This is a genomic window from Fictibacillus terranigra (genome assembly GCF_030412265.1).
Classification (GTDB): Bacteria; Bacillota; Bacilli; order Bacillales; family Fictibacillaceae; genus Fictibacillus_C; species Fictibacillus_C terrinigri.
The window spans coordinates 1-57,098 of record NZ_JAUHLN010000011.1 but is presented as its reverse complement, the minus strand read 5'-3'; the positions used below and the strand labels follow the sequence as shown (position 1 = coordinate 57,098).

Below are 57,098 nucleotides of genomic sequence, written 5' to 3'. Positions count from 1 at the left end.
CGCCTGTTCCTCGCCCTTATCTGTAAGTTCATTGCGTATATCGCGTTCAATGGAAGAAGCAATCAGTCTTCGATAGCTGTCTTCAATGGCCTCTTTTAAGTATGGAACAGCCGGAGAGGATGATTTTTTGATCACACTTCGGTAAAGCCTTTCAATGATCTTCTCTGAAGGAGATTCGATATCCACCTTTAAAACGTCTTCCTTTTCCCCGCGATTTACGGCAAGAATACGGTGCGGAACGATCTTTTGAACGGGCTCGCTGTATTCATAATACATTTCATATACTTTTTTCTCATCCTCGCCATTTTTCTTCAGCGATGTCTGAAGTTTTCCTTCCTTAAACGTCAGTTCTCTGATCCAGGTTCGGATGGAAGCATCATCTGACAGCTGTTCTGCAATGATATCCTGTGCACCCGCTATGGCTTCTTCCGGTGTATGCACTTCTTTTTCTTCAGACAAAAACTCTCCGGCCTTCTCCAGCACATTTCCTTGCCAAGGCTGGCTCATCAGCCAATCAGCCAAAGGCTCAAGCCCTTTTTCTTTTGCCACAGTCGCACGGGTTCTTCGCTTTTGCTTGTAGGGGCGATAAAGGTCTTCGATTTCCTGAAGTTTTTTTGCATTTGTAATGGATGCAGCCAGATCATCCGTCAGTTTTCCCTGTTCACCGATCAGACGAAGTACTTCCTCTTTGCGTTCCTTCAGGTTTTCAGAATAATGCCATCTATCCATGATTTCTTTGATTTGAACTTCATCCAGTCCGCCTGTCAGCTCTTTTCGGTACCTGGCGATAAAGGGGACCGTATTTCCGTCTTTTAATAAATCGATCACGTTTACGACTTGTTTTTGTTTGATCCCGATTTCTTTTGCAATTTCCGAATAGCCAATATCCGCTTTTTCGATTGTTCCTTCCAATAGAAGTACCCCTTTCATTACTGTGAAAATATCGTGTACTCTTCTAGTTTAACACTTTCCCATCGTTTTAAGAAAACGTGAGCGAGGCAATAAAAAAAGCACCTGTGTTTACAGGTGCTCAATACTGCCACTCCTCTTCCTCTATGACGCGGGATGCATGAGTGGAACGATATTGGCGGCTGACAGACGGGCTTTCCAAAACAATTTCTGTTCTTTTGGCCACGCTGACGTAACGTACAACGTAGTAAAAAGCAATCAGACCAAGGGCAATCCAAATCCAAAAACCAGGATTCAACACACATCACCCCTTTTCAATTAGTATATGAAGATCCATCCTAAATACCACAAAAAAAAGCCGAGACACAATGCTCGGCTTCTTCATGCATGTGATACTTTTCCCACGAGACAGGTAGCATCATCAATTAATTTTTGAGATAAGTTTCCAAGATAAGCCGCAGACTCTTTGGGCGAAACCATGTTCGTCAAGATGATACGGCTTTGTGTGTGAATTTCCATTCCATCAGAATAAATAATAAAAGCGGTCTGATCATCGAAAGGAAATTGCTGGATTCGGAACTTCTGCGGTTTCCCGGAAAGAAAACCTACAGTTGGAAGGGGATAAATCAGCTTGCGGTCTTTCCCCGCCATCATAAACCGAATATTTCCGATGCCGGCATAATAGACCGTTCGCTGCTGGAAATCGATCTTAAAGATGGAAAGAACCGCTCCGCGCGTTCCCCTCAGTTCCTCGTTACACACCTGCATGAGCGACTCAACATCTAATTGATGATTCTGCTCAACTGCAGTAACAGCGGCCTGAGAAGCCATTTTCGCCATACTTCCGCTCCCCAGTCCATCCGCGACCGCACAAATAAAATAATCACGGGTTTCCGTGACATAAAAACTATCTCCGCATAAATCATTCCCATTCTTAGGCTTTTGAAAAGAAGAGACAGCTATTTTGTCATAGGAATAGTCCTGGATCATTTTAAAGCCTCCGATGGTTCAACGCGAATTGCTTCCCGAAGTTTTTCAAGTGCTCTCCGTTGCAAGCGAGAAACATGCATTTGTGAAATATCAAGCCTTTCTCCTGTTTCTTTCTGGCTTAAATTTTCAAAGTACGTACATTTCAATATCTCTTGTTCTCGTTCAGAAAGAACGGCAAAAGCCTTCTGTAAGAGCATCCTTTTATCTATCTGATCAAAGCCCGCATCCTGTGACCCGACGAGGTCAAGCAAAGTTACCGTGCTTCCTTCCTGATCGGCTTCAATGGAACTGTCGACCGAAAGAGCCTGGTAGCTTTTGCCCATCTCCATCGTCTCCAGCACTTCCTCCTCCGTAACCTCCAGGTAATCGGCAATTTCCTGGATTTTCGGTGATCGCTGAAGCTGGTTCGTCAATTCTTCTACTGCTTTTTTAATACGCGGCCCAAGCTCTTTAATTCGTCTCGGTACGTGTACACTCCAGGTTTTATCCCGGATAAACCGTTTGATTTCACCAATGATGGTTGGAACGGCAAAAGATTCAAACGAACGGCCAAAGTCGGGATCATATCTGCGGAGTGCAGCAAGCAGTCCGATCATGCCGACCTGAACTAAATCATCATGAATGCTTTTTCCCTTTGAAAACTTCCGTGCAAGAGAATGGACAAGATCTTGGTACTGATGCACGAGTTTCGTTTGCAGAATCTCGTTTTGCGGGTCGTTCTGAAGCTCATCTATCCACTGATAAACTTCCTCTTTATTGTGTAGGTGCTGGTGAGGTCCTGTCGACATTTTCCTCCACCTCATCTCTGTGAAGATACTTCGTCATCATTACGATTACACCCGCTTCACCGCTGATTTCCACTTTATCCATCAATGATTCAATTAGGAAGAGGCCCAGACCTCCTTCGTTCAATTGTTCTACGGATTTTCCTTCAACAGGTCCGAGTGATTCGTTCAGATCATCATAATCGAAACTCTTCCCATGGTCCACCACCATAATTTCGAGCCGGTCATCGTATACGCCACAGCCAATTCGGATTTGTCCTTTTTCTGACTCCGTGTACGCATGATTCACTGCATTCGTACAGGCTTCTGAAACAGCGATTTTAATATCTTCTATTTCATCAAAAGCAAAACCCATCCGGTTGGCAATACCAGATATCGTCAGACGCACCACTCCGACATAGTCGGGTTTGGCGGGTACGGTCATTTCGATAAAATCAGAGGCTTTATTCATCTGGCCTCCCCCTTTACCTCATTGTCTATATCCATAACCTCAGTCAGGCCGGTAATTTCAAACAAGCGTCTCACTCGGTCCGTCATTCCGCGCAGCTTTAACGTGCTTTCGTTCTTTTTGGTCGACTTTAAAGCTCCGACGAAAATCCCAAGCCCAGTGCTATCCATATACTCAATGTGCTGAAGATCGATGATGATTTGCACATTTTCCACCTCAGTCAGAGGAACCAGCACTTCTTTTAGCTTTGGTGCAGTGTACGCGTCTACTTCTCCGGCTAGTAATAAATAATGAATTCCATTGTTCTCTTCATGTTTGATTTGCAGATTCATCTTTTTCCCCCCAGGATATTATCATAAACCCATAAAATTATTTACCCTTTTCGAAAAACGGTCAAACCCTTCTTTTTAAAATAATAAGTGTAAAGTCATCTCGTAGTTCAAATTCCTGAAGTCTCTCAAGCTCTGCAAACACACAGTCCACGATTTCCTGTGCAGGCTTATGCATATTCTCACGAATCAAGCCGACGATTTCATCTCTTTCAATAAATCCTTTGCTGGTGCGGCACTCTGTCACACCGTCAGAAAGCAGAATGATCATATCACCCGGGTCGACCCGCTTTTCAAATTCCTTGTATTTCGTTGTACGGGAAACACCCAAAACGAGCCCTTTGGCAAACATGTCCTCAAACTTATCATTCGCCGCTTTATAAAAAAAGCCAGGTTCGTGTCCCGCACCGGCAAAATAAAACTTATGGACATCTGTGTCATAAAGCCCATACAACATAGTGATAAACATGTTAGGATGCACGTTTTGTTCCACAACTCTATTTAAATTTTCAAGCAGCAGGTTAGGCTGCATCCGCTGCTCAGGCAGACTGTCCATGGCATATTTGATCATGGACATGCAGAGCGCAGCCGGAATCCCCTTGCCTATAATATCTGCCACTGCAACGCTGATTGATTTATCGTCTTTCACAAAATTAAAGTAATCACCGTTCATCTTCTTGGCCGGGACGCTGATCACCCCGATATCCAGAGAGTCCACGTCAGGCACATCGCTGAGCAGAAGGGTTTGCTGCATGCTCGCCGCCACTTCTATTTCCGATTCAAGCTGGCGCTGACGGGTCCTTAAACTCTGATGCTCCCGATATGCGAACCCGTATCCGATCATGACTTCCAGAAGAAAATCAAAGGAATCCCTCATTCCTTCTGACATGTCGGGGAAAAGTTCACTCAGCACATTCACGTGATGGCTGATCACGTCATCGGGTGAGATCTGCTGCTCAATCAGTTTCCTGCTAAATTGCTGGCCTTTATATAATGCAGTCTCGCTTTTCCCTTTAAGATAGGTAGTCAGCAAGTCTTTATATCGATCGATGATCATTTCTCTGTCGTTCATTTAACCCCTCCTAACGAAGCCACTTCGTCGCAAGGATTTCCGTCCCGCTGTCAAGCGTAGAATCAATGGAGAACTCGTCCATTAAACGCTTCACTCCAGGGAGTCCAGCACCCAGTCCGCCAGAAGTCGTATATCCATCCTCCATAACCTTGCGGATGTCCCGGATTCCAGGGCCGTTATCCACGGCGATGATGCGGAGCCCTTTTCTTCCCATCTGTTCTACAGGCTCGAGGCAAATCTTTCCGTTGCCGGCGTACAAATAAATATTACGGGCTAACTCAGAAATGGCGGTCGTAATACGAGCCTGGTCCACATTGCCAAACCCCAGTTCTTTTGCCATGTTTCTGCCTAACTGCCGGGCACTGACGATATCCCATTCATTGCAAACTTCTACACAGGATTGGATGTCCATGCTCATCCCTCCAGTTCCAGTCGCAATTTATCAAGCCCTTGTTCAAGATCAAGTGCTGTTGGAACCTCTCTCATCGAAATCCCCAGATCAATCAAAGTAATGGCTACCGCGGGCTGAATACCAGTCAGAACGACTTGTGCTCCCATCAGTTTTGACATGCGGACGACATCTCCCAGTACTTTTGCGATAAAGGAATCGATCATATCTACGGAAGTCAGGTCAATGACTACACCTTTTGCGCCGGTGTCATGAATTTTATTCAGAAGATCTTCCTGAAACTGTAGAGCTGTCTGATCGTCGAGCTCTACTTGAATCGTAATAAGAAGATACTCATGCAGTTTCAAAATAGGAATTCTCATTTTCCCCACTCCCTATTTATCTTTAACGATTTGTTGGTTTGTGATTTCCAGAGCTCTTTCCATCCCTTTTTGCAATGTGCTTTTAGTAGGGAATAAGCTTAAATCAATGCCGAGACTTACAATCGTCTGTGCAATTTCCGGCCTGATCCCTACCAGAATACAAGTGGAGCCAAGAAGCCTGACTGCATCGGCTGCCTGGATGATATGGTGAGCCACCATTGTATCGACAACGGGGACGCCTGTAATATCAATAAGAACTACTTCAGAACGGTATTGAATAACGCCTTCAAGCAAATTCTCCATAATCCGTTTTGCACGTTCGGTATCAATGGTTCCGATCAGCGGCATGACACTGATGTTCTGGAATACCGGAATAAGCGGTGCTGATAATTCGAGCAACGCTGATTTTTGAATGGAAACGGTCCGCTCCCATATCTGAGAAGAATTTTGAACCATTGAATGTAAAATAGGATCCATCCAGCGGTCGAGTTCCCTATATATATCTACTGCAGTATCCTTTTCAAGGTTTTCTTCCTGAAAGATCATCTCCAGAATGATCCTGCGGAAAGACTGAAGACCCTGTGTCAAATATTCAAGAGGCATGTTTGACCGCAGTACTTTATCGAAAAAACGTTCCAATGTTCCATCTGCTGAAATATCCCCATGGCTGATATGATGGATGAGCAAAGATAAAAATTCGTTGTTCAGCTGACTATACATATGGGGTGTCATTATGCTTGTCTGACTTTTGAAAGCATCAAGCTCTCTGGACCAAAGCTTATCTATTTCATTGCGGTTATTTTTAATAATATTGATGATGGCCGCGTTCATCCTATACCCCCTTACGATCGGCATCGGTACACTATGTTTATTATTCCATTTCTCACTCATTCTTGCAATCTTTTGCTATATAGTTCGCCCGCAATACCCAAAAGCTGTGCATTTTTCGGAAGTAAATGTTTCCCAATGAAAAAAACTGCCAATTCCCAAGGAGAAACGGCAGTTTTTTTAAAAGTCAATAAGACCAAGACTAATTTGTAACGCTTCATCAACGCGACGCATCATCTCATCATCAAGATGCGTAATTTTGTCGGTCAGCCTTTGTTTATCTATCGTACGAATTTGCTCCAGCAAGATGACAGAATCCCGTTCGAATCCGTACTTCTTCGCATTGATCTCCACATGCGTCGGCAGTTTTGCCTTTTGGATTTGAGCGGTTATGGCTGCGACAATAACAGTAGGACTAAATCGGTTACCGATATCATTTTGAATGATCAAGACCGGCCTGATTCCCCCTTGTTCCGATCCGACAACCGGGGAAAGATCTGCAAAGTAAACGTCTCCGCGTTTAACGATCAACTGGCTACACCCCGCTAACTAAGCGGTCTAAGGTAATTTCAGCTTCCTCCTCTAAAAGAAAGGCTTCTGATGCAATGTTCAAATTGATTTTTGCCATTTCCATATAACCCTGTCTCATAGATTCACGAATGTGACGTTTCTTCTTCTCGCGGATATACATCTTTGTTGCTTGATGTATGAATTCGCTGCGGTCCAAATTCTCATTCTTAATCATTCGGTCTACCTCATTGATAATCTGTTGAGGAAGACTAATTACAATCCTCTTTGTGTTAGCCAATTCGGACACACCTACACCTCCAGAGCAAAGCATTTCAGCAATTTGCTACGATCATTCTTAACCAAATATAATCTTATCACTTCAGATAAGGGTTTGCAAAACGATTTCAGAGTAAATATTCTTCAAGTTTTTTAATAGTCCTGCTAATATTCTGCTAAAAATTTAAAATTACATTCATTTTTTATAAAATTCGACCTTACTTTTTATAAATACGGGGTACACGGCCTGTAATTAAACAGGGAATTTCGTAGTTTATCGTACCGATTTGCGCCGCAAGATCATCTATAGCAATCTTCTCGTCCCCTTGGCGGCCGATCAGCGTCACCAGCTCGCCTGCCTCCATTTCATAAGGAAGCCGGATCATGCATTGATCCATACAGATCCTTCCTGCAAACGGAACCCTCTCTCCCCGGACCAATGCGTGCCCGTTCTCGGCATAACGCCTCATCCAGCCGTCAGCATAACCGATCGGAAGGGTGCCGATCCACTCTTCTTCTTTGGCGGTATACGCTGCTCCATAACTTATCGTATCTCCCGGCTGAACTTTTTTCACATGAACAAGCCGTGTGTGAAGTGAGAAGGCTTCCTTCAATGGAATAGGCAGCACGCTCTTTAGTTCTGGTGAAGGTGCAAGTCCGTACATCGAGATTCCGATTCTTACTATATTAAATAGTCTCTCAGGAAACCTTAGTGAAGCCGCGCTGTTTCCGCAATGGACGAGGGACGGCGATGCACCTGTTTGGCGAACCCATTCCAGACTTTTGTCAAACCTTTGAAATTGTTTGTCTACCAGATCGGATTCCAGTTCATCTGCCGTTGCAAAATGCGTAAACACGCCTTCAAGACAGAACTGAGGATCGTTCTCTATTCTTAAAGCGAGACGTTTCGTTTCCTCCTCTTCCCTCGTTCCGATCCGCCCCATTCCTGTATCAATTTTAAGGTGAAGATTGACCTTCTCCTGTCCTTGAAGCCGGGCAGAAGCCACCTCCACCCAGTCTTCCTGAAAAACGGTTAGGGAAATATGATATTCTGCGGCGAGCGGTGCATCTTCCGGTCTTGTCCGGCCGAGTACGAGGATCGGCGCCTCGATGCCTTGTTGTCGAAGAGACAGAGCTTCATCCAGCAATGCTACCGCCAGATAGGAGGCTCCGGCATCAAGTGAGGCAAGGGCGACAGGCAATGCCCCATGTCCATAGCCGTCCGCTTTAACGACAGCCATAATTTCAGTTCCATCTGCCAGAAGGCCGCTGAATGATCGAATATTATCCCTTATGCAGGACAGATCAACCTCTGCCCAAGTGTCTCTGTAAAACTCCCGAGTATCCAAACAAATCCGTCCCATCTATCTGTACTATCTCTATGTTCTTCCATTAGAAAATCATCTATTCGTTATTCTACAGCAAACCCTCCATTTTCGTAAGGGCTAATACAGAATAAAAAAGGCTGATTCACAAAGTGCGAAATCAGCCATGCTCTTTATTTGCTATTATTTGGATCCTTGTGCAGACACAGAGCGGGCGATCGCCATCAGTTCTTCCTGGCCAAGTGAGTTGGATGCGAGGAAAAAGTTCACTCCCTTATACGTCCATGAAATGGATTTATCATTCATGGCGCCCACCGTGTAGCCAAGATCGACCGGTTCTCCTCCAGGCATCGTCAGCCTTTCCGGTTTCCCTGCGGCTGTCTGTACCGCTTCATGTTTACTTTCGATCAGTGTAAAGGATTTTTTATTGTTTTCATCAGTAAAACTTAGAATCACCTTTTTTCCATCGGCCAAGGTGACTTCTTTTTCGTTCGTTAATTCAATATTCCCTGGGCCGCTGTATTTCGGATACAGGACTTCCATTGCTTTTGTGCTGCTCGACTGGCTCATTGCCGGCAGCTCCAGCTGAGCGCCTGTCATGTTGGTTTCCATATCAAAAGCGCCTTTATCAAACTTCGCATTAAACTTTACGTTGGAGAATTGGAGCTTTACCAGTTCCTTGGCATCCTTATCCATGACCCTTACCTTTTGTGGCGCCAAGTCCTTATTGAGCGTAATTTCCTGCTGATACAGGTTTTTGTTTTGATAGTTTGTTTTTGTATGGAAGACATACGAATTTTCCTTGGCTTTGAACCCTCTGTCTGTGTCATTCAGGATATCTGCTGCCAGCGATTCGAACAAATACACCTGGCTGTTGTTTTCCGGCCAGTCGCTTTGGAACCTGAAACTTTTATTCAGGGCAGGCGTTAATACGAAGACACCTTCTTTGTTCCTTAAAATCATCTGGCTTTGATCCTTCTTCGCGTTTTTTAGATTTACACGATAGAAGTTCGGTTTCTTATGCCACACTTCCAGCTGATATCGAATCGGCTTCTCGCCCGTATTCAGCGTCATGACGGCATCGGCTTTGTATCCCGTCATTTCCTCCATCTTCTTATCCAGCGACGTTACTACATCTTCCTGGCTTTTCGCTCCGCAGCCCGCCAATCCGAATATGAATAGAAACGCCATCAAGGTGATTGACAGTGTCTTCTTCATGTTCTTATCCCCTTTGCCCTTTATTTTACAAAGAAAGGGCATCCTGCATTTAACCGCTCAAACAAGCAAACAGGATGTCCTTCCTGACCGCATTACAATATATGTGGGCAGATGGGACAATATGCAGACTAGCATGACGAGCCTTGAAAAATCACTTCTTACTCCGGAGGAGCCTCCACCACGACCTGGGCCACCGCAAACTCCCTGGAATGCGAGATGGAAAGATGGATGATTTGATCTGATGTGCCCAATATAACGGGCTTTCCGTTATCATTTTTAGTTATTTCGATATCCTGCCATGACAGATGCTTTCCGATTCCTGTACCCATTGCCTTTGCATAGGCCTCTTTGGCCGCAAAACGCCCAGCAAGAAATTCCGTCTGCCTCCTTCCTTTTAAAAGGCCAAATGTTTTCAGCTCATTCTCCGTGAGGATCCTGCGTGGAAAGCGGGCTTGCTTTTGGCAGGCCTTTCCGATCCGTTCTATCTCCACAATGTCAATTCCCGTGCCAATAATCATCAGTGCATCCTTTCTTGCCGCTTTTCATAGTTCTTATTTGTATTGCCGTTGTGCTAAGATAAATATACTACATACAGGTGGTGATGCTGGTTGTTTGTCAGGGAGGAAAATTTTAAGACGTTCATCAGGCTTTATCCTGTTGTTTCCATCATAACAGCTCTTCATTTGATCATTTTTCTCCTGCTTAATATTGGGCCGCAGGCAGACTTTCTCTATTATTATTTCGCGGGCTCTAACTATTACATCTCACAGGGAGAATATTGGCGCCTTGCTACACCGATTATTACACACGTAAGTCTTACCCACATGCTGTTTAATACATTTTCCCTTGTCATTTTCGGTCCTGCCCTCGAGAGGATTCTCGGCAAAGGGAAATTTTTGATCGGTTATATGGGGGCCGGGATCCTGGCAGATCTGGCAACCTATCTTATCCTTCCCCTTAACTTTGCGCATATCGGAGCATCAGGCGCCATTTTCGGCCTGTTCGGCATCTATCTTTATTTGATGTATGCACGCAAAGAATACTTGGGCGCCGGCAATCGTCAGATTTTGCTTGTCGTCCTCATCTTCAGCTTGATCACCACATTTACTACGGAAGGAATCAACATATACGGCCATCTATTCGGCCTCATCGCCGGTGCTGCACTCGCTCCCATTTTAATGGCGTTCGTACGAAAGCATAAATACCGGTAAAAAAAACGAAAAGACACCAAGAAGGGTTTTTTTCCTTACTGGTGTCTTTTTTATAGATACTTTTTCATCGCCTCCTGCAGTGTCGACAAGAAAGAGAAATCCGCATCTGCATGAGTTCGTTGCATTTGTCTCGCATGTTCCGGCTTCACTCCGACAATGACAAATGGACATGTGGTCTGCATAAAAAAGGATCAGAACAATGGAGTGCTTGAGGACATGGTGTTATTGCCGGACCGCAGGAACAATGCCTTCCAGTTCCTGGTCGGGGTATTTTTTCTCCATTCATGAATCTCTTTAAACTCCTGGCTTCTTACCCACCCTTAAATAATGCTCTTTCGTATCAAACGTTAATTGGACGGTAATTTCACCAGGGCTTTTGTCGCCTCATCTACACGCCGAGATCTGTTCTTATATATACTGATCACTTCTTCTGCCTTTTCTTCCGGCACTGCAAAAGTGGAATGGACAATATACAAAGTGTCATCATTAGCTACTACAATGTTCAACCAGTCACACTTTCATCGTAAAAAAAGAGAGGTTATCCTCTCTTTTGATCGACTCACGCTATATTTTTTCAATTGCCGAGCGACAGAATGGCTGTCATCATCAGCAAAAGAAACACCGTTACAACGAGTATCCTGATTTTCGTATTGATATCCATAAAACCCACCTATCAGCACCCTTATTTTTTCTTCTATTATATCTCTTTCGGCTTACCTGTCCAAAGAAGGTGTCATTTAACATACGTATAATTCTTGGACAGCCTCTTCATCCGCTGTGCTTTTCTCTTTTTCTTCCTCATGCGAACGATGACCATACACGAAACAAGAAGCAGAAAAAGACTGTAAAAGAAGACTGCTGTTCTTGTAGTTAATTGCAGCGGCGTTATTTCTTTTACTTTTTGAGCCGTGCTTGAAGCCATTCTGCTGGTGGCCTTCTTGGGACTTGGATGGAACAGCTTTACTGTGGCCAATTCTTTGCCATTACCGTCCTGCACCCTTAAATCCCCATTTGAAAAAACCTTTTTTGTATAATGCTCTCCCATGGGCAGGGTGAATTCAAGATCTTTTTTCAATGCATGTTCTTTTCCAGTGCTGTCCTCAATCTTCGTTCCTTTGGAAAGCTTTTGCCTCTGAAAATGTGTGAATCCATACTCAAAAAGCGAAATTGTATCTCTGTAGGCAGCCTTGGAAGATGGTGCCTTTAAGACCACCGCAATGAAATCCATTCCATTTCTCGAAACGGAAGTCACCAGCGTATGCTTCGCTTGACTGACATACCCGTTTTTGACACCTGTTACTCCCGGGTAATCCCAAAGAAGACGATGGTGATTGACGAGCGTCGTATCCCACCCTTTTACATGCCAGGGGAGATTTTTTATACTTACAATTCTTTGAAATTCTTTATTTTTCATGGCGGCCTGCGTAATCTTGGCCATGTCCTCTGCCGTCGTATAGTGTTCAGGATCATATAATCCATTAGGCGTTACAAAATGGGTATGGACTGCTCCCGCCTTTTTCGCAAATTCGTTCATCTGATCGGCAAATGAAGGTATGTCTCCTGTAAGATACTCTGCGATGGCAACCGCTGCGTCATTCCCGGAGTTTACCATCATCCCTTCGACAAGCTTTCTTAACGGAAGCTGTTCCCCCTCGGATAAATAAACCCTTGTGCCGTCTGTAAGGGTAGCGTCCCTGCTCACTGTTACCATTTCATCCATCTTACCGGACTCGATGGCAAGGATGGCAGTTACAATCTTGGTAATGCTCGCAGGATACATCTTCTTGCTGTCCTTTTTATTATAAAGAACGTTGCCTGTTTTCTGATCAATCAGGATGGCGGTCTTGCTTTTCACTTGCGGTGCTTCCTGCATGCTGGCGTTCGCAGGCAAAGCTGGTGCCAGAATTCCTGAAACTAAACATAAGGACAAAAGGGTTTGAAAAATTTTCTTCATTCGCCGCTGACAACTCCCGTCTACATACTCCCTATAACTGTTCGAACGAAATATCCTACTATTAATGGTAAGTTTGTTGGTTTTTAATTGAAATTTTTTTTCGATAGGTTTAACCGTCGACAAAAGCAGACAAATTCTTTTTTTCTATCGGAGGATTGCGGCGAATGTTTATCTTAATTTTTCCGAAGGGGTGTATTTATTTAAAACGGTGCTTTTTGCTGCGGCTCTCGAGAAGGTCTCCTGTCCATCCCTTCATCCTCAGCCACAGGTATATACTGAGGATGGATAAACCGATAAGACCGAGCGCCCAGAAATAGCCTGTTTTCCAATCAAGCTCCGGCATGTTCTTGAAATTCATGCCCCAGATCGATCCAAGCATCATACCTGGCGTGAAGATGACGGTCATCACCGTCAGCGTCTTCATGATCTCGTTTCCCCGATGCGATGAAAGTACCTCCTCAAGGTTAATCATTGTATCAATATCCTGTTTGTAGTGGCGGATCAAATTCAGTGTTCGGTCGATCCTTACACTTGTTCTCCTAAATTCTTTTGTTTCTGTAATGCCATCTAAAAACGCCTCTTCCGCTGCAAGTTTGATTTCCTCGACTGGAATGGTCAGGTCTGTCCATATCAATAGCTCCTCGCGCAGATCATAAATACGATCCAACAGATATTTGTTGTTATTTTTCTTCAAGTCACGCTGAAGCGTTTTGAGCCTATGCTCAAACTCATCAATTCCATCGAGATAATTGTTCAATATCTCACCCAGAAGAATAAAAAAGCCCTCTGCAGCCGTCCCGCATTGATGCATCTGTCCCAGCATGCCTTTCTTATCCATACGCTTCAGCTTCTGAATGTCCAGCCCCACTGTAACAAAATAGTTCTTCGTTACATAGAAGTAAAAAAAATCGTTGTCGTATTCAACTTCTCCCAGGTCTTCTCTCTCGTAGAGCAGGCAGCCGTTCAGGACGGAATCGCCATGGTTCTCAATACGTAAATAATTGGTCGTATCCTCACTAATATCGTTCATCCATCGAGCACAATCCGGCAGTATGTGAACCATCTTCATGACCGCTTCCTCTTTTTTTTCGATCGTCTCAATTTCATACCAGTTCCAATTCTCTATAAAATGGTGGTTCACGAGATCACTCCCTTCCTGTCCTCCTGTTACATTTCAAAATCCCTGGCGCCTTTTTTTCTCGCCCAGGCCAAACAATGCTGAACAAGCATCTGGCGCAGCTGGCCTTCCCCAGACATCGTGCACAGATGGGTAATGAGGGCTCTTGGCTTTTCTGTTAAAGATACCGGATCCTTTTTATTAAGCCTGACCACCGCATAACCATGGAACACTCCCTCTTCTTCGGCAGCAAACACTCCTACATCATCCCGTTCCAGCGCGGAGACCCATTGTTCTTTTGACCATTCGTCCATTAAATTATCAGGATTCCCCACTAATTCTTTAATATTTTGAAAATCAGCCATCGTACCCATTCGAATTGTCCTGCTCATTTTTCTCCTCCCATCACGCGTATTTCAAGGCAGAAAGCTCATTAACATCAGAAACAGAAGACCGTTCAGCCATCTCCATCAAAACGTGTCGATCCTCTGGAAAAGGGCTGATTTCTTCAGCCGTTTTCCAATCGATCGCATAGATTAGCTGATCAGGATCCTGTATGGACGGAATACCTGATAGAATGGACACCTCAAAGCAATGGACCTCAGCCTCAACACCGCAGCTGGTCCCTTTTTTAATAGAGAGGTGGCGTCCTTCGCCCAATATCCTGTTTCCTCCCAAAATTCCCGGGCACAGCTCTCTTGAAACGTTTCCCCGGGTTCAATTTGTCCGGATGGAACGCTCCATCTCTTTTCTTCTGTCTTCTGCCCCAGCAGCACCATGACGAATTGATTTTTATCATTTCGGCAAACACCAGCTGCACCGTACCGCACCTTGTCCATATCATTTCTCCCTTTTTATAGTTTCATGTGAGGCGTATGAGCGACCTCCAGAATATATCCGTCCGGATCCATTCTTTCTTTCATTAACCACTTCTTCCGGGTACAAAAAAATCCTGCAGTATCTCTACCACAGGATTGAACATTATGTGTATTCGATTTAAGAAATCTTTCGGCTTTCCACAATTTTGCGGTTCGTATGGTCCCACGTAAACAAAGTCTTGCTGTCTTGCTGCAAAAGAGAAAGGGAACGGCTCGTACATTCCACCACTTGTGAATTCGGAATGGCATGGGTGAACTGCTCCCCCGTATGCAAGTTAACGTACACGATTTTTTCTGTTTTCCCTGTGGCGAGGTCCAATTCATACACCATAATCTCATCCTCTACATGGTAGAGTGTCCTCGGTGATATGCTAAGCGGATATTCTCTTACCACTTTCTCTTTACTGTTCAAGACAATAATTTTCTTCGGATCTCCATTTAGGATGGGAGCCGCTGAAATGTACACCTCATCCTTAATGCAGAGGATATCGGTAGGAGCTATATTCTTTCCCAAGTTTACTCTTTTTTTCTTATTGTTTTTAATGACGTACAGGACGGCCTGATCTTCCTCGACGATGTAACAGGAAACATAGATGGCTCCCTGGTTCTTCTCCACTTCCCACAGATAACCGTTCACTTTCCACTCTTTGATCAGTTTAGGCTGTTCCTTGGAGAAAATAAGGAGCGAGCCTTTTGACCCATCACCTTCACAAGCGATGACCACACTGTCATCAAACTCATAAAAATTCGGTCGGCCGTTGACTTTATGTGAGATGAGCCTGCCATTTTCATGGTCAAAGATATAAATGGTGTGCCGTTTCTGTTTTGTGTCATCAGCTTTGGCAAACCAGTAATTTTTATGATTATCCATGAACACATCAGTATATGGAGTAGAATCCTCAAGGTGGTTGGTGGAAGGCTTTCCGGCTAAACCTGGATCATTCGAGACATAAAGCAGCTTCTGGATGTCTGATTCTTTTGCTGATAATGTATACATTTTCGCCATTATGTTCTCCTCCATTTCTTTTTTGGCCGGTTATAACTTTCTTACCATCCGGTCAAGTCATTTAATTTTAAAATTGTGTAATTCTAGCAAAAACTTATTATTTTCTGTTATATTTATCTTAACAGACAATTCTGTAGGTATGTATTGGGAAAAGTAGTAGTAATGGTACTGGATGAGTAGGGGGTTAGCATGACAATTTTCCCAAGTTCGGAAAGGGGGATTTTATGGTCGGTCAAAGAATAAGATATTATAGGAAAACCAAAGGCCTAACCCAGGAAGAACTGGCTCAGGGAATCTGTTCTGTATCCTATTTGAGCAAGATTGAGAAGGGGGATGCGAAATCCAGTGAAGAAGTCATTAATCTCCTTTGTGAACGTTTAGGTATTTCGGCTGAGGAAGTCGACAGCAACGAGATCCTTGAAATGCTCAATGAGTGGAATTTAATGATTGTTAACCGTAGATTTGAAGAAGCGGAAAAGCTTTATCAGGAAAATACAGAAAAGGTAAAAATAGTTCATGATCCCCAAATAATATTGAGGTATGAATTATTTCTTATAAGATATTACCTTATTAGCCAACCACCTAATTTAGAATTAGCTATTAAATACTTAAAGAAAATAAAAAGTCTTCATGAACAATTAAGCAGTGAACTTAAATTTTATTATTACTTGTTTACTGGGATGTATTATAATCTTGTCGGCAATTACAAAACTGCAGTTCAAAATCTGCATAAAGCCGAAAATTTAAACAAACTTGACACTAGTATTAAAGAAATTGAAATAGCTGTTTTATATTATCTAATTGCTCTAAATTACAGTTATTTAATGCGGATTAGTGCTGTTAATACTTATGCATATAAAGCTCTTACCATCTTTGATAAAGAGTACAATTTTTCAAGGAGTGCTGATTGTCAAATATTAATTGCAATAAGCTTTAGGAGAGCAAATAATTATGCTGAAGCAGAGTATCACCTCAATCAAGCATTAAAATATTCGCTGCCTTTTAATGATAGTTTCGCATCAGGAGTAATCTATCACAATTTAGGTTATGTCGCTTCTTGTACCAAAGAACATTTAAAAGCTATTGATTTTTTCAAAAAAAGTTTACTTCATAAAAACAATGATTTGCCAGAAAGGAAAGCCAGTACATTTTTCCTTTTAGCACAAGAATATTATAAATTAAATAATTATAAAGAAACAAAACATTGGATAGATAAAGGATTTGAAGTAATAAATCGAAATAAAGATGAGGACCTGTACTATCATTTAAGGATTACATCATATAAGCTTGAGGGAATGAAGGCACCAGAATTCGAAACATTCATGAGTAAAGAGGCTATTCCCTTCTTCGAGAGAAAGAATATCTGGGAATATGTGTCTTCTTATTCGGAACTACTTGCTGATTGGTACTTTGAACAGTCACAATATAAGAAAGCAAGTCAGTATTACAGAATTGCTAATAATTCTAGAAAGAACATTTATTAAAAACACGGAGGAATAAATATGAAAAAGCTTGGATTATCTTTACTTTTAACAGGAGTAATAGTAGCAGGAGGTGCGTCTCTTTTCCATGATCAAAACCCTCCTGGAAATTTCCAAAAATCTGCACATGATCAAAACCCTGCATCTAATGTTCAATACTACGCTCATGACCAAAATCCAGCATCTAACGGTATGGCCTAAAAAGTTTTTAAAAAGAGCTCTAAAAGGGCTCTTTTTTTCATCTCCCAATATATACTTTCGTACCAACTGGGACAATTCTGGACAATTCGAGCACATCTTTGTTAAACATTCTGATGCATCCTTTTGATACATTTTTCCCGATGGAAGACGGGTTGTTGGTCCCATGGATGCCATAGTGGGGCGCAGAGAGGCCCATCCACATGGCACCAAAAGGACCGCCCGGATTGCGCTGTTTATTGATTATTTGGTACGTTCCCACCGGAGTGGGGCTTAACATCCTCCCCACTGCTATCGGATATCGTTTAATGGTTTTCCCGTTTTGTGTTAACGCAAGCCGCTTGCGGCCAACTGAAATAAATATTTGATAAGCCACTTCAAACCACCTCCACTGTTACATTATGTCAGTGGAGGTGGTTCTGTTTATCTGGCCGTTTCCTTTACTTGCTTCTTGTAGAGGTGACATGTTTCTTCATGCTGGGGAGGCATCATTCCAGTTGCCATCAAAAAGCTTTCCGCCGTTGTCAATCCGATATGTTTGAAGGTTTGTTTGATCGCCTTTCGCTTCTCGATTGAATCCACCGGCAGCTGCTCAAAAAAGGCCAAAAGGCTCCCGTGCTCCTTAATCAGGGCATTACACCTTTGCGCATTATCAATGGTGGCTTCAATTTTTCTTCGGTGTCTGACAATACCTTCATTTTGTAACAGCCGTTCAATATCCTCCTCTGTGAAGGCCATGACCTCCTCGATATGGAACTGGCAGAATGCTTTTCTGAAATTCTCCCGCTTGTGCAGAATGGTTCTCCAGCTGAGGCCGGCTTGGAACATCTCGAGCGTTAGGCACTCGAATAATTTAGTGTCTTCTTTGGCCGGCTGTCCCCACTCTTCATCATGATAGGCCGTCAGCAGTTCACTGTCCCGGCTCCATTTGCATCTTATTGTCTCTTCCACTTTTATACTCCCTTTCCTGGGTGCCTGGCACCTTTAAAATGGAAAAAACCTGGCCGTTGTGGTCAGGTTTTTGAGCTTACTTTGTTTGTCGCATGTCTTTGAACGGATAAATGACCACTTCAGAGCGGCCTTCAACTGAGCTGATGTTAATGAGGCCCAGGCCATTTCTAGAATCCATGCTGTTCAGGCGGTTGTCACCCATTACAAAGATTTTTCCTTTAGGAATTTTAATCGGGCCGAAGTCTTCCGTTAAATACACGCCAAGGCTTCGTGCATCCTTTTTGTTTTTAGAAAGGTATGGTTCTTTCACCTGTTTGCCGTTTACCAAAAGCTTATCACTGTGGACTTGAATCGTGTCGCCTTCCACTCCGATTACACGTTTTACATAACGCTTGTCGGTGCCTTTGATGATCACGATATCTCCTATTTTCGGTTCGGATACCGAATAGATAATTTTATTCACATATAATTTATCATGGTTATGCAGCGTCGGAGACATGGATGCTCCTTCTACCATGTATGGTGCGAAGAAAAAGGTTTTAATGATATAGACAAGGACAAGAGCAAATACGATAGACTTGATCCAGCTGAAGAGTTCATTCCCTTTTTTAGCTTTTTGCTCCATAATGTTCACACCTTCCTTAGTAAGATGATTCCAAGCTTTTTTCTATTATTGTACCGTGAGTAGATCTCTGCGGTCACGAAAATTATGGGCGTTCATGTTCCCGGGATGCCAGTTAAATATGGTTTGGCGCGTATTTAGCGTGAATCGGCGCGTAAATCAGCCAAAGCAGCGCGTATTTCGGGAAGATTGGCGCGTATTAAGCGTAGCCGTGCTCATTCCGCTCATATCGTGAAGGCTTGTTAGCGATTTTAGCCCGCTGTCTTTTATTGTAGCAAAAACAGCGAATGCCGAAACACTTTTGAAAAAATTTACAAAGTTATTTGAGAGATTACTTTATAACAGTTTATAATACCTGGGAATACTCTTATTAAAAAAACCGAAGGAACCTTTCACCTCCGGGCTTTTGCCTTATCTTTCATTCCTCCACGAACTCAATCACTTCACCAGACCGCCCTTCATAAAAAACGGTACGCCATCCGTTCTCCAATTGGTACGGGCCTTCTAACGGCAAGACTCCCCTCTCCCGGAGACTGTCCGCCAATCCTTCTAAATGGTGTGTCACGTAAGCAATATGAGAAGCTTCATCCGTTCCATCGATTCGTTCCACCAGTTCAATTTTTATGCTCCCGTTGTCTAAGAATAATAGATGCTCACCCATCCAATGGAATCGAAACCGCTCCTTCATCCCCAAGGCTTTTTTATAGAACTCCAATGCGGCATCCATATCTCTTACTGAAATCCCGTAATGATGGACCTTCATGTTTTTACCGCCTTATAAGATCAGATTCATGTCACCAAACTCATGCCAAAAGTATTTGTGGATGATCGCCTCTTCATATGAAACCCTCAATCGCTCTGGAGAAACAAAAGCGGACAGCAGATCAAGATGGCTCGCCTCAGGCTCGTGCAGGCCTGTGATCAATCCGTCTGCGACTTGAAGTTTGGTTTCAGAAGTAATATATAAATTCGTCCATCCGTTTATCGCCGTGATGCGACCTTCTTGGTCGGCACCCGACTCCAGTGCACGGACCACCGTCGTTCCAACAGCAATTACTTTATTGCCATTCTCCTTTGCCTTTTGAACCGCCTGTGCCGTTTCTTCGGGTATCACGTATTCTTCCAAGTTCTCGCGCGGATCTACATGCCATTTATCATCCATTAAATAACTTAACCCCGTATGCAGCTGGATATAGGCAATTTTCACTCCCTTTTTCTGAAGCCGGAAAAGCAGCTCCCAGCTAAACGCTCTGCCTGCAGACGGCATTTCAACAGATCCGGGTGAGGTCGCAAACACCGTCTGATAGTAATCCAGTTCCCACGGTGTTTTTATATATTCGTAACGTACCGGCTGGCCGATCTGATAGATTTGATCATACAGAGCCGAGCAGCACAGATTAAATTCAAGGACAGCAAATGGATTGTCATTTTCTGTAGTTAAGACAGCTGCGGATAAAAGCGATGAGAAACTGATTCTATCCCCTGCCTTCACTTGATTTGAGAGGATCAAGGCTTCCCATATCCTCTCACTTTTCCTGTGTGCGAGCCTTACTTCCACCTCCGTCCCGCCATCGAGCTCCCCCTGCAATACAGCAGGAATTGTTCGGCTTGCATTCAATACAAGAACATCTCCCGCTTTCAAAAAATGATCCAGCTGATAGAACTGTGTATGGGAGGTCTCTCCGGTAGTTCTGTCAATGACCATCATTTTTACATAATCCCTGCGCAGCCCCCTTCGTTCTGGAGGCATGCTGGCATTTAACTCCTCTGGGAGGAAAAAGGAAAGGGCTTCCGCACTCATCAGCTTTCTCTCCCTTCCATCGTGAATTCCTGAGCACTGAACCGTGCTCCATTCACTTTAGATGAAGCCTCGGAAGCAAGGTAGCCGAAGACATGAACCAGATCATTCGGATCAGCCAGCTCATAATCACAGTCCGGTACAGCAAGGGCGTGCATTTCGGTATCCATTTCCCCTGGATCTACCATGTTAACCCGCACTCCAGTTTCGGATACTTCGTCTGCCCATGTTTCTGTCAGCCCTTCAAGGGCAAACTTCGATATTCCATAGGCTCCCCAGCCAGCGTAACCTACGTTTCCGGCCTCGGACGTCACATTGATGATGCTTCCTTTGTTCCGCTGCAGCATGGCAGGCAGGACTCTGCGTGTGACCAGGAACGGACCAATGGAATTGACCCGGATGACTTCTGCAAAGTCCTCTTCAGGGTAATCGAGTAAATATGGCATCGGGCTAGGTCCGAGCATGGAGGCATTGTTAATGAGAACATCAATATGTCCAAAATAGTCTTCTGTCAGCGCTACGAACCGTTCAACATCCCTCGCATGGGAGGCATCGGCCGTTACAGCCAGAACGTCGGCACCGTATGCTCCCGCCTCCTCTTTCACTTTAAGCAGCTTCTCTTCTGTTCGGGCACAGATCGCTAAGTTAAACCCCTTCTTTGCAAAGTAAAGAGCAAGCGCCTTTCCTAATCCTCGAGATGCTCCAGTAATCATCACTACCTTCTTCATGATTGTTCCTCCTTGGATTTTATACTTTTTATACATTTTTGTTTATTAAGTATCTTTATTATAATTGCGTGAAATTTCAAACGTCAATATCTTTCGCCCGCTATTTTTCGACAAATGAAAAAACCCCTTGAAGCCAAGAGGTTTTTTCCGTGTTATTTATTTTAAATAAAAAGAAGCCCCATTAACTATCTCTGTATCGTTCCTTTTCTTAATGTCCTCCATCAGCTGAAACAGCGCTGCATCCTTCTGTTTCGCCTCGATCATGCAATCAACCTGCCCAACGCTTCCTTTTATGCCTTGAAGGAAACGGAAAAACATATCAGGGTCCACAAAATCTGCGTGATGGCGGTATTCTTTATCGCTCTTAGGACTCGAGATATGGATCTTCAGCGGTAGTGGGGAATGCGACCAGGACCCGACGACACGTTCCCAGTTCTCTTCCCAATGGATGTCCTGATGATGCGCCAAGTGGTGATGGTAGTCAAAAACGAGCGGTATACCCAGCTTCTCACACAGATAAAGGGTATCGTCCATTGTAAAGGATGAATCATCGTTCTCGAGCATCATCATCTCTTGAATAGGATGGGGAACATACATCCAGTTATGTATGAAGCGTTCAAGAGCAACATCCGTTTCTTTGTAGTTGCCGCCAACATGCATGACACACCGGTGGACGGGATCGATATGCATCCCTTTGAGAATCTTATAATGGAGATTTAAAGTCTGTATGGAATTCTTCAGGATTTCATCTTTTGGCGAATTGATCAGGACAAAATGATCCGGATGGAAGTCCAGCCTCATTTCATGTTTTTTAGCAAAAGCACCGATTTCATTCAGCGATTCTTTTAGCGGAAGCATATACTTCCAATCCAGCAGTTCTTTATGATTGGCCAATGGGATGAGCCTTGATGTCATCCTGTAAAACTGAATATCGTTGGCTGCATTGTGCTTAAGGAGACGCAGCGTATTTTTCAGGTTGGAGTTCGCGATCCGCTCCAGCTTTCTTAATGCTGCTTCCCGGTCCTCGATCTGAGAAAAACGGGCATATGTCATTGTTTGCGACGGGGAGGCGTTTTGAAGCTCCATGCTCATCGCTACATATCCGAGACGCACTAGGGTCATACCGTTCACCTCCATTCTTCTAACAGTATTCCCCAAAAATTTTTCTTCGATCAGCTTCCAGGTTATGGACAAATATTTGAAATGGGTTTATATTCGGTTAGCAGCATACTACCAACACAAAGGGATATGACTATGGAGAAAAAACGCTATTATTTATTGCTCGTTTTATTAAGTGTGGTTACCGTTATTTGGGGTTTAAATGTTATTATGATCAAATATCTGTCGGGAATTTTCCCTGTGGTACAGCTTTCAGCCTGGAGGATCTCAATGGCGGCTGCCGGCCTTTTGCTCTTTACATACGGCAAGTGGAAGCTGGGAATCAAACAGCTGACTGTCTCTTCCTGGGTCCTCATTTTCCTTGTCGGGTTTACGTCGATCTTTTTGCATCAGCTCCTGATCTCCCAAGGCTTGCGCTATACGACAGGCTCTGCCGGGTCCCTCATTCTGGGGCTCAATCCTCTGACAACAGCTCTATTGGCTATGCTGTTTCTCGGTGATAGGTTTGAACTCAAACGGTTCATCGGGATCGGTATGGGGTTTGTCGGCGTTATCCTTGTCGTCGGCCATCCTGGTGCGACAGGGACAGATGCGATAAAAGGAAACCTTTTCGTATTCCTTTCCATGCTCGCCTATGTGGCCGGAGGCTTGTTCATCAAACAGGCGGTCAAGCAAGCCAGCGTCTTTCAAGTGACGGCATTCAGCCATTTGTTCGGTGCCTTGCTATTGATGATCATGTGGGCCGTCCATCCTGTCCATCCTCCTGTTTATCAGGCTCACTGGTTCTCATATGGTGTCATGGCGTTCTCAGGCTGTATAGCGACGGCTCTATGTACGTCATGGTGGAACATGGCCATCTCAGAAATTGGTCCTAGTAAAACCACTCTGTTTTTAAACGTAATGCCCATCAGCTCCCTGTTTTTCGCTTCACTCTTTTTGAATGAAAAGATCCATTGGTACCACGCCATCGCCCTTCTTCTGATCGTGGCAGGCATCTGCCTGGGTCTGTCTAGAAAAAAGGGTGCCCTTTCCAAGAAAGTGAACATCAATAAAGCGATATAGTACAAAAAGCTCCAGAACTGATCTGGAGCTTTCCATGTTATTTCAGTTATTTTAAGTAATTATCTCCCGTATCTGTTTTAACCTCGATGCTTGGCCCTCGATTACCTGCTTTCCCCTTCCCTCAATGCTCGCTCCTTTCTTCATAATCCACTTTCCACCTCCTGGAAACGCCAACATCACCAGTGTCAGAAGATGCATGCAGTTCAAACGCAGATGGGGGCTGCTTCATTCGAAGTTCCACGTTTCCTGTATCCGATTCAACGTGAACATCTTTGCTGGCACTTTCCATCGTAAAGTCTTGAACATCTCCTGTCGAGGTCTTGATCATCACCTTCGCATTACTGGAGATACGGCCGGTTTGATCATTCACTACTGTTTATTACAAGGTACTAAATAAAAAATAATCAGGCTCCGCTTTGAAGCCTGATTACTTTGCCGCTTATTTTAATACACGTTTAGCGCCTGCATAAGCATCTTTCCAGTACTTTGTAGTGAGGGACTGAATTCTTACTCCTTTGGAAGTCGCACCGACAAATTGATTTTTCCCGAGATAGATGCCGGAAAAGGAGACTTTCTTCCCATCCGTTTTAAAGAAAACAAGATCTCCCTGTTTCAAATTCTCTTTTTTTATGGCTGTGCCCGTTTTATATTGATCAGCAGAAGTCCTCGGCAAGCTCATCTTCACTGCAGAATGTTTATATACATACTGTGTGTATCCTGAAGCGTCAAAACCCTTTGGTGTCGTCCCTCCCCATTTGAAAGGCGATCCAATCAAGTTCCGGGCTGTTGCAGCTACCTCCTGGTCATAAGACGGCGAAGCGTTGGCAACATGAGTGCCTCCCAATAAGATTCCTACAGCTGTTCCCAATGAAACAAGCGCCATTACAAGTCGTTTCATCATCATTTACCTCCTGAAAATGGTTTGGAAGATGAAGGATGGTCCAGTTCTCTTCTCGTTCCAATGCATTAGACGCCTTGCTGATAAAAAAGTTACATATATTGGAAAATTATTTTACAACCATAAAATTAACACCCACCAGATTATCTATCGGCTGTTCTAGATCATAAGGGCCGATCGCTTCAAGATTGGTATTGGTAACCGAAACTGACTGGCTTCCATAGTTCTTAGCGGTCATTAACAGGGCATCCATCATTTTTCTGGTTTTCTCGTCATTTTTTAAGCCATTTCCTTCTACACGGATCGTTGTGAGTGCTCCCGAACTGGAAGCTGTAAGCTTTATATCCTCGGGAACAGCCGGCATTAATTTTTGATCTTTGTATCCTTTGCTCAGCTCATCCAACGCTGCCTGCATGCTTCCCGCTGAGCCTGCAAAACTTGTCGCGTTGCTGTCGACGAGGAACTCATCCCCTGATGGAGAGGTATACAAAAAATTTGCTCCTCCACTGTTTTTGGTTATATCCATTTCCTCTTTCGGGCCCAGGTTCGAAAATTTATAGCCAGGCTGATCTCCTGTCATGAATTTTACGTTCGAGTATTCATGGTTATAAGCAAATGTATAACCCAAGATCTTGGGAAGCAATGCTTCTTCTGCGGAAGACACCGATCCAGGCGGCAGGTCAACAACAACGGCTCCTTCTTTTTCCTTCAGCTTTGCCTTGTTCAGCATGGTCGGCTGTAGTCCCACTCGCTCTGGTTTAAAGCTGCCAAGCACATTCTGAACCTTATCGGCGTAGGTTCCCTTCCCGTTCACAAGAAATGAGACCGGTACGACGAATTGGGCCTGTTCGTCACTGTACGCTACCGTTACAACCGATTTTCCCGCAGACATCTGCTCCGCAAGATCTGTCTTGGTCATCGGAGGATGATATTTCCCGCTTTCTACAGCAGCCATAATGGAAGCGGTTGATGGTTCTGGAACCTTTACTTTATATCTCTGGACAGGGGGATCTGCCGTTGGCTCCGGCTTTGCCGGCCCTGAAGGCTTCACACTTCTCTCGGGAGCTGCAGGCTTCTTCTGCTCTTCTACACGTACAGTTTTCTTTGACTGTTTGGGCTCGGGAGCCGGACTCGGTTCTTTGACCTCGTCTTTCTCTTTCCTGACGAGGGTGTTGTTCTTAGGCTTCTCATGCAAGGAAGGGGCAGACACATCGTTTTTAATGAAGGTGCCTGGCACCAGGAGCAAGATGATGGCCAGCAGGCAGGCAGTCGCCAGTCCCGGCATGATCCAGGTTCTTGTCGTCTTTTTGCTAAGCTTTGATTCTTCGAGTCTTCCTTCTATCTCATGAAATATTAATTCACGGGAGCGCTTGTCTTTGACAGAGGGCATCTTTTCCAGCTGCTTTTGTATTTCTTCTTCTGTCCATTTAGACGATTCCATCTTTCCATTCCTCCTCCAGGCCTGACGTCTGATCAAGAAGACCTTTTAGTCCCTTGATCGCCCGGTGTTGTGTCGTTTTCACTTTACTTTCTGTCCAACCGAGCACTGCAGCGGTTTCCGCGATGGAGAGCGATTGGATGTAACGCAGGATAAGCACTTGCTGCTGTTGTATCGTACATTTTTTTAACGCATGATATAACTCTTTGACCGATTCCTTCTGGCTGACCAGTTCTTCCGGCAGGGACTGCTGATCCACAAGCTCGTTCTCGTTCTCCGATAAAGTAAAAAACAGAAGTTTCTTTTTACGGCGGTTCTGCTTCCGGATCCAGTCGATGGTGACATGCCTTGCAATGGAATAAAGCCATGTCTTTTCAGAGCTTTTCCCTTCAAATGCTTCATAGGCTTTGAGCACTTTTATATACACTTCCTGTACAATATCTTCTGCCGCCTCCCTGTTCCTGACCATGTAGTAAATAAACTGAAACAAGGAATGATGGTATTCCTCATATAACCGGTCAAACGAGTCTTTCACTGCGTTGCCCCCCTATCTATCTATTGTTTTAGTCGATGTTTTGAAGTAAAAGGTTTCAAAAATCCCAAACTTAAGTGTACTCCAATTTTTGTAAATTACAATGGATAACCAGTCGCTATTAATATAGAAATATCGGGGTATTACGACACGTTCCTACTGTTGATTAACGTTCCATCATTCCTGCTTCCACTCTCTATAGCATTACCGTTGTTTCGAATTGGATGGTTCGACAAAATCGTTTATAACCCGGGAAATTATTCTCTTTTTTTGCACATAAAAAAATCGGGATTCTACTCCCGATTTTTTGGCGTGGTTAAACAGCTGATAAATAGCTCCTCAAGCATCACCCACGTTTTTTTATATTGCTCTTCTTCCCCAAGCAGAGAATAATGAAGAACATTGCCATCCCTTAACGCCCAAAAGATTTGTGAAATAAATTCAGGGTCGATCTGTTCTCTGAACTCTCCTGTCGCTTGTCCTTCTTTAATGATGTCATTTATGAAACCTGTAAATCGGTTGTACCGTTCTTCCATCAGTTTCTTTAAATCTTCCTGACGGGCGCTATAAAGCCAAAATTCAGTATATAACCTCATGGATTTTCTGCGCTCGTCACTCAGCGGCTGGTCCTGGAACCGTTCAAATAAAAAACGCAGTTTATCTGTCGCACTCGAGCGCTTATGATATTCACTCTCTACCTCTGAGAAAAAATCCTTCGTTTTCCCCTGAAGGAGCTGAAGGTAAATTTCTTCCTTGCTGTTAAAGTAATTGTAGATGGCGCCCTTGCTCAAATTGGATTCTCTCACAATATCATCAATGATGGTCGCTTCATACCCTTTTTCTCCAAAACAGCGGATGGCACTCTCAAGAATCCTGTTTTTCTTTTCCTCTTTATATTCTTCTGAAACTTTTGGCATGCTCTTTCCCCCAATGTTTTGATCTCGTGGTTGTATGCACACCTTTTTCTGCACGAATGAACGAAACCCTTTATTTCTTTTGATTTATGATTGTACGGCTTTTATCCCTGTTTCGCTGCCAGACGGTTTACGCACCGTTTTTGACATATGCACCTGTTCGATCATTACAGTGAATCCCTCTTTAGAAAGTGACTCACAAACAAGCGTATTGCTCTTTGAAAAGTTTACCGTCATGCGGCGGCAGGCACCTTCAGCCGGGCGATAAATCTCACGAAGCATAAATTGGATCACATCAGCCGCTTTATCATGACCCGGTTTTGCTTCACACTGATACAGTGCAATGCCCTCCCGTTTTCCTGATGCATTGATCGTACGTTTAAATACAGCATACCCAACCGTTTCTCTACCACTTTTTACAGTCATCGATTCACCATCTTTAATACTTTGATATTGTGTTTGCCATGGTGTCATATGCTGATAAAATTCAATATCTTTCACATCCTGGGGAATGCCGTGAATGTAATCATAATCTCCTTCATGATAAAAGGCTCTTTCAGAGAGAGACTCATGATTGACGAAAAAGGCCAGTTTATCAAACACGCTGTATCCCATGCTCTCATATAATTTGATCGCTCTCGTATTTTCAGAGATCGCTTCAAGCAGAAGAAGATCAACGCCCTCCTCTTCATAAATACCCATACACGCAGAAATCATCTCTTTTCCTACACCTTTTCCGCGATATTCAGGGATGATGCCGGTCCCGCCATTCCAGGATGCCTTTTGGCCCTCTACGGTTCTGAAGCCGTTCATGACAAAGCCCACAGGTTTCTCCTGATCAAAGGCGACCACTGACTTTTCAGGAGACAGGTCTTCATTAGCGAGCTTTTTAATCAGCGAATCAACAGTCAATGTAATGTCCGTAAAATAATGCTTGAATCCTTCATTAAATAAATCAACTGCCTCTTGAAAACTGAGTGTGTCAAACCTTTTAATGGAAACCAAATTTTATCCCTCCAATAAAAATGACTAGTTGGTTTATTTTATTTTTACATAACCTTCCACCTTCTTCAACTATAATCCTTCGACAAATACACCGGTGAACAAACAAAAAGAAGCTAAAGCATTCAGCTTTAGCTCCAATCCAAATTATGCGGTTGTTCCGCTCTCGCGCGTATTTGTTAATAGATTTTGCCGCTGTCTTCTCCAGGCAAACCTCTATCATAATAGCGGGAGTTCAACGTATTGTTGCTTTGGAATGTGTCGTACACATGCTCCCGGCGCTCAGCATCAGCATCCACCAAAACTAAGATTTTCCCGCTTTCTACGTAGTTCTGGTATTCTTCTGCTTCCTCTTCAGGAACGCCCATACCGACCAATGCACCGACAAGTCCCCCTGCTCCTGCGCCGATCGCTGCTCCGCCAAGGGTCGCTGCGATCGGACCCGCAGCAACAATCGGACCAATTCCCGGAATAGCAAGTGCACCTACGCCTGCGAGCAAACCTCCTACACCGCCAAGCACACCGCCAGTCGCAGCACCGGCTGCTGCTCCTTCACCGGCTTTTGTTCCTGTTTCGTCTTCAATGTGGCGCCGTTCTTCCTTATCCTGGGCGATTACTGAGATGTCTTCTTCATCATAGCCTCTTTCACGTAAAGAATTAATCGCTGATACGGCTTCTTCTTCTGTGGAAAAAACACCAATGACCTTTTTCTGATCCATCGTAATCCCTCCAAATGATTAATATCGTTCTTTTTCAAATGTACCCTTGTTCAATGCATCTAAAACGTTACTGCTCCTCCAGCAGTTTTTTGAGGTGCTCATAATACTCGATTAACTCTTTTTCCTTCGATTGCAGAAAGCTCTCTTTATTCCCTTGGGTTTCCAGAGCATCCTGTCCTACTGCCACAATATCATCAAATACTTCTGTAGTTTGTTCGCCCACTTCGACATCTTCTTTTAATAGCTGGCAAAGTTCGGTTATCTTTTGTACACGTTCTTTGTTATATTTCCTTTCTTCAAGCTGCTGGCCTAATAATGAATACAGCATATCTACCCGTTCAGCTGTTTGCGTTTTTAACATTTTTGCACCTTCCTTTTATTCTCTGGCGTATGTCTTATATAACTTACCCGTCTGACAAAATACTAATCTTTTTAAAAAATAACCCCGCCTCGAGTGGCGGAGCTTGGTAAAGAAAAATAGCTGTCTGTGTCGAATGCACTAAAGAAATGGATGAGGAAGCAGAGCTTGATGCAGCCACGTATACCACAAAGACGAACTGAAGACTTTTGATGAATTTTGGGTGTTCTATTTAACACAGCATTCCAAGAAAAGCACAAGAGCATGGCATTTTCTAGGCACCTCTCTTGTCTTTATCGGCTCTTGGGCCTCAGTCAGTGTCTGGTTTTTGCTGGCAGCCCTTTACCGCTTATGGTCTTGCGTAGTACATCCATTTCTTTATCGAAGGCAACAAGCCGGCAGCATTCGGACATCCCCTATGGTCTTCGCGAGCAGATTTCAAGATGTTCTTCTTTACTTTAACAGGAAGGCTGGAACAGGAATTAAAAAGCTGTATTAAAAATTCCCGCTTATGTTCGATCATTTCCGGGGAAATTCGTTCTTCTGCGCTACCATTCTGCTTAAAGAGCAACGATTAGGCATGATTGGCTGACTTTTCAGGAAGAGGATGATCAAATCCTGATGATGCTTGTCATGCTGGACCAGGCCTTCAATATAGGCAGCGAACATCATTGTCTTTGTTTTGTATTTAAAAGGATGAATCCACCAATCTTCTGGGATGATTTCCACCTGCTGGATCAGCCTGTTCCTTGTTCGTATCGCTTCCTCAAGCAATTGAGATTTGGAAACACCAGATTTGGCGTAACGAGAAGCATCCTGGTTCATTTTTTCTGCTTCCGCCACGTCCTCCGTAAAGGCTTGGTGTTCCAAAAAATAAGGAACCCGATGATGGATCACAAATAAGTCCCACGATAGAAAATGAGACACTATTTCACCCAATGACCATTTTCCGTTTGCAATTGGGTTAAGCCACCATTCCTCTTCCACCGTCCTGAGTTCCTCCAGCCATTCAACGTGCTCAGCAAATGACCTCAAAGGGTTCATATTACTCCTCGTTTATCTGATTTTTTAGCGCAGCAAGGCCATTATGCCGCAGAGTTTGATTGAGCTTTTCAAGCATGGTTTCACCCTTATTTAAATTTTCAAAAAACTTACAGCCCCTTATTATATAACAAATTCCACCATTGTCCCGCCAATTGTCCAAACCCTTCTTCCGTTCCCACATACTCTATAGGGCAAGTAACTTTTTAAATGTTGGAAGAAAGGAGATCTACACATTGTCTGGAATTAGAAATAGGCGTCAAGGATTTGGTTATGGGTATGGCGGCGGTTACCCAGGTGCAGTTGGTGGATTCGGAGGCGGATTTGGCGGCGGAGGCGGCGGATTCGGCTATGGCTACGGCTATCCTGGATTCGGCGGCTGCGGATATGGCTGCGGAGGCGGATTTGCCATCGTTGTTGTCCTGTTCATCCTCTTGATCATCATCGGCTGCTCATGGGGCTTTGGCGGCGGTCATCATGATGACTTCATCAGCGGATGCGGTAAAGGCGGCTGCTAACAGCCCTTGGAGACAAGACCTGGATCTTGTCTCTTTTTTTTGTAAAAAAAACAGCCTACACCTTGTGTACGCTGCTTGTTATCTTATTCTTTTTTTGAACCCATAAATGGCCACCAGTTTGCTTTTCCAAAGGTTCTCACCATAACCGGGACAAACAGCGGCAGGATGACAAACGCATAGAGCAGGAGACCGCTTAAAATAATCGTCGCGATCTGCAGCAGCGACAAGACCCCTGAAGGGTACATCGCCGCGAATGTGCCACCGAGGATGACAACCGCTGAGATAATGACAGTCCCCATATTCCTCATGGAGGAAATCATCGCTTCTTTGACGGACAGCTCCTTGTATTCGTTAAACCGGTCCATAAGGAAGATGCTGTAATCTACGCCGAGCGCCACCAGGATGACAAAGGCAAAGAACGGTACGGCCCAGTTGATTCCGGAATAACCGAGCAGATTAACGAAAATGCTTTCTGTAAAGGCCATCGCTGTAAAGTACGTTAATATCAATGACGCAATAATATAGAGCGGCATGACAAAGGACCGCAGCATGATAACGAGAATGATGGCAATGCCTATCAGCATGAGTACAACCGTTCTGGAGTAGTCAGCAGCAGAAATATCATTCAGATCCGAATAGATGCTCGTTACACCGCTGATTCCAAACTGGGCATTCTCCAGATTCGTTCCGGCTGTAGCCCGTTTGAGCGCCTGCCCGATCTCATCCACCTGGCCTAGTGCTTCCTTAGAGTAAGGGTTTTCTTTAAAAATAACATCTAATGTCGTCAGCTTATGGTCACCCGGCATATACGTATTGAACACCTGTTGAAAATCCTTGTTGTTCAGTACCTCTTCAGGCAAAAACCAGCCCGCCATCTCGGGATCAGGCGAGGAGGACAGGGAGTGAAGGTAATCGCTGGCTGAATCAATTCCCCCTGATACCTTTTTGATGCCTGCTGCACTTTGGTCCAGCCCGTCAGAAAGCTGTGACAGCTGGGAGTTCATCTGTGAAAAACCGCTCTTCAGCTGCACCTGTCCTCCTGCAATTTTGGCTAATCCGCCCTGTACCTCAGGAAGTTTCCCGATGACCTGCCGCTGCCCATCGGCAGCTTTATCCATTCCTGTTTCCAGTTGTCCAAGCCCTGCTGAAATAGAGCTGAGACCGTCCGCCAGCTGTTTTTGGCCGCTGACTGCCTTGCTTAGACCATCATTGGCTTTCCCCATATTGTTTTTTACTATATTCAGCTTCCCATTCAACTGATTGAGAACTGCCGCCATCTGATTCAAACCGCCTTCCATCTCATTAAATGTTCCCTTGATGGCCTGGTAATCAGAATCGTTTTTAATGTCTTTGTTTTTATCTGAACTCGCATATTTTGCTTCTAAACGAGTGAAGCTTCCCTTTAGTTGGGCAAGGCTTTTGGACGTGGTGCTCAGCTGTTTTGCTGTTTGGACATACCCGCCCTGCAGCTGCCCAAGGCCGTTCTCCATTTCTTTGAAGCCGGAAAGAAGTTTCTGATTGCTTTGATACAGCAGTTCTGCGCTCGACTTCGCCTGCTGTACCCCTTTTTTCAGGTCTCCTGCTCCTTTGGAACCGTCACGCACCCCCTTTTCAACTTGGGAAAGCGCGCCTGACAAGTCACCGATGCCTGATTTTAACTTGTTGGTGCCTGTCACCAATTCACCGATTCCATCAGTGGTCTGCTTCATCTTGGGCTGGGAACTGCTCAGCTGCGTGCTTGCTTCAGCCAGGCCTCCACTTATTTTTTTCAATCCAGTGTTCCCTTTTTCCAACCCGTTATCGAGAGAGTCTGCCTGATGCGCGACCTGGAGGTCCTTCAGCTCCTCGCCTACTGGACGTGTGGCACTGCGCACCCGGTCCACACCATGAATCTGCTCCACTTCACGGCTGATCTTCTCAATGGTTGCCAAGTATCCGGAGCGGTTCATCGGTTCATCATTTTTGACGACTATTTTAGCAGGAAGCGATTCTCCTGGACCAAAGCTTTCAGAGATGACATTGAAGGCTTTTACGGAGTTATATTTATCACCGATCTCATCCAAGGAGTTAAATGAAAGATCTCCGTCATAGGTTGCAAGAAAAGGTGTGACGATGGCGGCTACGATAAGAAGCGTGGCGAGCGGGCGTTTGAAGGAGAACGAACCTGCCGCTCCCCAAATCCTGCTTTGTTTATGCTCCATCGCACCTTTAGCCGGCCAGAACAGCTTGGTGCCAAGCACCGCCATAAAAAATGGAACGAGCGTCAATAACGCCAGCAGCAGCACCGCTACTCCAATCGCGACAGCGGCAGCAGACTGATAGAGTTTAAAGGTTGAAAAGCCGATGGCCGCAAAGCCGATCATCACGGCGAGTCCGCTGAAAAGTACGGTTCTTCCCGCGGTTTTATAAGTAGTGACAATCGCACCTTTCAAACTCTCATTTCGGCCCATCTCTTCCTTAAAGCGGCTTAGCAGCAGAATGCAATAGTCCGTTCCGATACCGAAAAGAACCGCGACGAGAAAGATCTGTGTAAACGTTGAAAGCGGAAAGTTCCATTTATCCACTAAAAAAGCAACGATCGATTGTGCCGCAACATAGCTGATCCCCACGGTGACGAGCGGGACAAGCGGTGCAATTAACGAGCGGAAAACAACAAACAGGACGGCTAGAATGAAGACAACCGTAATGTATTCGGTTTTCTTGAGCCCTTCCTGCGAACTCGCCACCACATCCTCGTCAATCATCCAGCTGCTCGTATAATAGTGATCAACTTTTACGCCATTCAACTCACTGTACAGTGATTTAGAGATTTCAGCCGGCTCTTTGCCATCAGTATTGACTGTAACTAAGGCAAGGATCGTCCTCCCATCCTTTGAAGCGAGCTGGTCTTTCAGTTCTTTATTTTCAAAATGCGTTAACACCTCGCTGATTCCGAGGCCGTTCTTATCCTGCTCCAGTTTCGCTATTGCGCTCCTGACCTCGGTCCTTTCATCTTCCGTCAGCTTTTTTCCGCTGTGGAAAACAAGGGCTACCTGTGATTCGTCCGCCGACTTCTCTTTTTTGTCCAGATCTTTCAGCAGTTTTTGAGCATAGCTTGATGAATATCCATCCGGAACATTGATCTGCCCCTTTTCCCGTACAAGATCAGCCATGTTTGGCGCCAGTATAGCCATTACGACAACCAGGACCAGCCACATTGCCGCGATTCCCCATCTTCCTTTTAATACGGCCTTCATTCTATTTCTCCTCTCCTGCTCCCTCGTTCGAGACAGACGCCAGTTTTTCATACAGCTTCAGGAATGTTTCGATCTCTTCTTCGGAGAATATTTTCAGGTAAGGAGAGACCACCTCAAACACCTTTTCATCGGCCCATTGAAAAACCTTTTCCCCTTCTTCTGTCAGCCTTAAATAAACAATCCTTCGATCCTTTTCATCTCGGTCGCGATGAATGTACCCCTTTTCATTAAGCCTCGTTACGATGGCTGTGATCGCACTCTTATTGACGCAGAAGGCTTCCGCCAGTTCTGTCGTCGTGCAGGATCCAAATCGCTTAATATAGCTCAGTGTCATCTGCTGATCGATCGTTAGGACATCCTGTAGCTTTTCTTTTACGAGAGAACCAAACCTTTTGTTCACGGTAAATGAAGCCGCTTCATATCTGCCAAATATGGTTTGCCATTTTCCAACATCCATTCTATTCACCCGTTTTCCGTCTTAGACTAATAACTAGTTCAAGAGTTGAACTGTTCACGATGATAACTATATGACAGAATAGAGCTCTGGTCAAGTATGCTGAAAACTGAAGTTCGATTGAGCAGGACAATACTTCAACGCTCAATAAAAAAAACCGCCCTGCAGACAGGACGGTCCATAAAAATGTTTATGCAATATTTTGTGCTTCCGTAAATTCAGATTCGATCTCAGCCGACGGTTTAGCTGTCATCAAGCTGACTGCGACGATAACGGCGGAGCAAACGATGAAGCCTGGAATAATCTCATAAACTGCTTCAAATGCCTTGATCTGCTCCCAGATAATAACGGTCAGAGTTCCAGAAAGCATGCCATAAAAGGCTCCCCATTTCGTCATCCGCTTCCAGTACAGGCTTAATAGCACAACTGGCCCGAATGCTGCCCCAAATCCGGCCCACGCATATCCAACGAGATTAAGAATGGTTTTATTCGGATTGAGTGCAAGGACCAAAGCGATCACTGAGATCGCCAATACAGAAAGGCGTCCAACCAACACTAGTTCTTTGTCTGAAGCTGACCGCTTAAAGAACGCTTTGTAAAAGTCTTCTGTGACAGCACTTGATGTGACAAGCAGCTGTGAGGAGATCGTACTCATGACCGCTGCTAAAATAGCAGCCAGCAGGAATCCGGTAATGAGCGGATGAAAAAGCACATCGGATAAGACGATAAATACGGTTTCTGCTTTTTTTTCACCAAGCGATCCACCGTTCAGATTGAAATAGGCAATACCAACCAGACCTGTGAACATCGCTCCACCTATGGAGAAAATCATCCACCCCATACCGATCCTTCGGGCGCTTTTCATCTGTTTAACAGATGAAATCGCCATAAACCGGACGATAATATGAGGCTGTCCAAAATACCCAAGACCCCAGGCTAGAAGAGAAATGATTCCGATCAGGCTTGTCCCTTTAAAGGCGTCAAGCAATTTCGGATCGATCGATTGAATTTCTGAAAAAGTCGGCCCTGCTCCGCCAATTTCAAAGATGGTTACAACCGGAACGAGGATTAACGCAACAAACATGATCGTTCCTTGAACAAAATCCGTCCAGCTGACGGCCAGAAAACCGCCAAACAGTGTATACACAACGACCACACTGCCTGTCAGCCAAATTCCCCACGTGTAATCGAGATTGAATGCCGTCTTAAAAAGCTCTCCTCCTGAAACCATTCCAGATGAAGTATAAAACGTAAAGAAAATTAATATGACCATTGCTGATGTAATTCTTAAAATTCGGGATGTATCTTTGAACCGGTTCTCAAAATAATCCGGTATAGTGATGGAATTATTCGCGATTTCCGTGTACGTTCGCAGACGCGGTGCAACAAACAGCCAGTTTAAATAGGCACCCGCTGTTAAACCAACGACGATCCACCCTGCACTTAAGCCGGACACATACATTGCTCCCGGAAGGCCCATGAGCAGCCAGCCGCTCATATCAGATGCCCCCGCACTCAGTGCCGTGACCGCAGGCCCCAGATCCCTGCCTCCCAGCATATAATCGGATAAGTTCGCTGTTCTGCGGTAAGCAAACCAGCCGATCAGCAGCATCCCGGCCATATAAATGCCGATGGACACGATTACCCCATATTCCATTGTTTCTCCCCCTTTATCCCCTTTTCCCACTTCTCTCTGTTAACGCTTACAGTCGCAAGCAAGTTTCGATATTTTTCAGCTTTAGGCTTGATATATTCGTGACTGAAAAATAACTCTACTTAAAAATTTATCACAGCAATAATGTTTAAACAATGCTTTTATTTAGTCACCATTTGTGTTTAATGCTTGTCCGAGAAGACAAAATAGAGGCCAGCAAACATCAGCACGAGTCCGATCATCCTTTTATACGTAAAATGGAAAGGTGCGTTGCCAAACCAACCAAAATGGTCAATGATCACACTCATGATCAGCTGGCCAATGATGACAGCCGTAATGGCACTCGTGACTCCAATCTTCGGTACAGCCAAAATAACAATAAAAACATAGATCGCCCCAAGGATGCCTCCGATCAGATTCCACTTCGGCACGTTCCCTACCGTACTGAGGCTTCCGTGTCCCCAGATCATCATAAAAATAAGGAGCATTACGGTTCCCGTAAAAAAGGAAACGAAAGCACCTTCGATCGACCCTATCTTCTTTCCAAGCGTTCCGTTGACAGCAGCCTGCATGCTTTGCCCCATACCGGAAAACAAAGCAAGCAGGAGAACGATCACATTAGCCATAGCATTCTCCCCTAGCATGTATTTTAATTAATATCGCATATGTACATTACTGTCAGCTTTTCTTTCCAACAAAAAACACCACACATGAGGTGGTGTTTCATTATTAATCTGGCTTGAAAATATAGTCGACAAGTTCTTGAAACCCACTTACATTGTCAGTCAACAGGAACACCGGAAGAAGTAAAATGGCGAAGAGCACGAGAAGATTAGATCCTATTACGCGAACAACTATCTTTTTAAAAGTATTCATTGTTCTCACTTCCTTTTCAATGATTATAACGCCTGTCGCCTAAACAGTCAAAATATTTCGTGAAGTATTTTTGATGGATATCTGTAGTTTATTGAGCTGCCCTGACTTCTAGAAGCAATTTGTTTCAACTGTCCTTCATTACATACCCTTTTAATTTTAGATAAAACCAAAGGAAGGCATCAGTACGCTTTTGCCCAATAGACTAGCTGCTCCGCTTCCTTTCCGCAGCATACGCATGTTTTGGAAATTTCCTCCTGCTCAAAAGGCATGCACCGGGAAGTGGCGCCAGTTTCTTCTTTTATTTGATCCTCACACTGCCGTTCGCCGCACCACATCGCTTTAATAAAACCAGGATTCGACTCCAGCACCTGTTTGAACTCATCCATTGTGCGGGCAATGTTCGTTTTTTCCTGGCAATGTGCCTTCGCTTTTTGCAGCAGGCTCTTTTGAATGTCTTCCAGCAGAAACGGAATGTGTGTCTCCAGCTCCTCAAGGGAAAGAACGATCTTCTCTCCTGAATCCCTGCGGACCGCAACCGCCTGCTTTTTTTCGATATCCTTTGGACCGATCTCAATTCGAAGCGGTACGCCCTTCATTTCATGCTCGCTGAATTTCCAGCCCGGCGACTTATCGCTCTCGTCAATTCCTGCTCTTGCTTTTCTGTTCAGCCGGTCTTTAAGCTCATGGGCCTTGTCGAGCACCCCTTCTTTATGCTGAGCGATCGGGATGACCATCACTTGGACCGGTGCAATCTTTGGAGGGAGAACAAGCCCTCTGTTGTCTCCGTGGACCATGATCAATGCTCCGATCAGACGAGTTGTGATTCCCCAGGAGGTTTGGTGTACATGCTGAAGTTTTCCTTGCTTATCGGTATATTGAATGCCAAACGCCTCCGCAAATCCGCTCCCCAGGTGATGGGAGGTTCCAGTCTGCAGTGCTTTACCATCATGCATCAGGCTTTCGATTGTCAGCGTGAATTTCGCTCCGGCAAACTTTTCCTTGTCTGTTTTCCTGCCGCGGAGAACAGGAACTGCTAAGTGCTCTTCACATACGTCGGCATACACTTCAAGCATCCTGCGGGTTTCCTCTCCCGCCTCTTCATCTGTCGCATGGCACGTGTGCCCTTCCTGCCAAAGAAATTCAAGTGATCGCAGGAATGGGCGTGTCGTTTTTTCCCATCGCACAACATTTCCCCACTGGTTATACAGTTTTGGAAGGTCGCGGTACGAATGGATGATGTTGGCATAATGCTCACAGAAGAGTACCTCTGAAGTCGGACGAACGCAGAGGCGTTCAGCAAGCTTCTCCTCTCCGCCATGTGTGACCCAGGCTACCTCGGGTGCGAAACCTTCAATATGATCTTTTTCTTTTTGAAGCAGGCTCTCTGGAATGAACAACGGAAGATAGACATTCTCATGACCGGTTTCCTTAATTTGACGGTCGAGTTCCTTTTGGATGTGTTCCCAGATCGCATATCCGTATGGACGGATGATCATCGATCCTCTGACACTTGAATAATCGACGAGATCCGCTTTTCGGACGACGTCCGTGTACCATTGTGCGAAATCATCTTCCATGGCTGTAATTTCTTCTACCAGCTTTTTTTCTTTAGCCATCACTTTATCTTCCTTTCTATTGTAAAACCTGTAAAAAGAGCGCAAAAAAACCGATCCAACAAAAGGGATCGGGTATTGGTGGTACCACCCTGTTTTTTTCTGAAAGAAAAATAACATTCCATTCCCTTTTCCTCAGAAATTCGTTGTTTTTTCCTTAAAGAAATGGTTGCTTTCCTGGAGAAAATTGATGTTTTTTTCTATGGGAAAAACCCCCATTCTACTCATCCTTTTCAACGTTTTTTCGATCTAAGATTAAGAAATAATATATTCATTTTTCTGGAAAAAGTCAAGCGCCGCTGCAGAACAATGATGGACTGCATCAAACATCGAGCAGGAAGGTTATACTGTATACAAATAAGGCTGCTGAAAGGTTTCAGCTTCAGCCGTTTTGGAAAAAGAATAATAAGATGATGTTAGAAAGGAAAACGCCAGTGAGAAAAGGATTGGAAGTCTTCTTACGTCTTGGACTGACGTTACAAGTAATGAAAACAGCAATCGCCGCAGCAATCAGCTGGATGGTTTCCTCCCATTTATCACAAAATGACTATCCATTTTTTGCTCCGATGGCAGCTGTCCTGACGATGCAGGTCACGATTGCCGGATCGATGGAAAAAGCCATCTACAGGGTCAGCGGTGTGATCGGCGGCGTAATCATCAGTATGCTGATCGGATACTTTTTAAAATTGAACGCTGGTTCCATTCTTCTTGTCGTATTGATCGGGATGGCGGTGACGACCGCCTTCAAAATGCCGGCTCAGGTCACCTCCCAGGTTTCTGTAAGTTCAATCCTTGTTCTAGCCTTTGGTCAGGGTTATGCTCTCAGCCGTATTATTGAAACGATCATCGGCTCTGCGATCGCTGTGCTGACCAATGCTCTGCTTGTACCGCCAAACACCATACCCGCCGCCGAAGAGCTGCTCTTAAAGTTATCTAAAAAGGCATCCATCACATTAAAAGATCTTGTTCTTCTATGGGACCGGTCGCTTTCTCAACGCCGGGAGATCCAGCAGGAGGTAAAAGAACTGACAGAACAGAACGAAAAGGGGATTGAAGCTGTCGTTCTTGCCAGACAGAATCTCCGATTTACCCCTTTCTTTACGAAACGGCGCATCCGGCTGGAACACCTGGAAACCGGAATAAAGCATCTCAATCATATTACACTGCAGATCCGCGGCATCGCCCGCGGGATACGTGATCTGGTCATGAGTCTTGATGACCATGTCGCCTCTGAAGAAATGACGCAGTTGAATTTAGCCATTGAGCATACGTCACTCTGTGTGGCTCATTACGGAAAGACGGTCATTGATCCATCTGCTGAAAATCTGTTAAAACTCATCTCCAGTATAAAGGAAGCACAGGAAATTCAGTCTCATTGCCTCGTAATCCTGAAGCGTTACGAGTCACTGACGATCCTTAGGGATGTCGGGGCGATTCTTACCGATTTAAACCGGATCCTAGAAGAGACTGGCGGGCAAACAATCGTGAGTACCGGAAGGGTGTTTAAATAAAAAGAGAGAGGTCCCCTGCAAGGGATCTCTCTCTTTTTTTACTTCCTCATGGAGGCAGATTTTAATTGTTCGTACTGCTCCATTACCGCTTCAGACAGGGCGGAACCGGCTTCAATTCCGGTAAACTCTTCAATCGCCTGTTCCATTCCTTTTTCATGAATTGTTTCCTGTATCTTTACTGCTTCTGGATCTTCCTTATAATCATAGAGAAGAGCTGAAGCAATTACTCTTGTTAACGTAACTGGAATATCGCCTGTAAGCTCAAGAAATTGAATGGCAGGGCTGACGAGCCGGTCTGCAGGTCCGAGCTTACGGATTGGAGAACGTCCAACTCTCGTTACCTCGTCCGTGATATAGGGATTCACAAAACGATGCACAATTTTTTCGATATACTGTTGATGTTCATCTGGGGCAAAGGCATATTTACTGACGAGCATGCGTCCTGTTTCCTGCAGGGTTTGCTGGATCAGCGCTTTGATTTCTCCGTTGTTCATCGCTTCATCGATGGTTCTCATGCCGGCTTGATACCCGATATAGGCAGCAGCTGCATGGCCGGTGTTCACCGTGAACAGCTTTCGTTCAATATATGGTTTCAAATCCTGTACATATGTGATGCCTTCCACCTCTGGCCTTTTGCCGATGATTTTCGTCTCATCGACAGCCCACTCATAGAAGGGTTCAACTTTAACCATCAGTTTATCTTCATTGGACTGATTGGGGACGATGCGGTCGACCGCTGCATCCGGAAATCCAAAGCGGGATTCAAACAGCGGCTTCTCGTTCTCTTCCAATTTCTCAAACACTTTTTCTTTTAACAGCGTACTTCCGCCGATCATATTTTCACAGGCGATAATATTTAAAGGCGCATCACTTTTTTCTATCCTTTTTCGCAGTCCTTCCGCAATGGAGCCAGCGATAAACGGAAGAATGTTCGGCCCTACTGCAGCCGTTACGAGGTCAGCCTTTGCGATAAGCTCAACCACCTGTTCTGGATCGTTTCCGCTGTTCACCGCCGAAACATTCCTGATGATGAGCTCTTCCTGGCTTTCATCTGCATGCACAACAGCATACTGATTCTTTTCATTCAATAAATCTACGAGCTCCTGGTTCACGTCTACAAATACCGTTTCATAGCCTGACTGAAACAATAGATTGCCAATAAATCCCCTGCCGATGTTACCCGCTCCAAAATGTACAGCCAGCATTAGATTTCACCTTCAAAGTAAGCCAGGATCTCTTCTTTGGAAGAGGCATTTACGATTCCCAGGACGTTATCTTCTTCAGAACAAACAATAGCAATTTTCGAAAGGATCTCCAAATGCTCGTCTCCTTTTCCTGCAATACCGATGAGCAGTTTCACTTCATTCCCTGGCCCAAATTCCACTCCGCCCGGCACTTGGATAATAGCGATCCCTGATTCTTTGACCGATTGCTTCGCATCCTCTGTTCCATGCGGAATGGCCACAAAATTCCCCATATACGTTGAGGTCAGCTGCTCTCTTTCCAGCATTTTTTCAATATATTGCGGTTCCACATATCCATTTTCCACTAACAGGCCTCCGGTTAAACGGATCGCATTGTCCTTGCTGTCCACTTCCGCATTTAATAGGATGTTATCTTTCGTTAGCACTGATGTCATATTATCCTCTCCTTAATTCTGTTAGTTTTTCTTTATAAAACTGATCAAGCTTATCTGCCAGATAGGATGATATTTTCTTTTCATCCTTCGATTCGAACAGGGCAATGCTCTGTTCATTCTCAATAATGATGGAGCTTATAAAGCTCAGCACCTCCAGCCCCTGACTTGAATAATCGCTTGGAGCGAGCAGAAGGAGCATACTGTCAGCTTCAATGACGGTCTGATCCATGGCGGGTACCGTAACAGCCTCCTCCAGGCTATAGATGGTGAAGGAAGGTTTAACAATCTGTTCACTCCGTGCATGGTAAAGGACAAGCGCGGTATTCGGTACCCCAAGGCCTCCCAGCTTCTCTCGTTCAAACAGTGCAGCTGCCACCTGCTCGCCGCTTTGCAGGACACCTTCGGCTGCTAAGTCTTCGCATGCTTCCTCAAGGATGCTTTGAACCTTAGCCGGACCATTGACTCGTGCCAGTTTGAATCCTTTCAGCACATCCACAATGGCATCCGTATACTTCTTGATCCCTTCCAGCCCTTCCAGAAGCTGTTTGGGGTCCTGTTCCCTCTTATTGGTTTCCTGCAGGACCGGGCGTTTCCCTTCCGGCTGTGCTCCGGCACCTTCTGCAATGTATCGCTTCACCTTCTGAATCTCTTCCTGAGAAGGAATGGGGCTGAGAACAATATAGGGCCGGTGGTAATCCGGCAGATGAATGGTAGAAATGACAAGGTCAAACTCGTCCGGGTTCATCTTGTTCAGTTCAAAAACAGATACATTTTTCAGTTCCTTTAATTCAGGTACTTCCCGTTTAAGTCTGGTCGCAAGCATCTTAGACGTGCCGATTCCTGTAGAACAGATGATCAATGCTTTTAGCCCTGCCTCATGGCGGCCTGTCATCAAAGCGGCACCAAAGTGCATAACAAGGTAGGCTACTTCCTCATCAGGAACATGCAGATCATGAAATATAGCGGCGGTGCCGTCCCGTACGATATGAAACAGCTCTTCATAATCCTTTTTAATCTTGGGCATGAGCGGATTGGAGATCCCCATGTTTTGCTTGATCCGGTACAGCGCCGGTTTTAAATGAGTGACAAGCCCCTGAAACAGGGAAGCGTTTTCTAAAAGATCCGTACCGGTTTGCTCGCTCACATACATGATCAGGCTTTTCGCTTTTAGAGCGGTTTGAAAACTGGATTCTTCAAGCAAATATTCTTTGTCCCGCCGCAGCTTCGCCCCTTGCAGATGCATGGTGATATAGCCGACCTCTGCTTCAGGTATGTCCGCATGAAAAACGTTCTTCAGCTTTTCGATGATTTTCTCTGCAGCCTTAAATTCTGGTGTCAGCTTTAATGTCTCAAGAAAAGCCTCATCCATATTGATGTTCTCCCCCTGCAAAATCCGTTCGATCGCCAGTGTGAGATGGACGACCAAGCCGATATATGCACTGTCAGCGATCGGATAGGGGAGCTCCTCATTCACTTCTTCAATTGCTTTCTCTACCATTAAGAGCCTGTTCTTTTCCACCAATCCCAATAAACGTTCCGATATGGAATCCGTCGTATGAAGTGATTTTTTCTGAATGTTTTCTTTCACGAGTGACAAAAATTCGGTTTCGTTAAGATTCTGGGCGATGATCTGGCTCATTGCTCTTCGTTTTGCTTTTTCATCTCCAGTGATCTCTACCCCATATCCCCTTTTCCTGACAAGGTTCAGATCAAACTCGGACAACCTGCTTTCCAGCTTGGTTAAATCATTGCTGATCGTAGCGATCGTCACGTTTAAATCATGTGCCAACGAGACAAGCTTAACCGGCTCCTTTGCCTCCAGAAGGGAGCAGAAAATCATAGTCTGCCGTTCTTCAGGTGTGTACTCGTTATAAGACAAATGAAACAACGAAAGCTTCAGGTCTTCCATCCGTCCCTCTTCACCGGCGATCTGTATGCCTACTCCTGATTTTTTGATAAGCTCCAAATCAAACTTTTTCAGTGTATGTTCAAGTTCCTTCAGATCACGGTGGATCGTCCGGGTGCTCACATCAATTTCATCCGCAAGATCCTTGACCGTGATTTCTTCTTTTTTAGATAATAAGATTTCAACTATTAGCCTCTCTCTTGCAGATATATACATGTTCTTTCACTCCACGTTAATGACAATATTTAATTTGTATACCCTTAATGCAATCATAAATCCCGGCTGGCCCACATTACAACGAAATAAAAAGCTGATTTCGTCATGATCATTGTTGCCATGATTTAAAAAGAATAGAAAAGTCCGATTCCTGGGAACCGGACTTTTCGTTTACTGCAAGCTTTTGGCTGCTTTCAACTTCTCAAGCAGTTCCTCATATTTCGGTGAGTTTAAAAAATTCTCCACTGAAATATGTGTTGCGCCCGGTAGTTTAGCCTTTGCACGATCAGTTAAGTCTTTGTGTGTGATGACCACGTCTGCATCAGCTGGCAGATTGGTAATCGAAGTATTGGAAACGGAGACATCAAGCCCCGCTTTTTGAACTTTATTCTTTAAAATAGAAGCGCCCATCGCACTTGAACCCATACCTGCGTCACACGCAAAAATAATTTTTGAAACGTCTTCATACTCGTTCTTTGCATCCTGCGTACCTTCAGCCACGGCAGGTGCTGCTGTTACTGTGCTCTCTACTAACTCATTCAGCAGCTTTTCGTATTTGGGACTGTTTAAGAAATTTTCTACTGAAATATGTTCAGCGTTCGGCAGTTTTGCTTTTGCCCGGTCGGTTAAATCTTTGTGCGTGATGACGATGTCTGCATCAGCCGGTAAATTCGTTATCGATGTATTGGAAACCGATACATCCAGCCCTGCTTTTCGCGCTTTATTCTTTAAGATCGATGCGCCCATCGCACTTGAACCCATGCCTGCGTCACAAGCAAAAATGATCTTTTCAACGTTTGCACGGCTCTTTTCTGCAGCAGGTGTTTTTTGAATTTCAGTTTCTTGCGGTGCTTTCGGCTGAACAAGAGATGAAGCACGGCTTTCTTTTCCTTTAAGCGCAGATGTTTTTTCCGCTGCTTTTGTTAAGTCGTCTTCATCCGTTTGTTTGGAAGATTTTAAGATGACTGAAGAAATCAAGAAGGATACGGCTGTCGCTATTAAAACACCAGAGATGATGCCAAGATAGTTCCCTCTCGGTGTCATCGCAATAAGAGCAAAGATACTGCCTGGTGATGGAGCCGCTACCAATCCTGCATCAAACAGCAAGAAGGTAAATACCCCGGATGCACCGCCTCCGATTACCGCTAAAAGCAGGAGCGGACGCATTAGGATATACGGGAAGTAGATTTCATGAATCCCACCTAAGAAATGGATGATAGCCGCCCCCGGTGCCGTTTGTTTGGACATTCCTTTCCCGAAAAGTATATAAGCCAATAAGATACCGAGACCCGGTCCCGGATTCGATTCGAGCAAGAAAAGAATGGATTTTCCTGCTTTAGAGGCTTGCTCGATTCCGAGCGGACTTAAGATTCCATGGTTGATCGCGTTGTTTAAGAATAATACTTTTGCCGGTTCGATAAAGATGCTGGCTAAAGGAAGCAAGTGGGCATCCACAATCGCCTGAACCCCTGCAGCCAATGTTTTATTTAACGTTAATACAACTGGCCCGATTCCTTTATAGGCTATGGTGGTTAGAATTGCGGCAATAATCCCTGCGGAAAAGTTATTTACGAGCATCTCGAAACCGGATCTCACTTTTCCTTCAAGCAATTTGTCAAACTTCTTAATGGCATATCCGCCGAGTGGCCCCATGATCATGGCACCTAACAGCATTGGAATGTCAGCCCCGACAATAACCCCCATCGTTGCTGTCGCACCGACGACCCCGCCTCGCAGATCATAAACAATTCTTCCGCCGGAAAACCCGATCAGCAGCGGCAGCAAGTAGGTGATCATCGGGCCAACCAGTTTTGCCATATCTTCATTCGGAAGCCATCCTGTTGGGATGAATAGGGCAGTAATCAGCCCCCAGGCGATAAATGCCCCAATGTTCGGCATGATCATTCCGCTTAAATGACTGCCAAAGCGCTGTATTCTTACTTTAACGCCTGTCTTTGATTGTTCAGAATTCGCCATATCTATCGTAACCCCTTTCTAAATGGTACTGTTCGATATTTCTATAGGTCTTATGCTCTAATAATAAAGCGTTTACACACCATTCTTCAATTTAAAGAAAAGGGTATTTTGTCATGAAACTTGTTGTCATCACTAAAACAAAAAAACTGCCCTCCTTAAATTCGGCTGGCAGCTCTTTATTTATTCTTTTGATTCGCCAGCCTAAGCTTTAAATGTTTCCCGCAGGTTCTCATGATTCATGGTCGTGGTTTCAAACGAAAAAAGACGGAAGACCAGTTGAACGAACACTCCAAGCCCAAACGCTGTCACCACTGTTCCCATCCCTAGCGGACCTCCCAGCAGCCAACCCACAAATGCAATGGAACATTCCAGTGAAGATCGGCAGACCCCAATGGGAAGACCGGTGCGCCTGCGGATCGAGACCATGAGTGAATCACGCGGCCCCGCTCCAAAACCGGAGCTTATGTAAAAATAACTGCCCAGTGCTGTGGTGAACAACCCGAGCATCAGCATACCCAAGCCGCTGGGCCAGCCCAATGCCGTCCGCAGTATATCGGTCCATAAAATGAAGTCCATGAATAATCCAATCAAAGTCATATTGGCCAAGGTGCCGATTCCAATTTTCTCTTTCAGAAGGATGATCAATCCAACAATAACCACACTGACTAGAACGGTGGCTTGCCCGATGGTCAATGGCAGAAAGTTGGTTAACCCTGCTTGAAACACTTCCCAAGGACCAAAGCCTAAATTGGCTTTCATAACGAGCACCGAGCCTAACGCAAATAAAAAAAGACCAGACAGAAGCCGTAAGATTCGCAGTGATTTTTTCATCTCTTTGTGTCCATTCCCCTTCTCCAGATAAGATGCCTTTTTATTCCAAGCCATTCCATCCTTATGTTACCATAAAAATATTTACTCTAAGTATACTCTAATAGGAGATGTGTAATTTGACCAGAGCACTTTTACATATCAATAGAGTTTTACTTGGTTTAATTTTCCTTATTGCAGGTGTGAACGGATATTTTGTTATCGTGGGGTTGGACCCTTTTATCGAAACAAGTCCTGAAGCAATGGATATGTTCCAATTCCAATACCTCTTAGTGTTCGAGAAATCATTAGAAGTTATATGCGGAGCTTTACTATTGATCAATCGGTTTGTACCTCTGGCCCTTTCGATGTTATCCCCGATCATTGCGAACATATTCTTACTTCATTTGTTTGTTAATCATTCTTTACTTGCTTTAGCGGTTATACTTGTCATTCTTCATTGTTTTATGTTGTTTATATACAGGAAAAATTTTACCAGCATCTTTGAAAAAAAACCGCTCCCATAACCGGTTCATCTAAGCATTCAAAAAAAGACCGCTCCCCAGGGGAGCGGTCTTTTTTGAAGGTTTTCTAATTATTCTACTGTTACACTTTTCGCAAGGTTACGCGGCTTATCAACATCGCAATCGCGGTGAAGCGCTGCATAGTAGGCCAACAATTGAAGCGGTACTACCGATACGAGCGGAGTAAGGTACTCATGTACTTCTGGAAGTACGATGCGGTCTCCTTCATCCTTCGTTGCTTCTGTACTGATCACGCAAGTGTCAGCGCCTCGGGCTGCTACTTCTTTCACGTTTCCGCGGATGCTCAAGTTTACATGTTCTTGAGTCGCTAGGGCGATAACAGGAGTGCCTTCTTCAATCAAAGCGATCGTACCGTGCTTCAATTCTCCTCCTGCAAAGCCTTCTGCCTGTATATAAGAGATTTCTTTAAGCTTAAGAGAACCTTCTAAGCAAACAAAGTAATCAACGGCACGGCCGATAAAGAAAGCATTGCGTGTAACGGAAAGGTATTCTTGTGCTACGCGTTCCATTGTTTCTTTTTGGTCGGTCAATGTTTCCATTGCGTTTGCCACGATCGCAAGTTCTTGAAGCGGGTTGAAATCCAACTCAATGCCTTGAGCACGTGCAGTGTCCACAGCGAGGATCGCAAGGACAGCAATTTGGGCAGTATAAGCTTTTGTTGACGCAACGGCAATTTCAGGTCCTGCATAAAGGTGGAGCGTGTGATCCGCTTCCCTTGAAAGGGTCGAGCCAGGAACGTTGGTAATCGTCAACGCTTTGTGGCCGAGCCTTTTCACTTCTACCAATACGGCACGGCTGTCTGCTGTTTCACCGGATTGAGAAATAAAGATAAACAATGGCTTCTTGGAAAGAAGCGGCATGTTATATACGAATTCACTGGCAATGTGAACCTCTACAGGAATATTCGCCATGTTTTCGATCAGCTGTTTCCCGACAAGTCCTGCATTATAGCTCGTTCCGCAAGCCACGATATAGATGCGGTCAGCATCTTTCATCGCTCCGCGAATGTCATCATCCAGTTTAAGATTGCCTTCTTCATTTTGGTACTGTTTGATGATGTTACGGATAACAAACGGCTGCTCATCGATTTCCTTGAGCATATAGTGCGGGTATGTTCCCTTTTCAATGTCACTTGCATCGAGTTCAGCTGTGTATGGGCTGCGCGCTACTTCTTTGCCTTCTAATGTTTTAATGGTATAAGTGTCACGAGTGACGATTACGATTTCCTCATCCATTAGTTCAACATATTGGTCTGTTTGAGAGATCATTGCCATAGCATCACTTGCTACAACGTTGAATCCGTCTCCAACACCGACCAACAGCGGGCTTTTATTTTTTCCAACATAGATGGTGTCTGAATCTTGGTTATCGACTAACGCGATCGCGTAGGAACCTTTGATGACAGAGAGTGCGTGGCGGAATGCTTCTTCCACGTTCTCTCCTTCGTTAACAAACTTTTCGATAAGCTGTACAACAACTTCTGTATCTGTATCACTTGCGAATTCAACATTCGGCAAGTATTCTCGTTTAACGTTTTCGTAGTTCTCGATTACACCATTATGCACAAGCGTGAAACGCTCTTCAGCGCTTTGGTGAGGGTGAGAGTTAACCTTGCTTGGCGCTCCGTGTGTTGCCCAACGGGTATGTCCGATCCCCATTGATGTTTCGACGGAAGGGTCAACGATCTCGCGCAAAATGGCGATTCTTCCTTTTTCTTTAAACACTTGAACGCCGTCGTTGTCGACAACAGCTATACCTGCTGAGTCATAACCGCGATACTCCAACTTTTCAAGTCCGCGAAGCAAGATTTCTTTTGCATCCTTATTTCCTACATAACCTACAATTCCGCACATTTAATTTATCCTCCCTTGGGTCAGGCCGAGCCTAAAACGGCTGAAGCCTGCCTCTGTAACAGGGGGACTGTGAGCGGGGCTCACAGCCCCACCTATGTTTCGTTTAGTTTTATTAGCCACTGCTTTTAATTTTGTCAGGAAGTCGCCTTGCCTGTTTTATTTAAAAGCTTACGAAAGTGACTGGTTCCGAGAGGTATCCGCCGAAAAATCGATGAACCTCTTCCTCGTCAACTATTTTCTCCCGTCCGAAAATAGTTCAGGCGCTTAAGTAACTAAGTTGACCGCTCTATCCACCTTCCCATTTCGAAGTAAATTCAAACCTAATGATATCTTGTTTCAATTGCATCGTCAATTGGTTGCTAAGCAGCTTAATAAATATTTAATAAAATATGCATAAGCGAACCAGCCGGTGATTCACTTATGCATAGGTTTCGTGCCTATCTTCAGGAATGAGGGTGCCTTTGTCTAGACAAGTTCCGCCTTGACAACATCAGCGATCTGATCTGCATAGATTTGGCATTGTTCTTTCGTTGGCGCCTCGACCATCACACGCACTAACGGTTCCGTTCCCGATGGACGGACAAGGACACGCCCGTTTCCGTTCATTTCTGCTTCAACCTTGTCGATGGCTGATTGAATCGTTGTATTGCCTTCGAGCTTCGTTTTATCAGCCACTCGAACGTTAATCAGAAGCTGCGGGAACTTTTTCATTTCATCCGCAAGCTCAGACAAAGGCTTCTTCGATTGCTGAACGATGCTTGCTAATTGAATGGCGGAAAGCATTCCGTCTCCTGTTGTTGTATGATCCAGGAAGATGATGTGCCCCGACTGCTCACCGCCTAGATTATAACCGCTCTTTCGCATTTCTTCCATCACATATCGGTCTCCGACGGCGGTCTGTACCGATGTGACTGCTTTTTCTTCCAACCCTTTATAGAATCCAAGGTTGCTCATTACAGTGGAGACGATCGTATCATTCTTAAGCCTGCCCTGTTCTTTAAGGTAGCTGGCACAAATAAACATGATCTGGTCGCCATCCACGATGTTCCCCTTTTCATCGATCGCAATCAGACGGTCTCCATCCCCGTCAAAAGCCAGACCCATGTCTGCGCCTTTTTCTTTGACCAGTTCCGCCAATTTTTCTGGGTGAGTAGAGCCGACGCCATCGTTAATATTTAAACCGTTAGGGCTGGTACCCATCGTTGAAATATCAGCTTCCAGGTCAGCAAACAGATGCGGAGCCAGTGAAGAAGTGGCACCGTGGGCACAATCCAGCGCGATGTGCATGCCTGAGAAATCTCCCGGCACTGTTTGTTTTAAATATTGAAGGTATTTTTGTCCGCCTTCAAAATAGTCTCCCACTGATCCGATATCGCCGCCTGAAGGCCGCGGAAGCTCGTCTTTCTCTTGATCCAGCAATGCTTCAATTTCCGCTTCCTGCTCGTCTAAAAGCTTGAAGCCATCCGCACCGAAAAACTTAATTCCATTGTCAGCAACAGGGTTGTGGGATGCCGAGATCATGACACCTGCCTGTGCTCCCAGTGCTTTTGTCAGGAAAGCTACACCTGGTGTGGAGATGACGCCTAATCGCAATACTTCAGCTCCCGTAGATAAAAGGCCCGCCACTAATGCTCCTTCCAGCATGTGACCAGATATTCGCGTATCTCTGCCGATCAGCACTTTGGGTTTTTTGGTTTCTTTGGTTAATACATATCCCCCAAACCGGCCAAGTTTAAAAGCTAATTCTGGTGTCAGCTCTGTATTGGCAACTCCTCTTACCCCGTCTGTTCCAAAGTATTTTCCCATGATTTAATTCTCTCCTTCAGTAATTGATTCGGTTTTCCCCTCAGCCTTCGATTGAGTAAAGGCTTGGTTATCGTTCGGCTTGCCAGTTGTATTGCCTTCATTTCCGCTATCACCGTTGTTATCTCCGCTTTCGGATGTGGATTGGTCGGTCTGTTGATCCGAGTCGGTGCTGGATTGTATGGCTTCGATCTTAATTTTGGCCGTCGTAAACTCCTTTTTCATTTGCAGGTTCTTGGAGTTTGAAACCTTGATAGAAACGGTATGCTCCCCAGACTCAAGATTGCTGACATCAACATATGCGGAAATGTCAGAAGCCGCCAGTGCATCGACTGCTTTTTTGCTTCCTGTAATGGTCACATCCATTGTTCCGTTCGGAGGGGATATGAAGGAAGCTTGCTGTTCAGGAGTGTCTCCCCTCATGTCGATAGGGATATCCTTAAACGTCTTTGTTTTAATGTCATTCTCCACATCTACTTTTACTTGTACTTGTTTTGGATTTACAGATTCCGTGCCTTCGGGAAGAGGCACATCGACGTCGATCGTTGAATCTTCTTTAATCTTGTCCAGATCTACGTTCACACCGCTTACTTCACTGACTTTATCCAGAGCAGACGATGGTCCTGTCAACGTAACTTCCTGCGGGTTCATCGTTATGCCGGCAAGGGTAAGCCCGTCTGGAAGACTGCCCTTTTCATCGAGAGTCAGCGGCACCGTTTTACTTGGTTTAGAAATAGGGACCGTCACATTGACTGACTTTGGATCAATCAGTACGTCCAGCAGATTTCCTTGACTGTCGTAAGCACGCAGAGGCAGCCTTGATTCCAGCTTATCCTTCGCGTTTGAAACATCCACTGATGCCCGCACGCTCGCGATATCGCCAATATAATCTTCTGGGCCGGTTACATACACACTTCTTGGCGAGTAACTGAGCTTTCCGGTTTCATAACCCTCCGGCAGCTTGTTCTTGTTCTTGATATCCACCAAAATTGGAATCTGTTTTGTTTGTTTCCGGTGAAGCGTTACTTCCACTTCCCTCGGCAATGGGACGGCTTTTAAATTTTCCGGCACATTTCTAATTTTTACAGGAACCTTTTTTGTACCAGGCCCCATTTTTGTAAGATCAATATAAACTTCCATCCGGCGATCTACTTTTAATGCTTTCGTCATCAGGTTGGATGAACCTGTCAGCTTAACATCCACTGATCGGGGCAAATCTGTCAGTACATACTTATTTTCATCAAAATAAGGGGTAATTGCAACCCCGCTTACCGTCTCACTTGTTTTGGACACGGAATTAAACAGCGATTGACGGTCCGATTGCTCCTGAGTTTCCATGGATAAAACAGTGTAAAGCATCAGTGCAAGGAGAAAGGCAATAATTTTTACAAACCAGTTGCTCTTAAGGAGTTTGTCCATTTTTCTTCCCCCTCCAGTTCCAACGTGATGAGGAAGAATTCCTGCTCGACAGCAGTAATTCTGCATTCAATAAAGTTTTTAGCATTTCCTCATTCAAGTTACGGTGAATTTCTCCATTCTTTGTAACGGATATGCCGCCTGTTTCCTCAGAAACAACGACGGTGATGGCATCTGTCACTTCACTGACACCGATGGCAGCTCTGTGCCTCGTGCCAAGTTCTTTCGATACAAACGGGCTTTCGGTCAACGGTAAATAGCAGCCGGCTGCCACGACCTCATCCTGTCTTAAAATAACTGCTCCATCGTGCAGAGGGGTGTTTGGCACAAAGATGTTAGTCAACAGTTCAGAAGACAGCTTTGAATGAATAGGGATGCCCGTTTCCACATAATCGGTAAGACCCGTCTCCCTCTCAAATGACATAATCGCCCCAATGCGGCGCTTCGCCATATAGCTTGTGGATTTTACAATCGCATTGATTGAATTTTCCATTTCCTCTTCATCAGCCAATCCCGTTCGGGAAAACAGCTTTCCCCGTCCAAGCTGTTCCAGCGCCCGTCTCAATTCAGGCTGGAAAATAATAATGATGGCCAATAATCCATATGTAATGGCTTTATCCATCAGCCAGCTCATGGTCCGCAGCTCAAAGAAACTGCTCGCCAGCCACACAGCTACAATGATTACAATCCCTTTAAGCAGCTGCACCGCCTTAGTTCCTCTAATCAGCATGATTAATTTATAGAAAACATAGGTAACCAGCAAGATGTCTACAATCTGGCTGATATAGTTACCTAAACTAAAACTTCCAACAGACAACATGACATCACTCCACTTCAGGGAACTACTCTTATAATGTTAATGTAGTGCAACAATGATCATAATTATTCGGTATCCCTTATTATAGCATATCCCAACCGCTCCGCTGAAAGCAGGAGGCTGGCTGGCCGGCTGGGTTTAGCTGTTCCATGAAGTCCCGAAAAAGTAAAAAGCCGTCCCTCGTTAGGCGGCTTTATAAGATCTTCATATTAGTTCGATGCTAAATATTATTTTTGTTCCTCTCCTGTAAAGAACGTTTTAAGATTATACCAGACCCATTCCACAACTTGGTGGATTTCCTGGCTGTCACCTGTGATCTGTCCTGCAGACGCCATATATTTTTTCCCTTTGATGACGACGACATCGCCATCAACCTTACCTTCTACTCTCACATCACCATTTTCCACGACAAGATCCCCCTTAACCGTCTTTCCTTTAGGGACAATGACCGTATGCGTGGATGGCTTGATCTGAACTTCGTCTGAGCCGGAAACGACAGACAACTCATTTCCCGTACTCCAATTCGCCATGACTGAACCGAACATTAAAATTAAGAACACGGCAGCGGCTGTCAGGACCGGATATCGCCTGATCCATTGAGCCGGCATCCTTTTCTTTTTCACAGCAGGGAGCTTCTTCATGACGTTCTCAGTAAACTGATCAGGAGCAACCACCGGCGCAGACTCCTTCATATCAGAAATGATCTCTTTCAGAGCATAATAGTGGGCTCTGCAGGCTTCACACACCTCCAGATGAAGGTTGAGCTCTTTCAGCTCCAGCTCTGTTATGTCACCATCCAGTGCTTTATCAATCAGGCTCATATATTGTTCTGTATCACATGACATTCGTGTTCACCTCAATTCTGCAACCTTTTTATACACCTTTTTCAACGCTTCCCTACCCCGATGGATCCGTGTTTTGACGGTCGGAACGGGCAAATCCATAACAGAGCTGATCTCTTCAAGCGAAAGATCCTCGACATATTTAAGCAGAATGGCTGTCCTGTACTTTTCAGGAAGTTTCATGATTTCCTGCTGGAGATGATCCCTCTTTTCTTTTTCCTCGACTTCCTCTTCCGGAAGAGGATCGGCTCCAGCCACCTGATTGTACAGTGTCGCTCCTTCAGTTCCTGGAATCTCTGCATCCATCGAGTAATCCGGTTTCTTCTTCCGCAGTTTATCAATACACAAATTTGTGGCGATGCGATACAGCCACGTTGAAAACTTATAGCTTCCGCTGTATTTATCAATGTTGATGTAGGCACGGACAAATGCTTCCTGAGCAAGATCCTCCGCCTCATGGCTGTCACCGACCATTCGGTAGCACAGCCGGTAGATCTTATCTTTATAGATTTCAACCAGGCCTTCAAACGCCTCCTGGTCTCCTGATTTCACCTGGGAAACCAGATTATTAATTAATGACTCCATTTCAATTTTCCACCACCAGTTGCGGTTCGTATTTTTCTACGTTTAGTATTCAAAAAAGTTTCAAATTCCATAAAAAATAAAGCAATTTTTATTTTAGCATGAAACATGCCACGCATAGACAAAAGTTTTCTACAAAATTTAGAAAACAAGTTTTATTTTGGATAATAGAGGGAATAGTGGGATTAAAGATCTTTTTAAGGAGCGTGTACTAATGGACCGCAATATTCTGCTGAGAGAAATTGAAGTTTCGCGAAAAAAAATGAATGAAATGTCAAAATTTATGCCATTAATCGCTGACGAAATTGTTGAAATCAGCCAACATATAGATGCCCTATTAAATGAATTCCAAAAAGCCAACGTAAAAAACAGCTACTCATAATAAATTGAGCAGCTGTTTTTATATTATCGATTATAATAATTTTTCACCAAACAATGACCCCATCAGCGCGACCGCCACAGTCGCTGTCTTGTTTCGTTCATCCAGAATGGGGTTAACCTCAACAAACTCAGCAGAAGTAATGATTTGAGACTCAGCCAGCATTTCCATCGCCAAGTGGCTCTCCCTGTAGCTGATGCCGCCAAGAACAGGCGTGCCTACACCTGGGGCATCACTCGGATCGAGCCCATCAAGGTCAAGGCTTAAGTGCACCCCGTCTGTTTTCTTGGAAAGGTACTCAATGGTCTCTTCCATGACCTTTGTCATGCCGATTCGATCGATTTCGTGCATGGTATATACTTTAATCCCGCGATCTTTAATTAACTCTTTCTCACCCTCGTCCAAAGAACGGGCACCGATGATCACGATGTTTTCAGGCTTCACTTTGTCTGCATATCCCCCAATACCCGTTAAGGATTCGTGCCCGATTCCTAAACTGGCTGCAAGAGGCATACCATGAATGTTGCCGCTTGGTGAAGTATCAGCTGTGTTCAAATCTCCATGAGCATCATACCAGATCACACCAAGATTATTATAATGTTGGGCAATACCTGCAAGGGATCCGATCGCGATGCTGTGATCTCCTCCAAGAACAAGCGGGAATCGATTTTCCGAAATCACATTGGAAACCGTCTCAGCCAGCTTCTCACTGGCGGTTGCCACCTCTTCAAGATTCTTAAGATTCGTTTCGATTGTTTCTTCGATTGTTCCTGGGCGGGCAATCTGAATATCTCCAAAATCTTTAACGCTATACTCAATATTTTCTAAACGTTCCACGATCCCTGCATATCGAATGGCACTTGGCCCCATGTCTACCCCGCGTCTCGTTTGCCCTAGATCCATTGGTACCCCGATAATGGTAATGTCCTTCTTCATCCTGTAGTAGCCTCCCCTTATGCTGCGTTTCAAAATTCTATAAATTCATTGTAGCCTGTCTATTCCGGTTGGTTCAACTGGACAGAATTTTGCATAGATATACCGTTTCGTAAGCGCTTTCCATAGGGGCAATGGATATTTATTAGGCCAAAGGTACTGTCACCATCAGAGCCCAAGGGATTTAAGGTTTTTGTAAAATAAAAAAAGCCCTTAGACATTCGTCTAAGGACAGTGCTTATTATGTATGGTGGAGCCTAGCGGGATCGAACCGCTGACCTCCTGCGTGCAAGGCAGGCGCTCTCCCAGCTGAGCTAAGGCCCCATATTGGAGCGGGTGATGAGAATCGAACTCACGACCAGAGCTTGGAAGGCTCTTGTTTTACCACTAAACTACACCCGCATGTTTTAACTTATTATTCTTTATTTCCACTGATCTCTTCTTTTATTCAGAAGTTCAAATGGTGAGCCATGAAGGACTCGAACCTTCGACCCTCTGATTAAAAGTCAGATGCTCTACCGACTGAGCTAATGGCTCGTATTGTAATTTTGACCGTCGGTTCCCTGTCTCTTCCTCTAAAGGTTAAAGCAAGACGTGTATCCGTCGAGACAACTCGCTGTTTAATCACGACGCCAAGCTCGTGACTGTGAGCTAATGTGTAAAATCTTTAAAGATAGATGGTGGAGGGGGACGGATTCGAACCGCCGAACCCAAAGGAGCGGATTTACAGTCCGCCGCGTTTAGCCACTTCGCTACCCCTCCACATAAAAAAAAGCTTCAGGTATTGCTATTGAAAATAGTGGTGCCGGCTAGAGGACTTGAACCCCCAACCTACTGATTACAAGTCAGTTGCTCTACCAATTGAGCTAAACCGGCCTGCCGTTGGAATTAAAGAATGGTGGAGGATGACGGGTTCGAACCGCCGACCCCCTGCTTGTAAGGCAGGTGCTCTCCCAGCTGAGCTAATCCTCCGTATTATAAATGGTGACCCGTACGGGATTCGAACCCGTGTTACCGCCGTGAAAGGGCGGTG

At 44.7% G+C, this 57,098-nt stretch carries 61 protein-coding genes, 6 tRNA genes and 2 pseudogenes (1 of these 69 running past the window's edge); 9 read left to right on the top strand and 60 right to left on the bottom strand.

Annotated features, from left to right (window positions below; all coding sequences use genetic code 11):
• The 15 genes from QYF49_RS24745 to acpS all read right to left on the bottom strand — a co-directional run.
• Positions 1-930 carry the 5' end (the start) of a Tex family protein gene (locus tag QYF49_RS24745; protein ID WP_290402245.1) on the bottom strand. The gene continues 1,269 nt to the left of window position 1, outside the view, so the window shows 930 of its 2,199 coding nt (coding positions 1-930); it begins with the start codon at positions 928-930; its stop codon lies off the left edge, out of view.
• 100 nt (positions 931-1,030) lie between these two features.
• A complete protein-coding gene (locus QYF49_RS24740) occupies positions 1,031-1,207 on the bottom strand; it encodes a hypothetical protein (protein ID WP_290402244.1) in 177 nt (58 codons plus the stop codon).
• An 83-nt stretch (positions 1,208-1,290) separates the two neighbouring features.
• Positions 1,291-1,899, bottom strand: a complete 609-nt coding sequence (locus tag QYF49_RS24735) for a PP2C family serine/threonine-protein phosphatase (RefSeq protein WP_290402243.1) — start codon at positions 1,897-1,899, stop codon at positions 1,291-1,293.
• Positions 1,896-2,687 (bottom strand): RNA polymerase sigma factor SigB, encoded by a 792-nt coding sequence (sigB, locus tag QYF49_RS24730; RefSeq protein WP_290402242.1) that lies wholly within the window; start codon positions 2,685-2,687, stop codon positions 1,896-1,898. The genes QYF49_RS24735 and sigB overlap by 4 nt, the downstream gene beginning before the upstream one ends.
• On the bottom strand, positions 2,653-3,135 hold the full coding sequence (rsbW, locus tag QYF49_RS24725; protein ID WP_290402241.1) for an anti-sigma B factor RsbW: 483 nt from the start codon (positions 3,133-3,135) through the stop codon (positions 2,653-2,655). Before rsbW ends, sigB begins: the two co-directional genes overlap by 35 nt.
• Positions 3,132-3,464, bottom strand: a complete 333-nt coding sequence (locus tag QYF49_RS24720) for an STAS domain-containing protein (RefSeq protein ID WP_290402240.1) — start codon at positions 3,462-3,464, stop codon at positions 3,132-3,134. Before QYF49_RS24720 ends, rsbW begins: the two co-directional genes overlap by 4 nt.
• Before the next feature lie 61 nt (positions 3,465-3,525).
• The gene (locus QYF49_RS24715; protein WP_290402239.1) at positions 3,526-4,533 is read right to left on the bottom strand and encodes a PP2C family protein-serine/threonine phosphatase; all 1,008 of its coding nucleotides are present in this window, start codon (positions 4,531-4,533) and stop codon (positions 3,526-3,528) included.
• 10 nt (positions 4,534-4,543) lie between these two features.
• Positions 4,544-4,945: an anti-sigma regulatory factor gene (locus QYF49_RS24710; protein WP_290402238.1), complete on the bottom strand. Its 402-nt coding sequence runs from the start codon at positions 4,943-4,945 to the stop codon at positions 4,544-4,546.
• Between the two features lie 2 nt (positions 4,946-4,947).
• Complete coding sequence (locus QYF49_RS24705) at positions 4,948-5,304, bottom strand: STAS domain-containing protein (protein WP_007200230.1); 357 nt, start codon at positions 5,302-5,304, stop codon at positions 4,948-4,950.
• Between the two features lie 12 nt (positions 5,305-5,316).
• The gene (locus QYF49_RS24700; RefSeq protein WP_290402237.1) at positions 5,317-6,135 is read right to left on the bottom strand and encodes an STAS domain-containing protein; all 819 of its coding nucleotides are present in this window, start codon (positions 6,133-6,135) and stop codon (positions 5,317-5,319) included.
• A 177-nt stretch (positions 6,136-6,312) separates the two neighbouring features.
• Positions 6,313-6,663, bottom strand: coding sequence for a type II toxin-antitoxin system endoribonuclease NdoA (ndoA, locus tag QYF49_RS24695; protein ID WP_007200228.1), 351 nt, complete (start codon positions 6,661-6,663; stop codon positions 6,313-6,315).
• A 4-nt stretch (positions 6,664-6,667) separates the two neighbouring features.
• On the bottom strand, positions 6,668-6,949 hold the full coding sequence (locus QYF49_RS24690; protein ID WP_053356092.1) for a CopG family ribbon-helix-helix protein: 282 nt from the start codon (positions 6,947-6,949) through the stop codon (positions 6,668-6,670).
• Positions 6,950-7,136: 187 nt separating this feature from the next.
• The gene (gene alr / locus QYF49_RS24685) at positions 7,137-8,267 is read right to left on the bottom strand and encodes an alanine racemase (protein ID WP_290402236.1); all 1,131 of its coding nucleotides are present in this window, start codon (positions 8,265-8,267) and stop codon (positions 7,137-7,139) included.
• 159 nt (positions 8,268-8,426) lie between these two features.
• Positions 8,427-9,461: a LolA family protein gene (locus QYF49_RS24680; RefSeq protein ID WP_290402235.1), complete on the bottom strand. Its 1,035-nt coding sequence runs from the start codon at positions 9,459-9,461 to the stop codon at positions 8,427-8,429.
• Between the two features lie 158 nt (positions 9,462-9,619).
• Positions 9,620-9,979 (bottom strand): holo-ACP synthase, encoded by a 360-nt coding sequence (gene acpS, locus QYF49_RS24675; RefSeq protein WP_290402234.1) that lies wholly within the window; start codon positions 9,977-9,979, stop codon positions 9,620-9,622.
• Between the two features lie 90 nt (positions 9,980-10,069).
• Here acpS and QYF49_RS24670 point away from each other — a divergent pair, with 90 nt between their 5' ends.
• Positions 10,070-10,672, top strand: coding sequence for a rhomboid family intramembrane serine protease (locus QYF49_RS24670; RefSeq protein ID WP_290402233.1), 603 nt, complete (start codon positions 10,070-10,072; stop codon positions 10,670-10,672).
• A 222-nt stretch (positions 10,673-10,894) separates the two neighbouring features.
• On the opposite strand, the pseudogene QYF49_RS24665 reads toward QYF49_RS24670, so the two are convergent.
• The 6 genes and pseudogenes from QYF49_RS24665 to QYF49_RS24640 form a co-directional block, all read right to left on the bottom strand.
• A pseudogene (locus QYF49_RS24665) lies at positions 10,895-11,148 on the bottom strand (antibiotic biosynthesis monooxygenase family protein).
• A 257-nt stretch (positions 11,149-11,405) separates the two neighbouring features.
• A complete protein-coding gene (locus QYF49_RS24660) occupies positions 11,406-12,626 on the bottom strand; it encodes a D-alanyl-D-alanine carboxypeptidase family protein (RefSeq protein ID WP_290402232.1) in 1,221 nt (406 codons plus the stop codon).
• Between the two features lie 196 nt (positions 12,627-12,822).
• Complete coding sequence (locus QYF49_RS24655; RefSeq protein WP_290402231.1) at positions 12,823-13,767, bottom strand: magnesium transporter CorA family protein; 945 nt, start codon at positions 13,765-13,767, stop codon at positions 12,823-12,825.
• Between the two features lie 26 nt (positions 13,768-13,793).
• A complete protein-coding gene (locus QYF49_RS24650) occupies positions 13,794-14,135 on the bottom strand; it encodes a hypothetical protein (protein WP_290402230.1) in 342 nt (113 codons plus the stop codon).
• Between the two features lie 144 nt (positions 14,136-14,279).
• Positions 14,280-14,582, bottom strand: coding sequence for an NUDIX domain-containing protein (locus QYF49_RS24645; RefSeq protein ID WP_290402229.1), 303 nt, complete (start codon positions 14,580-14,582; stop codon positions 14,280-14,282).
• A 157-nt stretch (positions 14,583-14,739) separates the two neighbouring features.
• Positions 14,740-15,627, bottom strand: coding sequence for a hypothetical protein (locus tag QYF49_RS24640; protein ID WP_290402228.1), 888 nt, complete (start codon positions 15,625-15,627; stop codon positions 14,740-14,742).
• Positions 15,628-15,851: 224 nt separating this feature from the next.
• On the opposite strand from QYF49_RS24640, the gene QYF49_RS24635 reads away from it, so the two are divergent.
• Complete coding sequence (locus QYF49_RS24635) at positions 15,852-17,111, top strand: helix-turn-helix domain-containing protein (RefSeq protein ID WP_290402227.1); 1,260 nt, start codon at positions 15,852-15,854, stop codon at positions 17,109-17,111.
• Positions 17,112-17,129: 18 nt separating this feature from the next.
• Positions 17,130-17,309 carry a hypothetical protein gene (locus tag QYF49_RS24630; protein ID WP_290402226.1) on the top strand — a complete coding sequence of 60 codons (180 nt, stop codon included), beginning with the start codon at positions 17,130-17,132 and terminating at the stop codon, positions 17,307-17,309.
• Between the two features lie 37 nt (positions 17,310-17,346).
• Here the strand turns inward: QYF49_RS24630 and QYF49_RS24625 are convergent, their stop codons facing one another.
• From QYF49_RS24625 to uvsE, 7 genes are all read right to left on the bottom strand, one after another.
• A complete protein-coding gene (locus QYF49_RS24625) occupies positions 17,347-17,670 on the bottom strand; it encodes a L,D-transpeptidase (protein ID WP_425589640.1) in 324 nt (107 codons plus the stop codon).
• A 59-nt stretch (positions 17,671-17,729) separates the two neighbouring features.
• Positions 17,730-18,257 carry a DNA-3-methyladenine glycosylase I gene (locus QYF49_RS24620; RefSeq protein ID WP_290402224.1) on the bottom strand — a complete coding sequence of 176 codons (528 nt, stop codon included), beginning with the start codon at positions 18,255-18,257 and terminating at the stop codon, positions 17,730-17,732.
• 76 nt (positions 18,258-18,333) lie between these two features.
• Positions 18,334-18,882 carry a signal peptidase I gene (gene lepB / locus QYF49_RS24615; RefSeq protein ID WP_425589638.1) on the bottom strand — a complete coding sequence of 183 codons (549 nt, stop codon included), beginning with the start codon at positions 18,880-18,882 and terminating at the stop codon, positions 18,334-18,336.
• 415 nt (positions 18,883-19,297) lie between these two features.
• Positions 19,298-19,642, bottom strand: a complete 345-nt coding sequence (locus tag QYF49_RS24610) for a VOC family protein (protein WP_290402223.1) — start codon at positions 19,640-19,642, stop codon at positions 19,298-19,300.
• A 12-nt stretch (positions 19,643-19,654) separates the two neighbouring features.
• On the bottom strand, positions 19,655-20,680 hold the full coding sequence (locus tag QYF49_RS24605) for an S-adenosylmethionine:tRNA ribosyltransferase-isomerase (protein ID WP_290402222.1): 1,026 nt from the start codon (positions 20,678-20,680) through the stop codon (positions 19,655-19,657).
• A complete protein-coding gene (locus QYF49_RS24600; RefSeq protein ID WP_290402221.1) occupies positions 20,680-21,405 on the bottom strand; it encodes an SDR family NAD(P)-dependent oxidoreductase in 726 nt (241 codons plus the stop codon). Before QYF49_RS24600 ends, QYF49_RS24605 begins: the two co-directional genes overlap by 1 nt.
• Positions 21,406-21,561: 156 nt before the next feature.
• Entirely contained in the window at positions 21,562-22,527 is a 966-nt protein-coding gene (uvsE, locus tag QYF49_RS24595; protein WP_290402220.1) for a UV DNA damage repair endonuclease UvsE, read from the bottom strand.
• A gap of 132 nt (positions 22,528-22,659) precedes the next feature.
• Here uvsE and QYF49_RS24590 point away from each other — a divergent pair, with 132 nt between their 5' ends.
• Entirely contained in the window at positions 22,660-23,586 is a 927-nt protein-coding gene (locus QYF49_RS24590) for a DMT family transporter (protein WP_290402219.1), read from the top strand.
• A gap of 121 nt (positions 23,587-23,707) precedes the next feature.
• On the opposite strand, the gene QYF49_RS24585 is transcribed toward QYF49_RS24590, so the two are convergent.
• The 8 genes from QYF49_RS24585 to QYF49_RS24550 form a co-directional block, all read right to left on the bottom strand.
• Entirely contained in the window at positions 23,708-23,956 is a 249-nt protein-coding gene (locus QYF49_RS24585) for a hypothetical protein (protein WP_290402218.1), read from the bottom strand.
• Between the two features lie 69 nt (positions 23,957-24,025).
• The gene (locus QYF49_RS24580) at positions 24,026-24,490 is read right to left on the bottom strand and encodes a C40 family peptidase (protein ID WP_290402217.1); all 465 of its coding nucleotides are present in this window, start codon (positions 24,488-24,490) and stop codon (positions 24,026-24,028) included.
• A gap of 103 nt (positions 24,491-24,593) precedes the next feature.
• On the bottom strand, positions 24,594-25,925 hold the full coding sequence (locus QYF49_RS24575; protein ID WP_290402216.1) for a hypothetical protein: 1,332 nt from the start codon (positions 25,923-25,925) through the stop codon (positions 24,594-24,596).
• Complete coding sequence (locus QYF49_RS24570) at positions 25,912-26,457, bottom strand: RNA polymerase sigma factor SigX (RefSeq protein WP_290402215.1); 546 nt, start codon at positions 26,455-26,457, stop codon at positions 25,912-25,914. The genes QYF49_RS24575 and QYF49_RS24570 overlap by 14 nt, the downstream gene beginning before the upstream one ends.
• Before the next feature lie 290 nt (positions 26,458-26,747).
• The gene (locus QYF49_RS24565) at positions 26,748-27,371 is read right to left on the bottom strand and encodes a TetR/AcrR family transcriptional regulator (protein ID WP_290402214.1); all 624 of its coding nucleotides are present in this window, start codon (positions 27,369-27,371) and stop codon (positions 26,748-26,750) included.
• 84 nt (positions 27,372-27,455) lie between these two features.
• Positions 27,456-28,373 (bottom strand): GNAT family N-acetyltransferase, encoded by a 918-nt coding sequence (locus QYF49_RS24560; RefSeq protein WP_290402213.1) that lies wholly within the window; start codon positions 28,371-28,373, stop codon positions 27,456-27,458.
• A gap of 176 nt (positions 28,374-28,549) precedes the next feature.
• Entirely contained in the window at positions 28,550-29,089 is a 540-nt protein-coding gene (locus tag QYF49_RS24555; protein ID WP_290402212.1) for a general stress protein, read from the bottom strand.
• A gap of 67 nt (positions 29,090-29,156) precedes the next feature.
• Entirely contained in the window at positions 29,157-29,450 is a 294-nt protein-coding gene (locus tag QYF49_RS24550) for a hypothetical protein (protein ID WP_290402211.1), read from the bottom strand.
• Positions 29,451-29,670: 220 nt separating this feature from the next.
• Between QYF49_RS24550 and QYF49_RS25965 the strand changes: the two are divergent.
• A pseudogene (locus tag QYF49_RS25965) lies at positions 29,671-29,745 on the top strand (Mpo1-like protein); the annotation flags it as partial.
• Positions 29,746-29,815: 70 nt separating this feature from the next.
• Positions 29,816-30,025, top strand: a complete 210-nt coding sequence (locus QYF49_RS25960) for an Mpo1-like protein (protein WP_354005876.1) — start codon at positions 29,816-29,818, stop codon at positions 30,023-30,025.
• On the opposite strand, the gene QYF49_RS24540 is transcribed toward QYF49_RS25960, so the two are convergent.
• Complete coding sequence (locus QYF49_RS24540) at positions 29,967-30,491, bottom strand: DinB family protein (RefSeq protein WP_290402210.1); 525 nt, start codon at positions 30,489-30,491, stop codon at positions 29,967-29,969. The genes QYF49_RS25960 and QYF49_RS24540 overlap by 59 nt on opposite strands.
• 242 nt (positions 30,492-30,733) lie before the next feature.
• Here QYF49_RS24540 and QYF49_RS24535 point away from each other — a divergent pair, with 242 nt between their 5' ends.
• A complete protein-coding gene (locus QYF49_RS24535; protein ID WP_290402248.1) occupies positions 30,734-31,006 on the top strand; it encodes a YjcZ family sporulation protein in 273 nt (90 codons plus the stop codon).
• Positions 31,007-31,089: 83 nt separating this feature from the next.
• Here QYF49_RS24535 and QYF49_RS24530 read toward each other — a convergent pair whose 3' ends face one another.
• The 5 genes from QYF49_RS24530 to proS form a co-directional block, all read right to left on the bottom strand.
• Positions 31,090-34,242: an MMPL family transporter gene (locus QYF49_RS24530; RefSeq protein ID WP_290402209.1), complete on the bottom strand. Its 3,153-nt coding sequence runs from the start codon at positions 34,240-34,242 to the stop codon at positions 31,090-31,092.
• Position 34,243: 1 nt separating this feature from the next.
• Positions 34,244-34,699: a MarR family winged helix-turn-helix transcriptional regulator gene (locus tag QYF49_RS24525; RefSeq protein WP_290402208.1), complete on the bottom strand. Its 456-nt coding sequence runs from the start codon at positions 34,697-34,699 to the stop codon at positions 34,244-34,246.
• A gap of 187 nt (positions 34,700-34,886) precedes the next feature.
• On the bottom strand, positions 34,887-36,353 hold the full coding sequence (putP, locus tag QYF49_RS24520) for a sodium/proline symporter PutP (RefSeq protein ID WP_290402207.1): 1,467 nt from the start codon (positions 36,351-36,353) through the stop codon (positions 34,887-34,889).
• Between the two features lie 179 nt (positions 36,354-36,532).
• Positions 36,533-36,976: a DMT family transporter gene (locus tag QYF49_RS24515; protein WP_290402206.1), complete on the bottom strand. Its 444-nt coding sequence runs from the start codon at positions 36,974-36,976 to the stop codon at positions 36,533-36,535.
• Positions 36,977-37,405: 429 nt separating this feature from the next.
• Entirely contained in the window at positions 37,406-38,845 is a 1,440-nt protein-coding gene (gene proS, locus QYF49_RS24510; RefSeq protein WP_290402205.1) for a proline--tRNA ligase, read from the bottom strand.
• A gap of 428 nt (positions 38,846-39,273) precedes the next feature.
• On the opposite strand from proS, the gene QYF49_RS24505 reads away from it, so the two are divergent.
• A complete protein-coding gene (locus QYF49_RS24505) occupies positions 39,274-40,350 on the top strand; it encodes an FUSC family protein (RefSeq protein ID WP_290402204.1) in 1,077 nt (358 codons plus the stop codon).
• Between the two features lie 38 nt (positions 40,351-40,388).
• Here the strand turns inward: QYF49_RS24505 and QYF49_RS24500 are convergent, their stop codons facing one another.
• From QYF49_RS24500 to sigW, 11 genes are all read right to left on the bottom strand, one after another.
• On the bottom strand, positions 40,389-41,555 hold the full coding sequence (locus QYF49_RS24500; RefSeq protein WP_290402203.1) for a mannitol-1-phosphate 5-dehydrogenase: 1,167 nt from the start codon (positions 41,553-41,555) through the stop codon (positions 40,389-40,391).
• Positions 41,555-41,989, bottom strand: a complete 435-nt coding sequence (locus tag QYF49_RS24495; RefSeq protein ID WP_290402202.1) for a PTS mannitol transporter subunit IIA — start codon at positions 41,987-41,989, stop codon at positions 41,555-41,557. The genes QYF49_RS24500 and QYF49_RS24495 overlap by 1 nt, the downstream gene beginning before the upstream one ends.
• A 1-nt stretch (position 41,990) precedes the next feature.
• Complete coding sequence (locus tag QYF49_RS24490) at positions 41,991-44,111, bottom strand: BglG family transcription antiterminator (RefSeq protein ID WP_290402201.1); 2,121 nt, start codon at positions 44,109-44,111, stop codon at positions 41,991-41,993.
• A gap of 171 nt (positions 44,112-44,282) precedes the next feature.
• Positions 44,283-46,088: a PTS mannitol transporter subunit IIBC gene (locus QYF49_RS24485; protein ID WP_290402200.1), complete on the bottom strand. Its 1,806-nt coding sequence runs from the start codon at positions 46,086-46,088 to the stop codon at positions 44,283-44,285.
• A 201-nt stretch (positions 46,089-46,289) separates the two neighbouring features.
• A complete protein-coding gene (locus QYF49_RS24480; protein ID WP_290402199.1) occupies positions 46,290-46,973 on the bottom strand; it encodes a YczE/YyaS/YitT family protein in 684 nt (227 codons plus the stop codon).
• 517 nt (positions 46,974-47,490) lie between these two features.
• The gene (glmS, locus tag QYF49_RS24475; RefSeq protein ID WP_290402198.1) at positions 47,491-49,293 is read right to left on the bottom strand and encodes a glutamine--fructose-6-phosphate transaminase (isomerizing); all 1,803 of its coding nucleotides are present in this window, start codon (positions 49,291-49,293) and stop codon (positions 47,491-47,493) included.
• A gap of 465 nt (positions 49,294-49,758) precedes the next feature.
• Positions 49,759-51,099, bottom strand: coding sequence for a phosphoglucosamine mutase (gene glmM, locus QYF49_RS24470; RefSeq protein ID WP_290402197.1), 1,341 nt, complete (start codon positions 51,097-51,099; stop codon positions 49,759-49,761).
• A 3-nt stretch (positions 51,100-51,102) separates the two neighbouring features.
• Positions 51,103-52,515, bottom strand: a complete 1,413-nt coding sequence (locus QYF49_RS24465; RefSeq protein WP_290402196.1) for a CdaR family protein — start codon at positions 52,513-52,515, stop codon at positions 51,103-51,105.
• Positions 52,499-53,332 carry a diadenylate cyclase CdaA gene (gene cdaA / locus QYF49_RS24460; protein ID WP_290402195.1) on the bottom strand — a complete coding sequence of 278 codons (834 nt, stop codon included), beginning with the start codon at positions 53,330-53,332 and terminating at the stop codon, positions 52,499-52,501. Before cdaA ends, QYF49_RS24465 begins: the two co-directional genes overlap by 17 nt.
• Before the next feature lie 224 nt (positions 53,333-53,556).
• Entirely contained in the window at positions 53,557-54,174 is a 618-nt protein-coding gene (locus tag QYF49_RS24455; protein ID WP_290402194.1) for an anti-sigma factor family protein, read from the bottom strand.
• A 6-nt stretch (positions 54,175-54,180) separates the two neighbouring features.
• A complete protein-coding gene (gene sigW, locus QYF49_RS24450; RefSeq protein WP_290402193.1) occupies positions 54,181-54,756 on the bottom strand; it encodes an RNA polymerase sigma factor SigW in 576 nt (191 codons plus the stop codon).
• 211 nt (positions 54,757-54,967) lie between these two features.
• Here sigW and QYF49_RS24445 point away from each other — a divergent pair, with 211 nt between their 5' ends.
• A complete protein-coding gene (locus QYF49_RS24445; protein WP_290402192.1) occupies positions 54,968-55,135 on the top strand; it encodes an aspartyl-phosphate phosphatase Spo0E family protein in 168 nt (55 codons plus the stop codon).
• A gap of 30 nt (positions 55,136-55,165) precedes the next feature.
• Here the strand turns inward: QYF49_RS24445 and rocF are convergent, their stop codons facing one another.
• The 7 genes from rocF to QYF49_RS24410 all read right to left on the bottom strand — a co-directional run bounded on the left by rocF (position 55,166) and on the right by QYF49_RS24410 (position 57,037).
• Positions 55,166-56,068 (bottom strand): arginase, encoded by a 903-nt coding sequence (gene rocF, locus QYF49_RS24440; RefSeq protein WP_290402191.1) that lies wholly within the window; start codon positions 56,066-56,068, stop codon positions 55,166-55,168.
• A 245-nt stretch (positions 56,069-56,313) separates the two neighbouring features.
• Positions 56,314-56,389: transfer RNA gene (locus QYF49_RS24435), tRNA-Ala, on the bottom strand.
• Between the two features lie 4 nt (positions 56,390-56,393).
• A tRNA-Gly gene (locus QYF49_RS24430) sits at positions 56,394-56,467 on the bottom strand.
• A gap of 59 nt (positions 56,468-56,526) precedes the next feature.
• Positions 56,527-56,602, bottom strand: a tRNA-Lys gene (locus tag QYF49_RS24425).
• 141 nt (positions 56,603-56,743) lie between these two features.
• Positions 56,744-56,827 (bottom strand) — tRNA-Tyr (locus QYF49_RS24420).
• 38 nt (positions 56,828-56,865) lie between these two features.
• A tRNA-Thr gene (locus QYF49_RS24415) sits at positions 56,866-56,941 on the bottom strand.
• Between the two features lie 20 nt (positions 56,942-56,961).
• A tRNA-Val gene (locus QYF49_RS24410) sits at positions 56,962-57,037 on the bottom strand.
• Positions 57,038-57,098: the final 61 nt, after the last annotated feature.

What these genes read in the sequence shown, in the direction of transcription:
- QYF49_RS24635 (WP_290402227.1), top strand. Translation starts at nt 15,852, where the DNA reads ATGGTCGGTCAAAGAATAAGATATTATAGGAAAACCAAAGGCCTAACC.
- QYF49_RS24630 (WP_290402226.1), top strand. Translation starts at nt 17,130, where the DNA reads ATGAAAAAGCTTGGATTATCTTTACTTTTAACAGGAGTAATAGTAGCA.
- QYF49_RS24600 (WP_290402221.1), bottom strand. Translation starts at nt 21,405, where the DNA reads ATGAAGAAGGTAGTGATGATTACTGGAGCATCTCGAGGATTAGGAAAG.
- QYF49_RS24490 (WP_290402201.1), bottom strand. Translation starts at nt 44,111, where the DNA reads ATGTATATATCTGCAAGAGAGAGGCTAATAGTTGAAATCTTATTATCT.
- QYF49_RS24640 (WP_290402228.1), bottom strand. Translation starts at nt 15,627, where the DNA reads ATGGCGAAAATGTATACATTATCAGCAAAAGAATCAGACATCCAGAAG.
- QYF49_RS24605 (WP_290402222.1), bottom strand. Translation starts at nt 20,680, where the DNA reads ATGAGTGCGGAAGCCCTTTCCTTTTTCCTCCCAGAGGAGTTAAATGCC.
- QYF49_RS24700 (WP_290402237.1), bottom strand. Translation starts at nt 6,135, where the DNA reads ATGAACGCGGCCATCATCAATATTATTAAAAATAACCGCAATGAAATA.
- QYF49_RS24485 (WP_290402200.1), bottom strand. Translation starts at nt 46,088, where the DNA reads ATGGCGAATTCTGAACAATCAAAGACAGGCGTTAAAGTAAGAATACAG.
- QYF49_RS24580 (WP_290402217.1), bottom strand. Translation starts at nt 24,490, where the DNA reads ATGATGATGAAACGACTTGTAATGGCGCTTGTTTCATTGGGAACAGCT.
- rsbW (WP_290402241.1), bottom strand. Translation starts at nt 3,135, where the DNA reads ATGAATAAAGCCTCTGATTTTATCGAAATGACCGTACCCGCCAAACCC.
- QYF49_RS24590 (WP_290402219.1), top strand. Translation starts at nt 22,660, where the DNA reads ATGGAGAAAAAACGCTATTATTTATTGCTCGTTTTATTAAGTGTGGTT.
- QYF49_RS24540 (WP_290402210.1), bottom strand. Translation starts at nt 30,491, where the DNA reads ATGAACCCTTTGAGGTCATTTGCTGAGCACGTTGAATGGCTGGAGGAA.
- glmM (WP_290402197.1), bottom strand. Translation starts at nt 51,099, where the DNA reads ATGGGAAAATACTTTGGAACAGACGGGGTAAGAGGAGTTGCCAATACA.
- acpS (WP_290402234.1), bottom strand. Translation starts at nt 9,979, where the DNA reads ATGATTATTGGCACGGGAATTGACATTGTGGAGATAGAACGGATCGGA.
- QYF49_RS24715 (WP_290402239.1), bottom strand. Translation starts at nt 4,533, where the DNA reads ATGAACGACAGAGAAATGATCATCGATCGATATAAAGACTTGCTGACT.
- QYF49_RS24720 (WP_290402240.1), bottom strand. Translation starts at nt 3,464, where the DNA reads ATGAATCTGCAAATCAAACATGAAGAGAACAATGGAATTCATTATTTA.
- QYF49_RS24495 (WP_290402202.1), bottom strand. Translation starts at nt 41,989, where the DNA reads ATGACATCAGTGCTAACGAAAGATAACATCCTATTAAATGCGGAAGTG.
- QYF49_RS24660 (WP_290402232.1), bottom strand. Translation starts at nt 12,626, where the DNA reads ATGAAGAAAATTTTTCAAACCCTTTTGTCCTTATGTTTAGTTTCAGGA.
- QYF49_RS24735 (WP_290402243.1), bottom strand. Translation starts at nt 1,899, where the DNA reads ATGATCCAGGACTATTCCTATGACAAAATAGCTGTCTCTTCTTTTCAA.
- QYF49_RS24530 (WP_290402209.1), bottom strand. Translation starts at nt 34,242, where the DNA reads ATGAAGGCCGTATTAAAAGGAAGATGGGGAATCGCGGCAATGTGGCTG.
- QYF49_RS24650 (WP_290402230.1), bottom strand. Translation starts at nt 14,135, where the DNA reads ATGAGCAGGACAATTCGAATGGGTACGATGGCTGATTTTCAAAATATT.
- cdaA (WP_290402195.1), bottom strand. Translation starts at nt 53,332, where the DNA reads ATGTTGTCTGTTGGAAGTTTTAGTTTAGGTAACTATATCAGCCAGATT.
- uvsE (WP_290402220.1), bottom strand. Translation starts at nt 22,527, where the DNA reads ATGACCCTAGTGCGTCTCGGATATGTAGCGATGAGCATGGAGCTTCAA.
- QYF49_RS24445 (WP_290402192.1), top strand. Translation starts at nt 54,968, where the DNA reads ATGGACCGCAATATTCTGCTGAGAGAAATTGAAGTTTCGCGAAAAAAA.
- QYF49_RS24680 (WP_290402235.1), bottom strand. Translation starts at nt 9,461, where the DNA reads ATGAAGAAGACACTGTCAATCACCTTGATGGCGTTTCTATTCATATTC.
- putP (WP_290402207.1), bottom strand. Translation starts at nt 36,353, where the DNA reads ATGGAATATGGGGTAATCGTGTCCATCGGCATTTATATGGCCGGGATG.
- QYF49_RS24565 (WP_290402214.1), bottom strand. Translation starts at nt 27,371, where the DNA reads ATGCCAAAAGTTTCAGAAGAATATAAAGAGGAAAAGAAAAACAGGATT.
- QYF49_RS24515 (WP_290402206.1), bottom strand. Translation starts at nt 36,976, where the DNA reads ATGGCTAATGTGATCGTTCTCCTGCTTGCTTTGTTTTCCGGTATGGGG.
- QYF49_RS24710 (WP_290402238.1), bottom strand. Translation starts at nt 4,945, where the DNA reads ATGGACATCCAATCCTGTGTAGAAGTTTGCAATGAATGGGATATCGTC.
- QYF49_RS24480 (WP_290402199.1), bottom strand. Translation starts at nt 46,973, where the DNA reads ATGGCTTGGAATAAAAAGGCATCTTATCTGGAGAAGGGGAATGGACAC.
- QYF49_RS24575 (WP_290402216.1), bottom strand. Translation starts at nt 25,925, where the DNA reads ATGGAATCGTCTAAATGGACAGAAGAAGAAATACAAAAGCAGCTGGAA.
- QYF49_RS24705 (WP_007200230.1), bottom strand. Translation starts at nt 5,304, where the DNA reads ATGAGAATTCCTATTTTGAAACTGCATGAGTATCTTCTTATTACGATT.
- QYF49_RS24500 (WP_290402203.1), bottom strand. Translation starts at nt 41,555, where the DNA reads ATGCTGGCTGTACATTTTGGAGCGGGTAACATCGGCAGGGGATTTATT.
- sigW (WP_290402193.1), bottom strand. Translation starts at nt 54,756, where the DNA reads ATGGAGTCATTAATTAATAATCTGGTTTCCCAGGTGAAATCAGGAGAC.
- QYF49_RS24645 (WP_290402229.1), bottom strand. Translation starts at nt 14,582, where the DNA reads ATGGACAAGGTGCGGTACGGTGCAGCTGGTGTTTGCCGAAATGATAAA.
- lepB (WP_425589638.1), bottom strand. Translation starts at nt 18,882, where the DNA reads ATGGAGCAAAAAGCTAAAAAAGGGAATGAACTCTTCAGCTGGATCAAG.
- QYF49_RS24465 (WP_290402196.1), bottom strand. Translation starts at nt 52,515, where the DNA reads ATGGACAAACTCCTTAAGAGCAACTGGTTTGTAAAAATTATTGCCTTT.
- QYF49_RS24525 (WP_290402208.1), bottom strand. Translation starts at nt 34,699, where the DNA reads ATGGATGTTGGAAAATGGCAAACCATATTTGGCAGATATGAAGCGGCT.
- rocF (WP_290402191.1), bottom strand. Translation starts at nt 56,068, where the DNA reads ATGAAGAAGGACATTACCATTATCGGGGTACCAATGGATCTAGGGCAA.
- QYF49_RS24550 (WP_290402211.1), bottom strand. Translation starts at nt 29,450, where the DNA reads ATGTTAAAAACGCAAACAGCTGAACGGGTAGATATGCTGTATTCATTA.
- sigB (WP_290402242.1), bottom strand. Translation starts at nt 2,687, where the DNA reads ATGTCGACAGGACCTCACCAGCACCTACACAATAAAGAGGAAGTTTAT.
- QYF49_RS24610 (WP_290402223.1), bottom strand. Translation starts at nt 19,642, where the DNA reads ATGAAGGTCCATCATTACGGGATTTCAGTAAGAGATATGGATGCCGCA.
- glmS (WP_290402198.1), bottom strand. Translation starts at nt 49,293, where the DNA reads ATGTGCGGAATTGTAGGTTATGTAGGAAATAAGGATGCAAAAGAAATC.
- QYF49_RS24555 (WP_290402212.1), bottom strand. Translation starts at nt 29,089, where the DNA reads ATGGATCAGAAAAAGGTCATTGGTGTTTTTTCCACAGAAGAAGAAGCC.
- QYF49_RS24455 (WP_290402194.1), bottom strand. Translation starts at nt 54,174, where the DNA reads ATGTCATGTGATACAGAACAATATATGAGCCTGATTGATAAAGCACTG.